50 protein-coding genes and 2 pseudogenes are annotated in these 44,453 nt (G+C 30.1%); 48 read left to right on the top strand and 4 right to left on the bottom strand.

The window, feature by feature from the left end:
- Positions 1–106 precede the first annotated feature (106 nt).
- The 31 genes and pseudogenes from spoIIIAA to scpB all read left to right on the top strand — a co-directional run bounded on the left by spoIIIAA (position 107) and on the right by scpB (position 27,742).
- Entirely contained in the window at positions 107–1,024 is a 918-nt protein-coding gene (spoIIIAA, locus tag B2671_RS13160) for a stage III sporulation protein AA (RefSeq protein WP_346870816.1), read from the top strand.
- Between the two features lie 3 nt (positions 1,025–1,027).
- Positions 1,028–1,546: a stage III sporulation protein SpoIIIAB gene (spoIIIAB, locus tag B2671_RS13155; protein WP_346870815.1), complete on the top strand. Its 519-nt coding sequence runs from the start codon at positions 1,028–1,030 to the stop codon at positions 1,544–1,546.
- A 15-nt stretch (positions 1,547–1,561) separates the two neighbouring features.
- Positions 1,562–1,759: a stage III sporulation protein AC gene (gene spoIIIAC / locus B2671_RS13150; RefSeq protein WP_346870814.1), complete on the top strand. Its 198-nt coding sequence runs from the start codon at positions 1,562–1,564 to the stop codon at positions 1,757–1,759.
- A gap of 9 nt (positions 1,760–1,768) precedes the next feature.
- Positions 1,769–2,152: a stage III sporulation protein AD gene (spoIIIAD, locus tag B2671_RS13145; RefSeq protein WP_346870813.1), complete on the top strand. Its 384-nt coding sequence runs from the start codon at positions 1,769–1,771 to the stop codon at positions 2,150–2,152.
- A gap of 376 nt (positions 2,153–2,528) precedes the next feature.
- On the top strand, positions 2,529–3,284 hold the full coding sequence (spoIIIAE, locus tag B2671_RS13140; protein WP_346870818.1) for a stage III sporulation protein AE: 756 nt from the start codon (positions 2,529–2,531) through the stop codon (positions 3,282–3,284).
- A 36-nt stretch (positions 3,285–3,320) separates the two neighbouring features.
- Positions 3,321–3,917, top strand: coding sequence for a stage III sporulation protein AF (gene spoIIIAF / locus B2671_RS13135; RefSeq protein WP_346870812.1), 597 nt, complete (start codon positions 3,321–3,323; stop codon positions 3,915–3,917).
- 35 nt (positions 3,918–3,952) lie between these two features.
- Positions 3,953–4,657: a stage III sporulation protein AG gene (spoIIIAG, locus tag B2671_RS13130; protein ID WP_346870811.1), complete on the top strand. Its 705-nt coding sequence runs from the start codon at positions 3,953–3,955 to the stop codon at positions 4,655–4,657.
- Between the two features lie 42 nt (positions 4,658–4,699).
- Entirely contained in the window at positions 4,700–5,188 is a 489-nt protein-coding gene (locus tag B2671_RS13125; protein ID WP_346870810.1) for a SpoIIIAH-like family protein, read from the top strand.
- A gap of 187 nt (positions 5,189–5,375) precedes the next feature.
- Positions 5,376–5,774, top strand: a complete 399-nt coding sequence (locus tag B2671_RS13120; protein WP_035129363.1) for an Asp23/Gls24 family envelope stress response protein — start codon at positions 5,376–5,378, stop codon at positions 5,772–5,774.
- Between the two features lie 237 nt (positions 5,775–6,011).
- Positions 6,012–6,413 carry a transcription antitermination factor NusB gene (gene nusB, locus B2671_RS13115; RefSeq protein ID WP_346870809.1) on the top strand — a complete coding sequence of 134 codons (402 nt, stop codon included), beginning with the start codon at positions 6,012–6,014 and terminating at the stop codon, positions 6,411–6,413.
- A gap of 8 nt (positions 6,414–6,421) precedes the next feature.
- A complete protein-coding gene (locus B2671_RS13110; protein ID WP_346870808.1) occupies positions 6,422–7,267 on the top strand; it encodes a bifunctional 5,10-methylenetetrahydrofolate dehydrogenase/5,10-methenyltetrahydrofolate cyclohydrolase in 846 nt (281 codons plus the stop codon).
- A complete protein-coding gene (xseA, locus tag B2671_RS13105; RefSeq protein WP_346870807.1) occupies positions 7,257–8,459 on the top strand; it encodes an exodeoxyribonuclease VII large subunit in 1,203 nt (400 codons plus the stop codon). Before B2671_RS13110 ends, xseA begins: the two co-directional genes overlap by 11 nt.
- A 1-nt stretch (position 8,460) precedes the next feature.
- Positions 8,461–8,679 carry an exodeoxyribonuclease VII small subunit gene (xseB, locus tag B2671_RS13100; protein WP_346870806.1) on the top strand — a complete coding sequence of 73 codons (219 nt, stop codon included), beginning with the start codon at positions 8,461–8,463 and terminating at the stop codon, positions 8,677–8,679.
- Positions 8,680–8,702: 23 nt separating this feature from the next.
- Positions 8,703–9,569: a polyprenyl synthetase family protein gene (locus B2671_RS13095; protein WP_346870805.1), complete on the top strand. Its 867-nt coding sequence runs from the start codon at positions 8,703–8,705 to the stop codon at positions 9,567–9,569.
- Positions 9,570–10,280: 711 nt separating this feature from the next.
- Positions 10,281–10,865 carry a hypothetical protein gene (locus B2671_RS13090; protein WP_346870804.1) on the top strand — a complete coding sequence of 195 codons (585 nt, stop codon included), beginning with the start codon at positions 10,281–10,283 and terminating at the stop codon, positions 10,863–10,865.
- A gap of 5 nt (positions 10,866–10,870) precedes the next feature.
- Positions 10,871–12,748, top strand: a complete 1,878-nt coding sequence (gene dxs / locus B2671_RS13085) for a 1-deoxy-D-xylulose-5-phosphate synthase (RefSeq protein ID WP_346870803.1) — start codon at positions 10,871–10,873, stop codon at positions 12,746–12,748.
- A 2-nt stretch (positions 12,749–12,750) separates the two neighbouring features.
- Positions 12,751–13,575: a TlyA family RNA methyltransferase gene (locus B2671_RS13080; RefSeq protein ID WP_346870802.1), complete on the top strand. Its 825-nt coding sequence runs from the start codon at positions 12,751–12,753 to the stop codon at positions 13,573–13,575.
- The gene (locus tag B2671_RS13075) at positions 13,572–14,441 is read left to right on the top strand and encodes an NAD(+)/NADH kinase (RefSeq protein ID WP_346870801.1); all 870 of its coding nucleotides are present in this window, start codon (positions 13,572–13,574) and stop codon (positions 14,439–14,441) included. The genes B2671_RS13080 and B2671_RS13075 overlap by 4 nt, the downstream gene beginning before the upstream one ends.
- On the top strand, positions 14,422–14,871 hold the full coding sequence (locus B2671_RS13070; RefSeq protein ID WP_346870800.1) for an arginine repressor: 450 nt from the start codon (positions 14,422–14,424) through the stop codon (positions 14,869–14,871). The genes B2671_RS13075 and B2671_RS13070 overlap by 20 nt, the downstream gene beginning before the upstream one ends.
- Before the next feature lie 16 nt (positions 14,872–14,887).
- Positions 14,888–16,585 (top strand): DNA repair protein RecN, encoded by a 1,698-nt coding sequence (recN, locus tag B2671_RS13065; RefSeq protein ID WP_346870799.1) that lies wholly within the window; start codon positions 14,888–14,890, stop codon positions 16,583–16,585.
- A 237-nt stretch (positions 16,586–16,822) separates the two neighbouring features.
- Complete coding sequence (spoIVB, locus tag B2671_RS13060; RefSeq protein WP_414632638.1) at positions 16,823–17,977, top strand: SpoIVB peptidase; 1,155 nt, start codon at positions 16,823–16,825, stop codon at positions 17,975–17,977.
- A gap of 253 nt (positions 17,978–18,230) precedes the next feature.
- Positions 18,231–19,064 (top strand): sporulation transcription factor Spo0A, encoded by an 834-nt coding sequence (spo0A, locus tag B2671_RS13055; RefSeq protein WP_346870797.1) that lies wholly within the window; start codon positions 18,231–18,233, stop codon positions 19,062–19,064.
- A gap of 184 nt (positions 19,065–19,248) precedes the next feature.
- Positions 19,249–19,767, top strand: coding sequence for an NUDIX hydrolase (locus tag B2671_RS13050; RefSeq protein ID WP_346870796.1), 519 nt, complete (start codon positions 19,249–19,251; stop codon positions 19,765–19,767).
- An 80-nt stretch (positions 19,768–19,847) separates the two neighbouring features.
- Positions 19,848–20,486 (top strand): stage II sporulation protein M, encoded by a 639-nt coding sequence (gene spoIIM / locus B2671_RS13045; RefSeq protein ID WP_346870795.1) that lies wholly within the window; start codon positions 19,848–19,850, stop codon positions 20,484–20,486.
- A 4-nt stretch (positions 20,487–20,490) separates the two neighbouring features.
- The gene (locus B2671_RS13040; RefSeq protein WP_346870794.1) at positions 20,491–20,709 is read left to right on the top strand and encodes a hypothetical protein; all 219 of its coding nucleotides are present in this window, start codon (positions 20,491–20,493) and stop codon (positions 20,707–20,709) included.
- Positions 20,710–20,904: 195 nt separating this feature from the next.
- A pseudogene (locus B2671_RS13035) lies at positions 20,905–22,085 on the top strand (phosphopentomutase).
- Positions 22,086–22,324: 239 nt separating this feature from the next.
- Positions 22,325–23,140 carry a purine-nucleoside phosphorylase gene (locus B2671_RS13030; RefSeq protein ID WP_346870793.1) on the top strand — a complete coding sequence of 272 codons (816 nt, stop codon included), beginning with the start codon at positions 22,325–22,327 and terminating at the stop codon, positions 23,138–23,140.
- 56 nt (positions 23,141–23,196) lie between these two features.
- Complete coding sequence (locus tag B2671_RS13025) at positions 23,197–24,501, top strand: pyrimidine-nucleoside phosphorylase (protein WP_346870792.1); 1,305 nt, start codon at positions 23,197–23,199, stop codon at positions 24,499–24,501.
- A gap of 209 nt (positions 24,502–24,710) precedes the next feature.
- Entirely contained in the window at positions 24,711–25,907 is a 1,197-nt protein-coding gene (locus tag B2671_RS13020; RefSeq protein ID WP_346870791.1) for a D-alanyl-D-alanine carboxypeptidase family protein, read from the top strand.
- 361 nt (positions 25,908–26,268) lie between these two features.
- Complete coding sequence (locus B2671_RS13015) at positions 26,269–27,015, top strand: segregation/condensation protein A (RefSeq protein ID WP_346870790.1); 747 nt, start codon at positions 26,269–26,271, stop codon at positions 27,013–27,015.
- Complete coding sequence (gene scpB / locus B2671_RS13010; RefSeq protein ID WP_346870789.1) at positions 27,008–27,742, top strand: SMC-Scp complex subunit ScpB; 735 nt, start codon at positions 27,008–27,010, stop codon at positions 27,740–27,742. The genes B2671_RS13015 and scpB overlap by 8 nt, the downstream gene beginning before the upstream one ends.
- 165 nt (positions 27,743–27,907) lie before the next feature.
- Here the strand turns inward: scpB and ytfJ are convergent, their stop codons facing one another.
- The gene (gene ytfJ / locus B2671_RS13005) at positions 27,908–28,336 is read right to left on the bottom strand and encodes a GerW family sporulation protein (protein ID WP_346870788.1); all 429 of its coding nucleotides are present in this window, start codon (positions 28,334–28,336) and stop codon (positions 27,908–27,910) included.
- Positions 28,337–28,918: a hypothetical protein gene (locus B2671_RS13000; RefSeq protein WP_346870787.1), complete on the bottom strand. Its 582-nt coding sequence runs from the start codon at positions 28,916–28,918 to the stop codon at positions 28,337–28,339.
- Positions 28,919–29,046: 128 nt separating this feature from the next.
- Between B2671_RS13000 and B2671_RS12995 the strand changes: the two genes are divergently transcribed.
- The 3 genes from B2671_RS12995 to B2671_RS12985 all read left to right on the top strand — a co-directional run bounded on the left by B2671_RS12995 (position 29,047) and on the right by B2671_RS12985 (position 32,542).
- Positions 29,047–30,162: a D-alanyl-D-alanine carboxypeptidase family protein gene (locus B2671_RS12995; protein ID WP_346870786.1), complete on the top strand. Its 1,116-nt coding sequence runs from the start codon at positions 29,047–29,049 to the stop codon at positions 30,160–30,162.
- Positions 30,163–30,272: 110 nt separating this feature from the next.
- The gene (locus tag B2671_RS12990) at positions 30,273–31,268 is read left to right on the top strand and encodes a sulfide/dihydroorotate dehydrogenase-like FAD/NAD-binding protein (protein WP_346870785.1); all 996 of its coding nucleotides are present in this window, start codon (positions 30,273–30,275) and stop codon (positions 31,266–31,268) included.
- Positions 31,265–32,542, top strand: coding sequence for an FAD-dependent oxidoreductase (locus B2671_RS12985; protein ID WP_346870784.1), 1,278 nt, complete (start codon positions 31,265–31,267; stop codon positions 32,540–32,542). The genes B2671_RS12990 and B2671_RS12985 overlap by 4 nt, the downstream gene beginning before the upstream one ends.
- A 97-nt stretch (positions 32,543–32,639) precedes the next feature.
- Here the strand turns inward: B2671_RS12985 and B2671_RS12980 are convergent, their stop codons facing one another.
- Together B2671_RS12980 and B2671_RS12975 are read right to left on the bottom strand one after the other, a co-directional pair.
- Positions 32,640–33,074 (bottom strand): ImmA/IrrE family metallo-endopeptidase, encoded by a 435-nt coding sequence (locus tag B2671_RS12980; RefSeq protein WP_346870783.1) that lies wholly within the window; start codon positions 33,072–33,074, stop codon positions 32,640–32,642.
- Positions 33,075–33,125: 51 nt separating this feature from the next.
- Positions 33,126–33,569, bottom strand: coding sequence for a helix-turn-helix domain-containing protein (locus B2671_RS12975; protein ID WP_346847974.1), 444 nt, complete (start codon positions 33,567–33,569; stop codon positions 33,126–33,128).
- Between the two features lie 331 nt (positions 33,570–33,900).
- On the opposite strand from B2671_RS12975, the gene B2671_RS12970 reads away from it, so the two are divergent.
- The 14 genes and pseudogenes from B2671_RS12970 to B2671_RS12910 all read left to right on the top strand — a co-directional run bounded on the left by B2671_RS12970 (position 33,901) and on the right by B2671_RS12910 (position 44,204).
- The gene (locus B2671_RS12970; RefSeq protein ID WP_346870782.1) at positions 33,901–34,335 is read left to right on the top strand and encodes a sigma factor-like helix-turn-helix DNA-binding protein; all 435 of its coding nucleotides are present in this window, start codon (positions 33,901–33,903) and stop codon (positions 34,333–34,335) included.
- Between the two features lie 466 nt (positions 34,336–34,801).
- Positions 34,802–35,242, top strand: coding sequence for a chloramphenicol resistance protein (locus tag B2671_RS12965; RefSeq protein ID WP_346870781.1), 441 nt, complete (start codon positions 34,802–34,804; stop codon positions 35,240–35,242).
- A complete protein-coding gene (locus B2671_RS12960) occupies positions 35,235–35,729 on the top strand; it encodes a hypothetical protein (protein ID WP_346870780.1) in 495 nt (164 codons plus the stop codon). Before B2671_RS12965 ends, B2671_RS12960 begins: the two co-directional genes overlap by 8 nt.
- 15 nt (positions 35,730–35,744) lie before the next feature.
- On the top strand, positions 35,745–36,086 hold the full coding sequence (locus B2671_RS12955; RefSeq protein WP_346870779.1) for a DUF6673 family protein: 342 nt from the start codon (positions 35,745–35,747) through the stop codon (positions 36,084–36,086).
- Positions 36,086–36,694, top strand: coding sequence for a bacteriophage Gp15 family protein (locus B2671_RS12950; protein ID WP_346870778.1), 609 nt, complete (start codon positions 36,086–36,088; stop codon positions 36,692–36,694). Before B2671_RS12955 ends, B2671_RS12950 begins: the two co-directional genes overlap by 1 nt.
- 261 nt (positions 36,695–36,955) lie before the next feature.
- Entirely contained in the window at positions 36,956–39,127 is a 2,172-nt protein-coding gene (locus tag B2671_RS12945; protein WP_346870777.1) for a hypothetical protein, read from the top strand.
- On the top strand, positions 39,120–39,974 hold the full coding sequence (locus B2671_RS12940; protein ID WP_346870776.1) for a phage distal tail protein: 855 nt from the start codon (positions 39,120–39,122) through the stop codon (positions 39,972–39,974). The genes B2671_RS12945 and B2671_RS12940 overlap by 8 nt, the downstream gene beginning before the upstream one ends.
- Positions 39,975–39,977: 3 nt before the next feature.
- Positions 39,978–41,030 (top strand): siphovirus ReqiPepy6 Gp37-like family protein, encoded by a 1,053-nt coding sequence (locus B2671_RS12935; protein ID WP_346870775.1) that lies wholly within the window; start codon positions 39,978–39,980, stop codon positions 41,028–41,030.
- 1 nt (position 41,031) lies between these two features.
- Positions 41,032–42,270, top strand: coding sequence for a hypothetical protein (locus B2671_RS12930; protein ID WP_346870774.1), 1,239 nt, complete (start codon positions 41,032–41,034; stop codon positions 42,268–42,270).
- Positions 42,270–42,545 carry a hypothetical protein gene (locus B2671_RS12925; protein WP_346870773.1) on the top strand — a complete coding sequence of 92 codons (276 nt, stop codon included), beginning with the start codon at positions 42,270–42,272 and terminating at the stop codon, positions 42,543–42,545. The genes B2671_RS12930 and B2671_RS12925 overlap by 1 nt, the downstream gene beginning before the upstream one ends.
- 2 nt (positions 42,546–42,547) lie before the next feature.
- Complete coding sequence (locus tag B2671_RS12920; protein WP_346870772.1) at positions 42,548–42,685, top strand: hypothetical protein; 138 nt, start codon at positions 42,548–42,550, stop codon at positions 42,683–42,685.
- Positions 42,686–42,808, top strand: coding sequence for an XkdX family protein (locus tag B2671_RS12915; protein WP_346870771.1), 123 nt, complete (start codon positions 42,686–42,688; stop codon positions 42,806–42,808).
- Positions 42,809–43,413: 605 nt separating this feature from the next.
- A pseudogene (locus tag B2671_RS17615) lies at positions 43,414–43,818 on the top strand (group II intron reverse transcriptase/maturase); the annotation flags it as partial.
- Positions 43,819–44,045: 227 nt separating this feature from the next.
- Positions 44,046–44,204 carry a phage holin family protein gene (locus B2671_RS12910; protein WP_346870770.1) on the top strand — a complete coding sequence of 53 codons (159 nt, stop codon included), beginning with the start codon at positions 44,046–44,048 and terminating at the stop codon, positions 44,202–44,204.
- Positions 44,205–44,453 lie beyond the last annotated feature (249 nt).

Here is a 44,453-nt window from a genome sequence, read left to right as displayed (position 1 = left end):
TCATTATATGAAGCACTTATTTTTTGCAAAAAATAAAAAATAAAAATATTATAGTAATAATTATCTATGAAAGGTAATAACAATTAAGTAAGAAAGGGTGAGTTGCATGATTACTAAAGATGTTTTGGATATATTATCTCCTTCTATTAGAACTGAAGTTATAAACTATGACCATGGTGAAAAACTACAAGAAATTAGATTAAAAGTTAACAAACCTCTTATATTTATAAGCAATAATAAGGAGATAAGAACAAGTTATAATACAAAACTAGAGGACATAAAGATAATTATTCAAAAGATAAGTAGCTACTCCATATACGCCTTTGAGGAAGAAATCAAACAAGGATATATAACTATTCAAGGTGGTCACAGAGTTGGAATTTGTGGTACCTGTGTTTTAGAAGAAAACTCTCTTAAGACTATAAAACACATATCTTCAATTAATATACGTATTGCTAGAGAGGTAAAGGGATGCAGTGATGGAATCTTACCTTTTATCATTAAAGATAATTCTATATTAAATACTATAATAATATCTCCACCTAAATGTGGGAAAACAACTATATTGAGAGATTTATCAAGGGAGATATCTAATGGATTATCAAGATATGGATTAAGTGGCAAAAATGTAGCTATTATTGATGAAAGAAGTGAAATTGGAGCATGTTATAGAGGGGTTCCTCAAATGGATGTAGGCATTAGGACAGATATATTGGATAACTGTCCGAAAAGTCAAGGAATAATCATGGCCATTAGAAGTATGGCTCCTCATCTTATAGTATGTGACGAAATAGGTACCTATAAAGATATGGAGAGTATTGTGGCAGCATTAAATTCAGGTGTAAATGTAATAACTACTATCCATGGATTTAGTGAAAAGGATCTCTATAATAGACCAGTATTTAAAGAGGTATTAGAAAATAAAGTTTTTCAAAGGGCTGTAATTTTAAGTAATAAGTGTGGCATTGCAACCATAGAATATATATATGATTTTACAAAAGGTGAGAAAGTAAGGGGGTGGTAATAAATGATAAAAATAATAGGTTTTATTCTCATAGTAGGTTCATCTACTATTTTAGGATTTTCCTATGGAGAAAAATTTAAAAAAAGAGTTAGGGAGTTAAAGGAATTTCAGCGAGGAGTATATGTATTAAAGAATGAAATAAATTTTACCCATGCATTACTTCCAGAGGCTCTTAATAAGGTCTATGAAAAATGTGAAGAACCCATAGCCGGAATTTTTAAGGAGGCGTCAGAATTAATTATTAGCAGCAAAGAATGTGATGTAAATAGTTGTTTTATTCATAGCCTAGATAAAAGAGTGGACAAATTATCCTTAACAAAAGATGACCTAGGTATATTTTTAGATTTTACTAAAAGTTTAGGTGAAATGGATATAGAAGGACATAATGATATGTTTGCACTAACTCTAGAAAATTTGGGAAAAGCAATTAAGAATGCCGAATATAACATTGATAAAAACGTGAAGATGTATAGATACCTGGGGTTTTCCTTCGGTGCCATGATAGCAATTATTTTAATGTAAGGAGGCGTGTGGATTTTGTTAGATATAAGTATAATAATAAAAATTGGTATAGTTGGAATAGTAATGATAGTTTTAGATAAGGTTTTAGATAGTGGAGGGAAAAAGGAATATGCAGTTATTAGTAATTTAGCAGGAATAGTAATAATACTAATATTAGTGATTAGTTTGGTTTCAAAGTTATTCAATGCAATACAAACTTTATTTTACTTTTAGGAGGAAACTATGGATATTATCAAAATAGTATCCTTTGCACTAATAACTCTTCTTATTGTGATAATGGTAAAAAAGGAAAGACCAGATATTGCACTTTTAATTAGCTTAATAGCAGGCATAATAGTATTTATGTTTTTAGTTAGCAAGCTAACCATAATAGTAAATTTCCTTCAAACCTTATCTAATAAAGCTAATATAGACATAGTGTACTTGGATACAGTATTTAAAATTTTAGGTATTGCATATTTATCATCCTTTTGTAGTGAAATTTGCAGGGATGCTGGTGAGAGTAGTATTGCATCAAAGGTTGAATTTGCTGGTAAAATATTAATTCTTACTCTTGCAATACCAATACTAATGGCTGTAATGCAAACAATATTAAAGATAATGTAGGTGTAAATATGAAGAAAAGTATATTTGTTTTAATAGTTATGATCATATTTTTAATTCCTATAAAAGCTTATGGTAATGATGAAGTAAATATAGATGATGAGCAAATGAGCAAAATAAATGGACTATATGATTATATAAGTAATCTGGATACTGGAACTGAATTACTAAAGGATATGTCTCCTAAGGAATTTGTACAAAGTTATATGAAAGATGGACAAGGCTCTTTAGAAAGAAAAGAGATATTAAAGATGGCTTTAGGATACTTGTTTAAAGAAATAGTAGTATCTTTTAAAATAATAGGACAACTTATCATAATAGCTATNNATTTAGCAATGAAAAGTTGTGTAATGTAGCATATTTTGCTTGCTTCTCAGTGATGATTATACTGATTGCTCGAGGATTTTATATAGGAGTGGAATTAACCCAACAGGTTATAAATAGTATAAGTGATTTTATGGTAGCGCTAATGCCGGTGCTTATAATGTTACTGGCAAGTGTAGGGAGTGTAAGTCAAGCTGTGGTGATGGATCCCATTATTATGGGTGTATGCACCTTAGGAACTAAGCTTTATTCTTCTATAATAATACCTATAATTTGTATGAGTTTTGTCCTAGATTTTGTAAATAATATATCTAATGAATATAACGTTAAGAATTTGACTAGTTTACTTAAAAAGTTTGCACTATGGGTTCAAGGTATTTTTCTAACAATTTTCGTTGGGATTATAACAATTAGGGGAATTGTAGGAAATAGTTTTGATGTGGTGACCACAAAAACAGCTAAATTTGCCATGGACAGTTTTATACCCGTAGTAGGTAAAACCCTATCTGATGCCTTTGCTACAGTAGCCAGCTATACCTTGCTTTTGAAAAATTCAGTTAGTCTATTAGGTGTAGTAATCCTTATATCTATAATTTTACTTCCTATAATAAAGATTTTTGTTATGGGATTCATGTATAAACTAACTTCTGCATTATTGCAACCAGTAAGTGATAATAAAGTAACTAATATTATAGATGCTGCAGGAGGATCTTTGATGCTACTTGGTTCTTGTATTATATGTGTCAGTGTAATGTTTTTTATAATGATTACTATAATAGCTGCTACAGGTAAAGGATTTATTCTAATGTAGATATTAGATTAATTTATGTTAAAAGTAGGTGATGGAATGATAGAAGGTTTAGGAAAGTGGATAATAACCATATGTGTGGCAATATTTTTTTCTACAGCAGTACAAATGATATTACCAGATAATTCATTAAAAAAGTATTGTAATTTTATTCTTGGGTTAATTGTTTTTGTAGTTATATTAAGTCCTATTTTAAAAATATTTAATGAAGAGCTACAAGTGAACAAAATAATTGAAGAATCTGCAGACTTAGTATTCAATGATAAAGGTGTTAGAAATTATGAAGAATATAGACAGGCTAATATAAATAGTACATTAGAAAGGTTTAAAAACAATTTAGAAAAACAATGTGTAGCTGATTTAGAGAAAAATTTTAAGGGAGATCGGTATAGTGCCAAGGTAGATGCAGATTATGACAATGAAAACAGCATTTTTCTTATTGAAAGAATTGAGATAGGAATTAATGATGGTTCAGTGGAAAGGGTAAAAAAGGTACAAATCGGTGATGAGTCAGTTCAAGTAGACAATCAAGATTCTTCAACAGATAAAAAATCAATGGAGGTTAGAAATTTTATTAGCTCTACTTACGATATAGATGAGGAAAATATATATGTATACAAACTTAATAATAATTAAACATAAATTTTATATAGAAGTTTGGGGGGATAAAAGTGTTAAATAATCTTAAAAAAATATTTGAAGATATTTTTAAGGGAAAAGGAGGTGAGAGCAAACAGCAAGATAAAGATTCTAAAACTACTATAGGAGAAAGCGGTAAAAAGCCTAAGGTGATAAATTCTAATCTATTAACAAATTTAGCCATAGTATTTTTAGTTGGAGTTTTATTATTAATAGTAGGAAGTATGTTTACAAAGGACAATAGTCCAAAGGGAAGTGACAGTGGAACTGCTAATGTAGTGGCAATAGGTGGTGATGAAATACAAAAGAATACAGATACTACATCTTCAGCTGTAGATAAGGCTTATAAGGAGAAGATGCAAGAAGAATTAATTAGTTTATTAGGGAAAATAGAAGGTGTAGGTAAAGTCCATTCTATGATTTACTTCGAAAGTGGACAAGAACAGATACCGGTATTTAATGAAGAAACCTCAACTAGTGTTACTAGTGAAAAGGACAATGGTGGGGGACAAAGGGAGATAACACAAGAAAATGGTGGGAGTACAGTAGTTATGGAAAATAAGGAAAACCAACAACAACCCTTTATAACAAAAACTTATAATCCTACCATTACAGGTATTTGTGTAGTAGCTGAAGGAGCTGGGGATTCAGTGACAGAATTAAGGATACGTCAAGCTGTAATTAAATTATTTGGTCTTTCAGATGATAAAGTACAGGTATATCCTATGAAAAAGTAGCATATAAATGTGATATAAATAAAAAATTCGGGGGGAACTATAATGAATAAAAAACAAACTATAATTATTTCTTCACTAGTAGTATTAATTTTATTTGCAGGTTATTTAGCGACTCAAGTAAATGGACCACTTTATGTAAGTGATACAAAGGGAAATGATGGAACTACAATTAGTGCATCAACTAATGCAAATTATTTTACAGAAGCAAGATTACAACGTGATAACAATGCCACTAAAACTCTTCAAACTTTAAAGGCTTTATTAGATGATGAAAATACTCCACAGGATCAAAAGGCAGAGGCTGCTGATGAATATAAGAATTTAGCACTTCAATCTGATAAAGAAGTTAAAATTGAATTAGCCCTTAAAGCTCAAGGATTTGAAGAAGCTCTTTGTACTTTAGATAAGGAAAAGGCTACAGTGGTAGTTAGACATGAAGGAGAGCTTTCAGACCAACAAGTTAGACAAATTAAAGATGTAGTTATGAGTAAAGCTGATATAAAAGATATAGAAATAAAAGTAGCTGAATAACTAAACATATTTTGTTTTAAAAACAGTAGAGTGAAAATCTGCTGTTTTTAATATATTTATAGGGTAATATTTATAAAAGTGGGTAATATAAAAATAATGAGTATTTCTATTATAAAATTTGTAAAAGAAATTGTTATCTGATATAATATGAATATTATTAATCACACTGGTAAGGGGGTAGTGAATTATGGAAGAAAATATATTAAATGAAGTTCCTACAGAGGAAGAAGTTGGTATAGTAAGAATATCTGACGAAGTTATTGGTGTAATAGCTAGTCTTGCAGCATCAGAAATAGAAGGTGTTGCAGGTATGAGTGCTGGATTAGTAGAAGATATAAGTAAAAAGCTCACTGGTAAAAAGAATATATCAAAGGGCGTTAAAGTGACTATGGATAATGATTCTGCAGTAATAGATTTACATATGTCCGTGGAGTATGGTATAAAGATACCGGATATGTGTTTAAAGGTGCAGAAAAATGTTAAAAACACTGTTGAAACTATGACAGGTTTAAATGTATCATTAGTTAATATTAACGTGCAGAATATTATATTTCCTAAGATGAACAAAGAAGAGGAAATAGAGTAATTTTAAACACCCTCTAGTGAAGAGGGTGTTTCCATGTGTAAAATTAACTTATCCCATGTCATGATGTGGAGTTTAATTTCAATTTTAAGAACATAGTATTAATAAGAATATACAAGGATCTTGTACATAAGAAACTCCCATTTCAGTGGTTTTATATAGATAATTTATTTATAAAAAGTTATAAATAAACTTATTAGGAAAAATAACAAACAAGAGATATTTTATGGAGGTATATATATGAATAGAAGAAAAAGTAGAGAGATAGCAACTAGGTTAATATTTGAAATGTCAATTAACAAGGAGAGTTATGTAGACATTATTGAAAATTTTCGTGAAAATACAGAGGAAAAAATAGAGGATATAGACTTTGAATATGTAATAAGAGTATTAAAGGGAGTATCTGAAAATGAAGCTCAAATTAATGAAACTATTTCTAAGTATCTAGTAAAATGGAAATTAGAAAGATTACCAAGGATGAACTTAGCTATTCTGAAAATGGCAACTTATGAAATCTTATTTGATGAAGATATTCCAAACAAAGTTACTATTAATGAAGCTATAGAACTTGCAAAGAGGTATGGAGATGATAATGCACCATCATTTATAAATGGGGTGTTAAATAATTTAATTAAAAAGTAGGTGTATTTATGGGAACAAAATTAAGTGGAAAAGACTTGGCAGTTCAACATAAAAGCGAAATTAAAGAATTAATTGCAAGCAGAGTAAGAAAAGGGAAAAGACCTCCAAGGCTAGTATCAATAATTGTTGGTGAAGATGGAGGATCTATTTCGTATACTCGAGGACAAAAAAAGGTAAGTGAGGAGCTTGGAATATTGTATGAAACAAAAATGTTTTCAGAAAATATTTCTGAAGATAAGCTTATTGATGAAATTAAAGAGTTAAATGAAGATAATTCTGTTGATGGAATAATAATTCAATTACCTCTTCCAAAAGCATTAAATGAAGAAAGAGTTTTAGATGCTGTTGATGTAGAAAAGGATGTAGATGGACTTACAGATTTTAATCTAGGAAAGATGTATAAAGATAAAAAATCTTTCATGCCATGTACAGCTAGGAGTGTTCTTGAACTTATTAAATCCCAAGCAGATATAAAGGGAAAAGAAGCCGTAATAATTGGACGAAGCAACATAGTTGGAAAGCCAGCAGCTTTTTTACTTCTTAAAGAAAATGCTACTATTACTATATGTCATTCAAAAACTATAGATATAGAGAGAGTTTGTAAAAAAGCAGATATTTTAGTTTCTGCCATAGGAAAACCAGGCTTTCTAACTAAAGATTTTGTTAAAGAGGGTGCCATAGTAATAGATGTAGGAACTACTATGGTTGAAGGCAAGGTTAAAGGCGATGTAAACTTTGAAGAAGTATTAGAAGTGGCTAGTTTAGTAACTCCAGTACCTGGTGGGGTAGGCGCTATGACAACAACTATGCTCATGAAGAATACCTGTGAGGCATGGTTAAAAAATGTACAGTAAAATTTTAACAGTGACAGCGGTAAATGGCTATATAAAGAAAGTGATAGATAATGATTTTATCCTTAAAAATTCTAATATCAAAGGAGAATTATCTAATGTAAAAATTCATAGCAGTGGTCATATATACTTTTCATTAAAGGATAGTTTTACAAAGCTTAAATGTGTAATGTTCAAGACAAGAGCCATGGATTTAACATTTATACCTAAGGATGGAATGAATGTAGTAGTATCTGGGAATATATCTATCTATGAGAAAGAAGGAACCTACCAACTTTACTGTAACACTATGGAGGTAGAAGGAGAAGGAGAACTCTTTATTGCATTTAATTTATTAAAAGAAAAGTTAGAGAAAGAAGGACTTTTTGATAATAATATAAAAAAGGCAATTCCATCCATGCCAAGAAGAATAGGAGTAATTACTTCACCTACTGGTGCAGCAGTAAGGGATATAATTAAAGTAGCAACTAGACGAAACCCAAACATTGATATTTTAATATATCCATCCTTAGTTCAAGGAATCAATGCTAGTATAGATATAGCTGCTGGTATAAAAGCTCTTAATAATATTGAGGATGTAGATGTGATACTTTTAGCTAGAGGTGGTGGCTCAATCGAAGAGTTATGGGCCTTTAACGAGGAAGAGGTAGCTAGGGCTATTAAAGCCTCTAAAATTCCTATTATTACAGGAGTAGGACACGAAACAGATTTTACAATAGCTGACTTTACAGCTGATTTAAGGGCAGCCACTCCTTCCCATGCTGCTGAAATTGCAGCATACAGCTTAGAGAGTTTTAAGGAAAAATTAAATGGATTAAGAGAAGAAATGAAATATGCTATAAATAAAAATATTAATGAGAAATTTAATATTCTTAATAATATGCTTAATAGATTATTGTTATATAGCCCCGAGAATTATGTGGTAAATCAATATGATAAGTTAGATAATCTAAAGAGTAAACTAGTGTTTACTATGGAATTGAGGATTCAAGAGGAAAGAAATAGATTAAAGGTTATAAGTCATAGATTAATTGGAAATAACCCATTAAACATATTAGATAAGGGGTATAGCATTATAAAAAGTCCGGAGAATCATCATATAGAATCTTTAGAAAAATTGAAAGAGTATGAAGTTGTAGGGATTACCATGAAAGATGGTCATGGACTATTTAAAATAGAACAGGTGGAGGAATAACATGGCTAAGAAAAAAGAAACTTATGAGAGCAAGGTCCTTAAGTTAGAAGAAATATTACTTGAAATGGAAAATAGAGAAGTTACTTTAGATGAGGCTATTTGTAAATATGAAGAGGGAATGAAGCTTTATAGTGATTTATATAAGACGCTTCAAGAAGCAGAAGGGAAAATAAAGATATTGACAGATAAAGGTGAAGAAGATTTTCGTCAGGAAGATTAATTGTATTTTGTGAGGGATTGAATATGAATATTAATATCTATAAGGAAAAAATAGAAAGTTGGATGGAAAACTATTTTAAAACTAAAGATGTTGGTGATAGTTCCATGTTAGAACCTATAATATATAGCTTAAAGGTTGGGGGTAAAAGAATAAGACCTATTCTTATGATTTGTACTTATAATATGTATAATAATACTATAGATGAAATCCTTCCTTTTGCTGCGTCTATGGAGATGATACACACCTATTCATTAATACACGATGATCTTCCATGTATGGATGATGATGATTTAAGAAGAGGTAAACCAACAAACCATAAGGTTTATGGAGAAGCTATGGCTACCTTAGCCGGAGATAGTTTACTAAATGAGGCTATGAATATAATGTTTTCACAATGTCTAAATGGGGAATTGAAAAAAATTAGAGCAGCAGCGGTTATTTCAAAGTCATCAGGTATAGATGGTATGATAAAGGGTCAAATTATAGATATAAGAAGTGAAGGTCAAAAAATAAATGAAGAAATTCTTTTAGAGATGCACAAAAATAAAACAGGTCAGCTAATATCAGCTTCCATTATTTCAGGGGCTACAATGGGAGAAGCTCCAGAAGAAGATTTGGAAACTCTTAAATCCTTTGGAGAAAAACTAGGTCTTGCATTCCAAATTAAAGATGATATTTTAGATGTTGAAGGAGATTCGAAATTACTAGGTAAAACTCAAAGTGATGGAGAAAATAATAAAACAAATTTTATTACTATGTATGGAATTCATAAGTGTAAAGAATTTTGTAATAATTTAACTCAAGAATGCTATGAGCTTTTAAACAGCATAGAAAGAGATACAAAAGAATTAGAAGATATAACTAAGTTTTTACTGGAAAGAGAATACTAATCTACTAAAAAAATGATTCTAAGTACATTTAACTTTCAAGTAAGCTAAGAAATCTGTTTATAAAAAAGTAATGTCAATTTATTATAGTTATGCTATAATTAATTTAATGAGGTGGTGCAGTATTCTAGTCAGGTAAGTACTTTTGAGGACGGGGCTAAAAATCCGTTGAAGGGCACATCGATGAAGTTCCTTGTGCTGGCTTGTAACGCCCAGTTGTGGGCTTGTGCTGGGAGTAAGATTGTGGGGCGACCGCAAAGGCATGCGACATCGACCCTACAATCGTGGAGACCAATGTTTGTGCTTTGGGAGAGATACCCACGGTACGGCACTGGATTAAACCTGCATTGTGGTAAACGAGCTATGTGCAGAGTAGCCTGCCTTGAGTGAGGTGGGTAGAGGTGAGAACAAATCTTATTACCCCGGCCAGGGTAATGGGGCTATTGCTTGCTAAAACCCATGTTGCAAAAGAGGATAAGAGAGTACCTAACTGTTGAGGAAATCTCCTAGACTGTTCCATGTGAAGCATATTAAGGATTGCAGTGTGGACTAAGTGGTAATCTAGCCCTGTAGTTGGAAACACTATAGATAGAGCATTAAAGGGAAACCGTCAAGATGGCGACATCTTGATTACTCTATGGGAAATCCTGCTAGACCTAAGCCGCAAATTTTACTTAGTATGCTACCACCTTTATCTATTTTTGGAGGGTAAAATTGGAAAGCGATAGTAGTAGGCGGAATAAAAAAGCCAAAAACAAAGAATGTAAGAAAAAAAATACAAAAGAAGCATTATGGATAACTAAAATTACAATTTATACTATAATTATTAGTGGAACTGCTTCACTTTTATCAGAATCTACACTTCCAAGGGTTAATGCTTCCTTAGCGTTTACCATATTAGTGTTGATTATTTTTTTAGGCGTAATTTTTGATGTGATAGGTACAGCGGTTACGGCAGCGAATGAAATTCCATTTCATGCCATGGCTGCAAAGAAGATAAAAGAAGCAAAAATAGCAGTGAAGATGATAAGAAATGCAAGTAAGGTTTCAAACTTTTGTAATGACGTGGTAGGAGATGTGTGTGGTATTATAAGTGGATCTGTAGGTGTAGTAATAGTAGCAAAAATATTGCAACTTTACCCTTATGGTTCTGAAATATTAATAGCATCTGGTATTAGTGCAATGATAGCAGGAGCCACTGTTGGTGGAAAAGCAATAGGAAAAAAATTCGCAATTACAAATAGTAATAATATATTATATGCAGTTGCAAAAGTAATATATTTTATAAAACGAGGTTAAGGTAAATGTCAAAGTATTTAGATAGATATGAAGATTTTAATGAAATAAGAAACATGAAAATAAATGAATTGGAAGAATTTGCAGAAGAAATACGTCAATTTCTGATCACTCAAGTCTCCAAGACGGGAGGACACTTATCATCTAATTTAGGTGTAGTTGAATTGACTATGAGTTTATTTAACGTATTTGATTTTAACAAGGATAAGATAATTTGGGATGTAGGACATCAATCTTATGTTCATAAAATATTAACAGGACGTAAAGAAAAATTTGATACCCTTAGACAATATAAAGGTCTTAGTGGATTTCCCAAAACAGAAGAAAGTAAGTATGATATGTTCAATACAGGACATAGCAGTACATCTATATCAGCAGCGGCAGGGATGGCAAGGGCTAGAGACATAAAAAATGAGAAACATGATGTAGTAGCTGTAATTGGAGATGGAGCCCTTACTGGCGGAATGGCTATGGAGGCTTTAAATGATATAGGATATAATAAAACTAAGATGATAGTAGTATTAAATGATAATCAAATGTCTATTTCACCAAATGTTGGAGGAATATCCACATATCTAAATGATTTAAGGATGGGAAATGCTTATAATAGAGTTAAAAGTGATGTAAATGCTACTTTGGAGAAGATACCAAAGGTAGGAAAAAGCATGATTAATTCTATAAATAAGATGAAGGATTCTGTAAAGCAACTTATGGTTCCTGGAATGCTTTTTGAAAATATGGGATTAAAATATTATGGACCAATAGATGGCCATGATATTAAAGAAATGAGTAAGGTACTAAAAAAAGCTCAACAGGTAGAAGGCCCAGTAATTATTCATGTAATAACTAAAAAGGGTAAAGGCTATGAGTATGCAGAGGAGTTCCCAGATAAATTTCATGGAGTAGGGCCTTTTAATTGTGAAAATGGACAGCAACCTTCAAAGGCTAGCAAATCCTATTCAGAAATTTTTGGTGAGACTATGGTAAAGTTGGGAGAAAAAAACAGAAAATTAGTAGCTATAACTGCAGCTATGCCAGAGGGAACAGGACTTGAGGGATTTTCTAAGGAATTCCCAAAGAGATTTTTTGACGTAGGTATAGCAGAGCAACATGCGGTAACCATGGCAGCAGGTATGGCATCACAAGGATTAAAGCCTGTATTTGCAGTGTATTCTACTTTTCTTCAAAGAGCTTATGATCAAGTTATTCATGATGTAGCAATACAAAAATTGCCGGTGGTAATTGCTATAGATAGAGCAGGTATTGTAGGTCAAGATGGAGAAACTCACCAAGGGGTATTTGATCTGTCTTACTTAACTCACATACCAGATATGACAATAATGAGCCCTAAATGTACTGAGGAGTTAAGGTATATGCTACAGTTTGCAGTTACACAAAACTATCCTATAGCTATAAGATATCCAAGGGGCGGAGACTTATCTAGTATTAAACTTTCACCTATGACTTTCTTTAGAAAAGGTAAGTGGGAAGTTTTGGGTAATAAATCTGGAAAAGTGGCAATAATAGCAGTAGGTAAAATGGTTCAAAATGTAATTATTGCTAAAGAATTGTTAAAGGAGAAAAACATAGATTGTACTGTAGTAAATAGCTGTTTTGTAAAACCTATAGACAGTGAATTAATAAAAGAACTAGTACAGTCAGGATATGATTTAGTTATCGTAGAAGATAATATGATATCTGGTGGTCTTGGAAGTGAGGTATTAGAGTATTTAAATAGGGAAGGATTACTTAAGAATAATATTTTAACATTAGGATTTAAGGATAAATTTATACAGCATGGTGATGTTAATACATTATATAATCTTAACAAATTAGACCCAGAAGGAATTTGTAGTAGTGTAGAGGAATTTTTAACTAAGGAGTAAGCATGTTAAAGGAAAGAGTTAGATTAGATTTATTAGTAGTAAAAAAGCAATTAGCAATTTCTCGTGAAAAAGCTAGAGAATATATTTTATCTGGAAAAATATACGTCAATGGAAAAGAAGAAAGAAAATGCGGGCTAAAAGTTGAAGAAGCTGCTGAAGTTGAAATGCGTGGGGAAGTAATTCCCTATGTAAGTAGAGGTGGAATTAAATTAGAAAAAGCCCTTAAAGATTTTAATATAAATCTTAAAGGGCTTAAATGTTTAGATATAGGAGCATCTACTGGAGGGTTTACAGAATGTATGCTTACTAGTGAAGCCATTAAGGTATATGCAATAGATGTAGGTAAAGATCAATTGGCAGACAAACTTAAAGGGGATAAAAGAGTTGTTTCTATGGAAAGCACAAATGTAAGAAATCTTACAATGGAACAAATTGGTGAATACTGTGATTTTGCATCTATAGATGTATCTTTCATTTCATTAGACAAAGTAATACCTCATGTTATTCCACTTTTGAAGGAAGTGGGAGAAGTGGTAGCACTTATAAAACCTCAGTTTGAAGCTGGTAGAGGAAAAGTTTCTAAAAAAGGGGTAGTAAAGGATAGTAAAATCCATGAAGAGGTTATTTTAAATGTAGTAACTTTTTTGAAGGAGAATCACATTAATATATTAAATTTAACTTATTCAGGCATTAAGGGTCCTAATGGAAATATAGAATACCTGATTAATTTTACTAAAGATTTTAGTAGAATAGGAAATTTTAATAGCAATAGTATAAGAAATATTGTAAAAAATGCTCATGAAAAACTTATTGTGGAGGATATATGAAGAGTATAGGTATTAACATCAATTCATCTAAAGATAAGAAGAATACAATACTAAACTATGTTCATGATCTAATAAAGGAAGAATTTCCTGAAAGTGAATTACATATATTTAAAGATGCTGAGGGATTGGAGCTAGAAGAAAACAAAAAATTAGATTTACTTGTTACCTTAGGTGGAGATGGGACTATCTTAAGAGCAGCAAGAAAAATATATAAGTATGGGGTACCAATTCTTGGAGTTAATATAGGACATTTAGGTTTTTTAACTAGTGTAGAACTAACAGAAGTTAGTGAAGCAATTAAAAAACTTAAAAATAATGAATTTAAAATCATGGAAAGAATGATGATAAAGGTTACTATTCCTAAAAAGGATGGTGGAAATGTCCATGTAGCTTTAAATGATATAGTTATAACCAAGGGTACTTTAAGCAGAATGTTGACTTATAATATATTTGTAGATGGAAGCTTTTATAGTAGCTATAAAGCTGATGGGTTAATAGTATCTACCCCTACAGGCTCTACAGCCTATTCTTTATCAGCAGGGGGTCCAATAATCTATCCAACTATGGAGCTAATAAGTTTAACTCCTATTTGTCCTATATCTAATGGAGTAAAGACGATTATTTTAGATCCTCATAATAAGATAAAAATAATATTAAATACTAATGAAGATAACGTATTCTTAACCTGTGATGGGCATTTAGAATTAGAATCAGATAAATACAATGAGATGATAATTGAAACAATTGAAGATAAGTGTAAGATTGTTCAATTTAAGGATTATGATTATTTTAAAATATTAAGAACAAAAATAATTTCAAGATCTATGGATTGTGAGGAGAAAATATATGAAAGAAAATCGCCATAGTATAATATTGGATATAATAAGAAATGAAGATATTGAAACTCAAGAAGATTTAGCTGATAGATTAAGAGCTAAAAATATAAATGTAACTCAGGCAACTGTATCTAGAGATATAAAGGAATTAAACTTAATTAAAACCTTATCTCATACAGGAAGATACAAGTATGCACAAGTAAATACAAATAACAACTCAACTATTAGTGCATTGGCATATATATTTTCAAATACAGCTATATCTGTTGAAAAGGTAGATAAAATTTTGGTTGTTAGAACAATTACAGCATCAGCTCAAGTTGCAGCTGAAGCAATTGACTCTTTTAAATTAGAAGGAATTGCAGGAACAATAGCTGGAGATAATACTATTTTTATTTTGGTAAGGACTGACGAAAAAGCCGAGGAACTTAAATTAGAAATAGAAAAATTAATAAAGTAAATGAGGAATGGTATAAATGCTTTTACAACTTAATATTATGAACTTTGCTCTTATAGAAAAACTATCCATAGATTTTTCTAAGGGATTTAATGTTTTATCAGGAGAAACAGGAGCAGGTAAATCTATATTAATTGATGCTATTAGCTTTGTTCTTGGAGGTAAATTTAATAAGAACTTAATAAGGGTAGGAGAAGATAAAACTGTAGTAGAAGCAGTTTTTTCTATTGAAAATCACAGAACTAGGGCTATTTTAGAAGAATTAGATATAAGTGATGAGGGAATAGTAATACTCAGTAGGGAAAGCTTTCACTCAGGGAAAACCATAGCAAAAGTAAATAATAAAACCTTATTGCTATCTAAGATAAAGCAGGTTAGTGAAACCTTAATTGATATTCATGGTCAACATGAAAACCAAAATTTATTAGATAGTTCAAAGCACATAAATTATGTAGACTCATTTGGACAAGAGTTATTGGTGAATAAACTTGAAGAATACGATAAATTTTATTTAAAGTATGGTGAAGTGGAAGAAAAAATAAATAGACTTCAAGGAAATGATGGAGAAAGAGAGAAAAAAATAGATTTTCTAAAGTTTCAAATAGATGAAATTAATAGTATAAAACCTAAGATAGGTGAAGATGAAGAATTATCAAAGAAATTTAATATGTTATCTAATGGAGAAAAAATCAAAAAGGCTTTAGAAAAAAGTTATATGCTACTTAAAGAGAATGATGAAAGTAGGATTTCTATTATAGATTCCTTAATGCATGTTATTAGAGAACTTAAATCTATTGAAGCTCATCATGAAGAAGTTAAATCCATAGTAGATTCTCTGGAGGAATCATATTACTTGTTAGAGGATAATACTAGAACCCTTAGTGACTTAAAGGATAATACAGACTATGATATAGGTGAATTGGAATTTATAAATTCTAGAATGTATCAATTATCTGTTTGTAAAAAGAAATATGGACCTACTTTAGAAGATGTACTAGTGTATAAAAATAATATAGAAGAACAATATTTCGAATTAATAAACAGTGGAGAGATTATAGAAGAACTGTTAAAACAAAAGAAGAAGTTATATGAAAAATTAGAAGGAATAGCACAGGAATTACATAATTTAAGATTAGAAATAAGTGAAGTGCTAGAAAAAGAAATAAAAAAAGAATTAGATTATGTAGGTCTTGAAAAAAGTAGATTTAAAATAGAGGTAGCATATACAGAGAATCTTAATTCTAAAGGTAGAGACAAGATACAGTTCAACATTTCTACTAACCCTGGACAGCCATTACAGCCTTTAGAAGAAGTGGTTTCAGGTGGAGAATTATCAAGGATTATGCTAGCACTTAAAACTGTGTTTGTAGATAAAGATCAAATTCCATCTGTAATATTTGATGAGGTAGATACTGGAATAAGTGGTAGAATAGCTCAAAGAGTAGGAGAAAAAATGGTGCTTATTTCTGAAGCTCATCAAGTATTTTGTATAACTCATTTACCTCAAATTGCGGCACTAGCAGATGTGAATTATTTAATTGAAAAAAACAGCGATGAAGTAAATACGTTTACAAAGGTTAAGAAGCTAAAGGATGATGAAGTGGAACAAGAAGTAGCTAGAATAATTGGTGGTAGCGAAGTTACGGCTATAACTATTGAAAATGCACGAGAGATGATTTCGAAGGCAAAAGAAATAAAAGATTATTTAAGACGATAAACAGCATGTCTTGGATTTTATTATAAATTTTAAAAAATTAAAATTAAAATGTGAATATATACTATAAAAATGTTTAACACTATAAACTAAGTATAACTTTAGTTTATAGTGTTTTATTTTCATGTTCTAAAAAATTCAATTAGGAAATCTTTTTGGGTTTAAAAGAAAAAGAACTCTAACATAAAAATTTCTCATAGGGGAAAATTAAAGTTAAACATTCTTTACAGGAGGTAAAGCATTATGAAAAAATTTAGTAATATTTTATTCTTGATATTTACTACAACCTTCATACTAATATCTATAAATTGCTATACTGATATAGTTAATAGATATTTTAATGAAGCAGTGCCATCAATAAATAATTATTCAAGTGCTATGGATTATAAATTAAATTTTTCAGAAGCTTCTAGTCTAAAAAAGGTTAATTATGCTAAAACCTCCGACATAATGGTTTATCCAGGAGGAAAACCTTTAGGAATTAAAATTAATACAAAAGGAGCCCTTGTTATTGCTTTGTCAGACATTGAAGTAGATGGTAATAAGGTTCAAAGCCCAGCTGCTATTTCTGGAATAGCTATAGGAGATAGCATTATAAAAATTAATAATGAAGAAATAAAAAGTGCCGAAGATATAGCTACTTATGTAAATAGAGCCAAGGGAGAGCAGGTAAAGATTACAGTAAATAGAAAAGGCGAAGAAATGAATTTTGTAGTTAATCCAGTAGTCAGTAAAAAGGATGAAAACTATAAAATTGGATTATGGGTTAGGGATTCTGTGGCAGGTGTGGGAACTTTAACATTTTATCATAAAGAAAGTGGGAAGTTTGGAGCGCTAGGACATCCTATAACAGATATGGATACCAATACTATTATGAGTGTTGGGAAAGGTGAAATTGTAGATTCTAATATAGTGTCAGTAAGGAAAGGAGCTAAAGGTAGTCCAGGTGAACTTAGGGGTATTTTTACAGATAGTGATAAGACATTAGGAATAATTAGATTAAATACCTCTGTTGGAGTATTTGGAGAAGGCAATGATAATTTAATATGCAATAATTATAATAAGCCTATGAAGGTAGGATTTAAAGATGAAGTCAAGGTAGGAAAAGCACAAATTCTTACAACTATAGATGGAGAAGAGCCTGAATTATTTGACATAGTAATAGAAAAATTATTAAATCAACAAGAACCAAATGGTAAAAGTATGATAATAAAAGTTACAGATCCATTGTGTATAGAGAAAACAGGTGGAATTATTCAAGGGATGAGTGGAAGTCCAATAATTCAAAATAACAAAATAGTAGGTGCAGTAACCCATGTTCTTGTCAATAAGCCTGATACAGGATATGGAATATATATGGATTGGATGATAAATGAAGCAAACATTAGGAAATAAATAAATATTATCAATTACACTTAAAAAATACAAAACACTATATAATAATCATAAATAATTAAATAAAAACAATCTATTTATATAAAATTATAATAGGTTGTTTTTATTTGACTCAAAATGATGTTATAATATAAGAAAAGGTTGAATTTTAAAAAAATTTATTTTTTTTTTAGGTAGTAGAAGGAGTTTTATTACTTTTGTCGAAATTATATATCTATGATATGGTAAAAATTACAAAAAGGGGAGTTGTGGAATGGAGCAAAGAAGCATTAATGTGCTAATTGCAGATGATAATAAGGAGTTTTGCAATATTTTAAGTGATTATTTTTTAAGTCAAAAGGACATCAACGTAGTTGGTATAGCAAAAGATGGAGTAGAGGTTTTAGAACTTATTGAACAAACTAACCCTGATTTAGTAGTTCTAGACATTATAATGCCTCATTTAGATGGATTAGGAGTTCTTGAGAGATTAAATACAATGAATTTAAATCCAATGCCTAGAATAATTATATTATCAGCAGTAGGTCAAGACAAAATAACTCAAAGAGCTATATCTTTAGGAGCTGATTATTATGTAGTTAAGCCTTTTGATATGGACGTATTATCTAATAGAATAAGAGATATGTTTAATAATTCAATTTCAAGTGATACAGTTAGAAAAACACCAGTTACTAATACAACTAGTTCTTCATCATTAATGATGGATGTTAAACCTAAATCAAATAGTGGATCTATGGATTTAGAATCAGAAATTACTAATATCATTCATGAAATTGGTGTACCAGCTCATATTAAAGGGTATATGTATTTAAGAGAAGCTATAACTTTAGTGGTAAATGATATAGAATTATTGTCAGCAGTAACTAAAGAACTATATCCAGCAATAGCTAAAAAATACAATACTACTGCAAGTAGAGTAGAAAGAGCTATAAGACATGCTATAGAAGTTGCGTGGGGTAGAGGACAGGTTGATACTATTAATAAATTATTTGGATACACTATTCATAATGAAAAGGGTAAACCAACTAATTCAGAGTTCATTGCAATGGTAGCGGACAAGCTAAGACTTAAAAATAAAGTATGCTAGAAGTTTGATATTATTAGAACTATAGTAAAATTTAAGTCGATTAATTATCAAAATCAAGGCAACAAACAGTTTTTTACACCAACAAATATAAAATTATAAGTTATAGGCATCTTTCAATTTGAGAAAATTGAAGGTGTCTATTTTATGTATGATAGGTTATTATATATTACGAGGAGTGGTGATGATGAAACTTTTTGAGAAAACTATTAGTGAAGAATATAAATTTAAAGGAACAGTAATAAATTTGAAAGTGCAGCAAGTGGAACTTCCTAATGGAAAAGTGGGAAAAAGAGAACTTATAGAACATCCAGGAGCAGTTGGTATAGTAGCTTATTTGAATTCAGATACTATGCTTATTGTGGAACAATTTAGAAAAGCATTAGATAGAACAATTTTAGAAATACCAGCTGGGAAAATAGAAAAGGGAGAAGATATTAAACTATGTGGTATTAGAGAATTGGAAGAAGAAACTGGATATAAGGCTAAAAAATTTCAGTTCTTAGGTAAAATAGCTACAGCACCTGGATTTTCAGATGAATATATATATTTATATAAGGCTACTGAGTTATATAAAGGTGAAGTTAATAGAGATGATGATGAATTTATAAATGTAAAATCATATAGTATAGATAAAATTAAAGAAATGGTTAAAAGTGGAGAAGTTATAGACGGAAAGACTATTGCAGCTTTAGCATACTTGTAAAAATTAAATAAAATGGAATATTACCCTTAGGTTAGGCATAAATATAAATTAATTCTTAAATAAACTAAGGGGGAATATGTATGACATTAAGAAGCGTAATAGATAGTTTTAATAAACATTTTTATGAAAATATTTGGATGTATTTATTAACAATATTATTTATGGCCACTGGGATGATTCTAGGTCTCTACTGTGTTAAATATATGGGGGATGTGGACAAGAGTACCTTAATTAACTATATAACTGCTTTTGGCTCATCATCGACCTTAGATGGATTATCTAATAAAGAAATATTAATGGGTACTTTAAAAAATAATATACCCATTATAATTGGATTTTGGTTCTTAGGATTAACGGTAGTAGGACTTCCAATAATTATTTTGATTAATATTTACAAAGGATTTTCTTTAGGATTTACTTTTAGTTTTTTTATATATGGATTAAAAGAAAAAGGATTACTCTTATCACTTTTAGGTGTTTTACCACAAAACCTTATATATATACCATGTTTAATATTCTTATCAGTACTATCTATTGAATTTTCTATAGGTATAGTAAAAGAAAAATTTGCAAAGAAATATTCACCTAATACTGGTTCAGTAAGAAATTACACTATGATGTTTTTAATTGTTACAGGAGTTATGTTTATTGGATTTTTATTTGAGTCTTTTATAACACCTATACTTATAAATTTTGCACTAAAGGGGTTAGGGGCATAAAAGTATGAAAGATGACATTAAAAAGTTCTTAATTTTATATGCAGAGTGCTTTATAATTATATTTGTTATGGGGGGAGTATTGCCTAATATATTAGATTATGTACTGAGTTATTTTTATAAACCTGGAATTTATGAAAATAGTATTTTAGTGGGCAATGAACTAATAAAACCTTTAGAAATATTATATAATTATATTCATATATTTAATTCCATATTGAGATAAAGGAAAAATATAGATAAAAAAATTTAACTAATAAATTGACATATTTAAATAATAATGTACTATTATATTATGTGCCATTGCTAAAAAAGATGTAAGTTTAGCAGTGACACATAATTTATTTTATTTAGTTATATATTTTGAAACAACTGTGGTAAAATATAATATATCAGTGATTAAGAAGAAAGGAAGTATATCATGGATAGAAAAGTAGTTTTAGTTGTGCTTGATAGTGTTGGTATTGGAGAACTTCCAGATGCAGAGCTTTATGGAGATAAAGGTAGTAATACTTTGNNACTTTAGGTAATATAGCAAAACATGTTAAAGGTTTTTCTATTCCAAACTTAGAAGCTTTAGGAATTGGTTCCATAGAAGGTGTGGAAAACCTTATTAAGTGTGAAAATCCAGAAGGAATTTATGGAAGATGTAGTGAACTTTCAAAAGGAAAGGATACAATTACAGGACATTGGGAAATGGCAGGAGTAATTTTAGAAACACCTCTTCAAACTTATCCTAATGGGTTTCCAAGAGAAATTATGGATGAATTTGAAGCTAAGATAGGAAGAAAGACTTTAGGAAATGTAGTTGCTTCTGGTACAGCCATCATTGAGGAATTAGGGGAAGAACATATAAGAACTGGATACCCTATAATTTACACTTCTGCAGATAGTGTATTTCAAATTGCAGCTAACGAAGATGTAATACCTTTAGAAGAATTATATAATATGTGCAAAGTTGCAAGAGAAATGTTAGTTGGAGATAAGATGGTAGGTAGAGTAATTGCCAGACCCTTTAAAGGTATGAAAAAAGGTGAATTTGTAAGAACAGCTAATAGACATGATTATGCGCTAGAGCCTTTTAACAAGACTGCTCTTGAGTATGTTAGTGAAGCTGGCTTACCTATGGCAGCTGTAGGTAAGATTAAAGATATATTTACAGGAAAAGGTGTTACAGAATCTGTATCTATAAAGGACAATATGGATGGAGTTGATAAGACTTTACAAATGATGAAGTCTCATTCTAATGGATTCATATTTACAAACTTAGTAGATTTTGATATGAAATTTGGACATAGAAATGATGTAGAAGGATATGCTAAGGCTTTAGAAGAATTCGATGATAGATTACCAGAAATTAAGGAAGCATTAAGAGATAATGATGTATTAATCATTACTGCAGATCATGGATGTGATCCAACGACAGAAGGTACAGATCATTCAAGAGAATATGTGCCTGTACTTGTATATGGAAGAAATCTTAAGGAAGATATAAATCTTGGAACTAGAAATGGATTCTGCGATATAGGTAAAACTGTATTAGATTTACTTGACATTGAAAATGATTTAGTAGGAAAAAGCTTTAAAGATTTAATTGTATAGCTAGTAATCTAGGATTAAAAGAGTTTTAGATAGTATAAAAATATAAAGGTAATAAAAATTTTAATACACAAATTACAATATATAAATTACTTAAAGGTAATAATATATTGTAATTTGTTGTTAATATTATTTATTTAACTAACTAGTCAAACAAATAATATTAAGATAAATTAATAAACTGATAACATAGAGTATAACTAAATAAAATTATATAACTGTGAAGAAGAGGAGAAATTATAATGGATATTAAATTAATTAATGAGAGTGTAGAATATATAAGGGCTAAGTTAAGCTTCCAGCCAGAAATAGGTATTATCTTAGGATCTGGTCTTGGTGATATGGCTGATAAGGTTGAAGATAGAGTGGTAGTAAAGTATTCAGAAGTACCTAATCTTCCGGTATCTACAGTACAAGGTCATGCAGGACAATTTGTATGCGGAACTTTAGATGGTAAAAAGGTTATCATGATGCAAGGTAGATTTCATTATTACGAAGGCCATCCTATGAGTGTATTAGCACTTCCAATCCATATTATGAAATACTTGGGTGTTAAGTCTTTAATAGTAACTAATGCTTGTGGTGGTGTTAATACTAGCTTTGTACCAGGTGATTTAATGATGATTACAGATCATATAAACTTTGCAGGTACAAATCCACTTATAGGTAAAAATGAAGAAGAAATAGGAGCAAGATTCCCAGATATGTCTACAGCTTATGATAGAGAATATTTAAAACTAGCAAAAGAAGTTGGATCATCTCTTAATATAGAATTAAAAGAAGGAGTTTATATGATGTTTACAGGTCCAGTATATGAAACTCCAGCAGAGGTAAGAATGGCAAGAATACTAGGTGCTGATGCAGTTGGAATGTCAACAGTTCCTGAAGTTATTGCAGCTAATCATTGTGGTCTTAGAATACTAGGAATTTCATGCATAACTAACATGGCAGCTGGAATCTTAGACCAACCATTAAATCATGAAGAAGTAATAGAAACTTCTGCTAAAGTAAAATCAAAATTTGTTTCTTTAGTGAAAGGAATAGTTAGAGAATTATAATAGTGGGCCATTTACAAACAAAATTAAATATAAAGGTATAGAGCGGGGTGTATTTTATGAGAATGTATGATTTGATTCTAAAAAAGAGGAATGGTAGAGAGCTTTCTACAGAGGAAATAAATTATTTTGTAGAGAGCTATACAAAGGGAGAAATTCCAGATTATCAAGTATCAGCTCTTTTAATGGCTATATATTTTCAAAAGATGAATAAGAGAGAAACTTCAGACTTAACAATGGCAATGGTACATTCTGGAGATATGTTAGACTTAAGTCAAATTCAAGGAGTTAAGGTAGATAAGCATAGCACAGGTGGAGTAGGGGATACTACAACTTTGGTGCTTACACCTATGGTAGCAGCATTGGGAATACCAGTGGCTAAGATGTCAGGTAGAGGTCTAGGACATACGGGAGGAACCATAGATAAGTTAGAAGCTTTCAAAGGTTTTTCAGTGGAGATGCCAACAGAAAAATTCATTAATAATGTTAATACTATTAAAATTGCTGTGGGAGGCCAGACTGGAGACTTAGCACCAGCTGATAAGAAGTTATATGCCTTAAGAGATGTTACAGCAACCGTTGATAATGTTTCTTTAATTGCTTCTAGCATTATGAGCAAGAAAATAGCTTCAGGAGCTGATGCTATAGTTTTAGATGTTAAGGTTGGAGACGGAGCTTTCATGAAAAACACAGAATCTGCTAAGGAATTGGCTACAGAAATGGTTTCTATAGGAAAACATATTGGGCGTAATACTATGGCAGTAATTTCTGATATGGACCAACCATTAGGCTTAGCTATAGGTAATGCTTTAGAAGTAGAAGAAGCCATAAATACATTAAAGGGAAATGGTCCTGAGGACTTATTAAAGCTTTCTTTAGTTTTAGGAAGTCGTATGGTAATGTTAGCAGGAAAAGCAAGTACTGCTGAGGAAGCTGAAGCTATGTTAAAAGAGACTATAACTTCAGGATCAGCCATAGGAAAGCTTAAAGAATTTGTTAAAGCTCAAGGTGGAGATATAGACTGTATCGATAATACAAATTTATTACCTAAAGCTAAGTATGTAGTACCGGTAATTGCAGAAAATAGAGGAGTGGTTAAAAAAATCCATGCTGAAAACTTAGGAATAGTTGCAATGGAGCTTGGAGCAGGAAGAGCCACTAAAGAAAGTAAAATAGATTTAGCCGTGGGAATAGTTTTAAATAAAAAACGTGGTGATAAAGTAGAAAAGGGTGACACCATAGCATATATTCATAGTAATAATGAAAGTCTCATTGAAAAAGCTAATGAGGGTATCTTAAAAAACTATGAAATAGTTGAAGGCTATAAAAATGATATACCACTAATCCATGAAGTAATTAGTTAGTATATATTAATATAAAATGAAGCTATATAAAANNTTTTATATAGCTTCATTTTATTTTTAAAGTAATATATGCACCTTGAGGATATAAATTCTATATTAGGGAACTCTAAATAGGAAGAAACTTTAGAAAATAAAATTTCTAAATTTCTAGGATAATTTTTAAGATTGAGGTAAAAATAACCTCATAATAATTGTTTTGGAGGTCGGTTATGAAAAAGAATAAATTTGTTTTAACTTTATTATTATCCGTACTACTTTCATTGCAGGCTATAATCCTTCCAACAGCCTTTGCTGATGATGAAATAAAAAATGAGCCTGCAGATAATGTAATAGGGTTTGAGCCACAGGCAAAATCTGTAATACTATTAGAGCCTAATTCAGGTAAAACTATTTATGAAAAAAATGCAGATGAACAGTTTGCACCTGCTTCGGTTACAAAGATAATGACTATGCTACTTGCTATGGAAGCTTTAGATGATGGAAGAATAACTCTTCAAGATAAAATAGTTTGTAGTGAAAAGGTTAAATCCATGGGCGGTAGTAGTATGATATTGGACACTGGAGAAGTAAGAACTGTGGAAGAAATTCTAAAAGGTATAGCTATAGCATCAGGAAATGATGCAGCAGTGGCAATGGCAGAATTTTTAGAAGGCAGTGAAGAAGCTTTTGCAGTAAAAATGAATGAAAGAGCTAAAGAACTTGGAATGACTAATACTCACTTTGAGAATGCTACAGGTCTTAGTGCTTCAGGACATTTAAGTACTGCTAGAGATATTTCCATAATGTCTAGAGAGCTTTTAAAGCACCCAATCATATTAAAATATTCATCTATATATATGGAAACTATATCAGAAGGTAGAAAAACACCAATTGAATTAGTTAATCATAATAAGTTGGTGAGATTTTACAAAGGATGTGATGGTCTAAAAACAGGATTTACACAAGAAGCTATGTATTGTATATCTGCTACATCAACTAGAGACAATGTAAGGATGCTTGCAGTAATAATGGGAGCACCTACATATAAACAAAGAAATGCAGATGCAAGTAAGCTTATGGATTTTGGATTTTCTAAATACCAAAGTAAAACTATAGTAGCTAAAGATGTAGATGTGCAACAAATACCATTAAATAAAAAAGGGGATTCTTTCTTTATAGCAAAAGCAAAAGATGATTTAAAAGTAACCGTAGAAAAAGGCACTGAGGAAGAATTAACAAAGAAAGTAAATATTAATCCTGAACTGAAAAAAATAAATGCTGGTGATGTTGTTGGCTATTGTGAAGTTTATAATGGAGATGAATTATTAGGAAAAGTAGAATTATATAGTGATAGAGAAGTGAAACAATCTCAGTTCTTTAAAAATGTTAAAGATATATTTTCCAATATATTTGATCATTCAATATAAGTATATTTAATTTTTAAATATTAATAATATAGAATAAAAAATAAATATCTGTAAAAAATATATATAAAGGTTAATTTAAAATTCAGTTTAATGCTATAGTTATCAGTTACAATATACAACCCCAAATGTATAATGCTGATATAAAAAATCACTCTAAGATTTTTAGGGTGATTTTTTATTTTTAAATGAACTGCTGTAATTTTTGATTTCAAAATAATAATTGTCATAATTGAAAGATATCATTTTTACTATTGTAAATTTAACTAAATTTAGAGTATAATTTAAAATGAGTGTTTTCATGCTAAAATATATATTGAAGTTTTTAGTATACAGATAAATTTGTTGTAAGGAAGGTGAAATCATGGCATTAACAATTAAAACTTCAAACTTTGAGGGGCCCTTTGACCTTTTATTACACTTAATAAAAAAGAACCAAATGGATATATATAATATAAGTATTTTAGATATAACAAATCAATATATAGGATATCTAAATGAAATGAAGGAATTGGATTTAGATATTGCCTCGGAATTTATTGTTATGGCTACTACATTAATTGAATTAAAATCTAAGGTATTACTTCCTAAAAATAAGGAACCAGAGATTGAAGAGGTTGATGATACACAAGAGCTTATAGATAAATTAGTTCAATATAAGAAATTTAAAAATATAGCTGAATTTCTGGGCAAGAGACAAATAAATACAGGCATTATATTTACTAAAAGGCCTGAAATAATTGAAGATACCAGGGAAAAAAAGCAAGATGCCAAAGAGCTACTTAAGGGCATAACTATGATGGATTTATATAATATGTATATTGAACTTATGGAAATATATAAAAATAAGATGAATGAAACCTTTAACATAGAAGACAGAGTACAGGTTGAGTTATTTAAAATAGAAGATAAGATGGATTACTTAAAAGAAGTTTTATTGCATAGTAAAAATACTGCCTTCACTAGTATAATAAAGGAGAGCAAAAGTAAAACGGAAATCATTGTAACCTTCTTAGCCTTGTTAGAGTTAATAAAGCTGAAGAATGTACGAGTAGTTCAACATGGCAACTTTGGTGAAATATATTTAGAAGGAGTGATGGGGGATGAATGAACATACTAATTTAAATCATGAAGATGCAGAAGTTAATGATAAAATTTTAAGTAGAGTAAATAAAGAAGATGGAAGTATAGATATTGATCCTAGAAATAAAATTGAAGAGGTTCTTCAAGAATCAGAACATCAGTTAAATTATCTTATAGACGAGTCTAAATATGAAAGATATTTTTCTATAATAGAGTCTTTATTATATGTAACTGGAGACCCATTGGAAGTAGACACTATAGCAAGTATTTTAGAATGTTCAGTAGAATTTGCTACAGAACTTTTAAAGGTTTTAGAAAAGGTATATGAAAGAGATGAGTCTAGGGGAGTAAAACTAATATGTATCAATAAGGCCTATCAACTTGGTACAAAACCTATAAATAGTGATTATCTTCAAATGCTGTTAAAGACAAATATTAGACAATCCTTATCTAGAGCTTCTCTTGAAACCCTGTCTATAATTGCTTATAAACAACCAATAACTAGAATAGAAATTGAAGACATAAGAGGAGTTAAAAGTGATAGAGCTATTAGTACTTTAGTAGAAAAAGGACTAATAAAGGAATCAGGAAAGAAAAGTGTTATAGGAAGACCAAATCTTTATGCTACTACTGACGAATTTTTAAAGCACTTTGATTTTACATCTTTAGGCGAATTACCATCTTTAGATAATTTTATTGAAGATGAAGAGCTAGTAGAATTAGAGGAAAAGGATATTGAAGAAAAGAAATTCTAATAATAAAATAAATATATTTTACTATTACACATAATATTATGGCTATATTTAAAATAAAAACTAAATCTTAAATAAATATTGAAGATGTACTTATAGTATTAAAGTACATCCTCAACATTAGAAAAAGATTAGTGAATTATTTTAAAATAGCCTTTTTTCTTAGAGTTAATCGCAAGGGTCGCATGGGTTATAGACTTCAGAATAATTATCACCATTGACTTTATCTTTGTTAAATAGCCCAGAAATCATATCAATGGCCTGAGGCATTGCATCGATTATCTTATCGTATGGATTATACTCAGTCACGGAAAGAAATCTTATAGTATTTTTGTGTACTACTAAGAACCCCACTGGTTTTAAGGAGATTCCAGCACCAGATCCACCAGCAAAGGGATGCCTGTTAGAGGAATCTAAGTTAGTATCCTTAAATTCACTTCCACCTGAGGCAAAACCAAAGGATACCTTTGAAATTGGAATGATTGTGGTACCATCAGGTGCACTTACAGGATTACCAATAACTGTATCCACATCAATCATATTTTTAATATTTTCCATAGTCGACTTCATTAAATTTTCTATTGGATGACCGTCCATCTAAAATTCCTCCTTTAAATTCACTTTATCAAAGGAAGAAGTTTTTCGTACTTTGATAAGGTGATAAAAAATTACAATAACCATGTATATAATTTTTGCTATATTTATAAAAATTATACTAGTACTTTCAAATTTAAAGAAATTTTCATTATATTTAATATTGATAGTAGGAGTAAAATTTTTAACTTTAAAAAATAGATTTAAAATTGTTGAAAAAAATGCTGTAATTTGATATAAAAAGCCGTAAGTAATAGCGTTTATAGCAGCATCTTCTATAGAGTAGTCCATTTTAAATTTAGTGCGTATAGTAAATTTAAATTTAGAATTAATAAAGAGTTCTATTATTCCTTTTAAATCTTTAAGTTTCAATTTTGAAATTTTTTCTTCGTTAGGAGTTTTTACATAATCACTCCATTTGTTTTCATTTTTAGCCTTAGTTTTTTTAGTTTTTGACGGAATTATCACTTTATTATATATTTTTAAGGTAAAAATTTCATTAGCATATATAAGTGTTATTTTTATTGGAATAGGAAATAATAAGACCAGTGTAACTATGGCTAAAATCCATAAAAAATATTTCATTAGTATACTAAACCTCCATAGTTTTATATCTGCAATTCTATCCAACTATGATTTATATATTCATGGTATATAAAAAAAATAAAACTATTTGAGAATAAGTCACAAATTTAAGTTGGGAGTGTAAAAGGATGAAAAGAAGAGTAAGTTGTTTTCTATTAATATTTTTATTTACTATAGTGAGTATTCCTATAAAAAACGTAGATGCAGCTCCAATAAGAGTAGATGCAGTATCTGCAATAGCTATAGATTCAGCTACTGGAACTATTTTATTTGATCAAAATGCCCATAAAGTTATACCTATGGCAAGTACAACAAAAATAATAACTGCTCTGGTTACTTTACAGTATGGAGATATAGATAGAGTTGTGGAAATATCTAAAAATGCAGCATCTATAAGAGGCTCTAAAGTAGGATATAAGGCTGGAGATAAGGTAACCATAAGAGAACTTTTATATGGTCTTATGCTTAAGTCAGGTAACGACTGTGCCATTGCTATTGCAGAAGGAACTAGTGGAACTGTAGAAAAGTTCTGTGAAGTCATGAATGAATTTGCAGTATCTATAGGTTTATTAGATAGTCATTTTGAATCACCTCATGGTCTAGATAGTAACTCCCATTATTCTTCAGCATATGATTTAGCTATAGCAACTAAAAAAGCTAAAGAGATTGAAGAATTTAATAAAATTGTATCTACTAAATTAATCACGGGAGAAGAAGGAATAGAATTTACAAAACAATTTAATAATATAAACAAACTTTTATATTCAGAGCCTAATTGTACTGGAGTTAAGACTGGATATACAGGACAGGCTGGAAAATGTCTTGTTAGTTCCTTTAAATTAGATAAAAATGAAATAATTGTAGTAACATTAAATTGTGTTCCAAGATGGAAAGAAAGTCAGAGAATTTATGAATATGTAAAAGATAATTATGAGTATAAAAAGATTATCGAAGCTGGTGAAGTTATAGGAGATATAAAAGTTAAGGGAAAAGAAAAGGGAATACCACTAGTTGCTGAAGAAGATTTAATGTTCCCTGTTAGAAAGGAAGAAAAAATAGTCAAAGATATTGTTATACCTAATTATGAGTTAACTACACCAATTAGAACTACAGATGATATAGGAATACTTACCATAACCAATGAATTAAACTCTAAATATGCAATAACCCTTCATCCCAAAGAAGATATTGAAAAAATTGGAATATGGGATTACATTAAATACATGATGAATAAAGATGAATAGAATAAATAATATTAACCAAGGTAAAAAACCTTGGTTTTTTTCATGGAAACAGTAGCAAATAACTTATTGTGAAATATTCTGATAATATAGTAATTTTGGAGGCGCAGGTAATGGGCTATGAACCATATAACTGTATAGATTGTGGAAGTGAATACTGTCCATGTCATTTAGCTGAGTCAGGAAATTGCATTCTTTGTTCTCACTTAGATGGCAAAGACTTTTGTGATTGCGTAAATTGGAATGGAGTATGTATATATCAGGAATTTATGCAAAACAATTTTAAGGCAAAGGAAGGAAGGAAACATCAAAGATTTCAAATTATAGATAAAGAACTAATAAATGAAAAGCTTATGATATTAAAGATTAAAGTTACTCAAAAACTAGCTAGCGAATTAGTTGGTCCTGGTTCCTTTGTATTTATTAGAAAAGAGGATTGTGAACAAGCCTTTGATACTCCGATTTGTGTTATGGATAGTGATACGGGAAATGATGTTATTACCTTGGCTATTGAATTAAAGGGACTTAAAACAAAGATACTTAAAGATGTAAATATTAATGAATATGTTTTAATTAAAGGTCCTTTTTGGAATGGAATTTTAGGACTTAATTCAGTGAATACCATTAAAAGAAATCATTGTGTTTTAGTATGTAGAGGTATAGGTCAAGCACCTATGGTACCTGTTATGGAGAAATTATATAATAATGAAAACACAATTACAGTAATTCTTGATGAAGGAACGTTAGATACAATATTTATAGAAAAGGAATTGAAAAAATATGCTACAGAAATAATTAAAACCAATACACTGCTTATGGGTGGAATTCTTGATTGTAAGTGTAGAAAGATTTTAGAAGGAATTTTAACTAAGGGTAATATTGCTTTAGTGCATTGTGACAGTGCAGATGTGCTTAGTCATCAAATCATGAAAATAGTAGAAGCTTATGATAAGAATATTGAATTTTCTTGTTCCAATAATGCAAAAATGTGTTGTGGGGAAGGGGTTTGTGGTTGCTGTACAATTATGAATGATGATGAAAAATTGAGAAGACTGTGTAAGATGCAAACCAGTCCTAAATATATATTTGAAGGGAGAAGATTGTATTGAAGATAGTTATAATAGGGGGAGGCTGGTCTGGTTGTGCAGCTGCAATTTCTGCACGTAAAGCCGGAGCTGAAGTTGAAATATTTGAAAAAACAGATTTATTACTAGGACTTGGAAATGTTGGCGGGATTATGAGGAATAATGGAAGGTATACTGCAGCAGAGGAGCTTATAGCTCTAGGAGCTGGAGATTTAATCAACATAACTGATGCTAATACACTCCACAAAAATATAGATTTTCCAGGGCATGAGCATGCATGGCTTTATAATGTAAATAGAATAGAGCCAGCAGTAAGAAGACACATTGAAAGAATGGGAATAAAAATTAGATTTGTAAACCGTGTAGTAGATGTAAATATGGAAGGGATTAATATAAAGGGAATTTATCTTAGTAATGGTGAATATATAGAAGCAGATGCCTTTGTAGAAACTACTGGTTCTACAGGACCTATGGGAAATTGTTTACGATATGGAAATGGTTGTTCTATGTGTATCTTAAGATGCCCAGCCTTTGGACCAAGAGTAAGTATTAGTTATAGAGCAGGTATAGAGGATATAAAAGGTGAAAGACAGGAAGATGTATTTGGTGCTTTCAGTGGATCATGCAAGTTGGAGAAGGATAGTTTATCAGAGAAAATAGTAAGACAGTTAGATGAAACAGGAGTAGTAGTATTAAAGGTTCCAACAGAAGATATAAATACGGATAAGTTAAAGCAAAAGGTTTGTCAGCAATATGCACTAAAGGAATTTGCGGAAAATATAGTGCTTTTAGATACTGGTCATGCTAAGTTAATGACTTCTTATTATCCCTTAGATAAACTTAGAAAAATTGAAGGTCTTGAAGAGGCAAAATTTGTAGATCCATATGCAGGTGGTAAAGGAAACTCCATTAGATATTTATCAGTTGCACCAAGAAGTAATCAGATGAAAGTTGTAGGACTTGATAATTTATTCTGTGCTGGAGAAAAAAGCGGACTTTTTGTAGGACATACGGAAGCCATAACAACTGGTTCATTAGCAGGACATAATACTGTTAGAAATGAGCTTGGAATGCCACTTTTAACCCTTCCAAGAAATTTAGCTACTGGAGACATTATAGCTTATGCTAATGAAAAGGTTCAAACTACAGAAGGTAGAAGAAATAGATATACCTTTGCAGGAGCCGAGTACTTTAAGAGAATGAAGGATAATGGACTTTATATTTTAGAGTCAGAAGAAATTCAAAAAAAGGTGAGGAAGTTAGAGTTAGATAATATTTTTAATCAAAAATTAGTATAGAATACATGAAATTTAGAATATAAATCTATTTAACAGAAACCATCAAGATATGAGATTAAATATATCCTGATGGTTTTATTGATGAACTCTTAATAATTCATTTATATAAAAATTTATGTTTTAAAAATTTTATATCTATATTTTCGCATTTAGCAATAGTGTTTATGGATAAACCTTCATAATTAAGTAGTATTGATTTATCAATCAATAGCTCAGCTGCAAATTGATCAGCTTGCATTTCATATTTACCTTTNNCTTTAACTTGAGTAGTTTTACTTTCTAGAAAAAGTATATTTAAATTACTATGCAATATAGCGTGGCCAAGTTCATGAGCGCAAGTAAATAACATATCAATTTCACTTAATCTAATATTTAAGTGAATTATTTTATTTTTTGGAGCATATTGATAAAATCCATGAATAGACCCTAAATCTTCGTACATAACATTTATTCCAAGAGCATCACATAATTCTCGAGGATCATTAGTTTTATATTTTTTTACTAAGTTATTTACTAAATTTGAAATTTCCAAAATTATATTCCCCCCAAAACATCATCAAATTTTACGAAATAAAGTTTAAAATTATTTTTTATATTTTTTAGGGGTATATTTTATCTTATTCATTTTCTTAGCATACTCAATTCCATTTTGAATAGCAGATTTTAATAGTTCCCAGTCTTCATCATTAATAGGATTACCCGAAAGCATAAGTCCTTCTTGATTTTCTAAAGACTCCAAGGTACTGTTAAAAATTTTTTCAATATCTTTTTTATCTTTGGGATTTAATTCTAAATCATCAAAAGTTGATTTTTTAGGTGATGATATATCACTTCTACCAAGTAAGTAGTCTACAGATACGGAAAAAAAATCGGCAATTCTTTGAAGCAATTCATTTTCCGGTATTGCTTTATCATTCTCATATTTAGAAATTGAGCTATTATCTATTAAAAGAATATCTGCTAATGATTTTTGTGTTAATCCATGTTTTTTTCGAAGTTCTTTTAACCTAATACCCAGTGTATTCATATATTTACACCTCCTATAATTATATTATAACCATATTTGAAGTAAAATCAACACAAGTTGAAATAAAATCAAAAAAAAGTTCAATACGACTTGACAATTTGAATTTAATTCAATAAAATCAAAATATAAATATTGAATTAAATTCAAATGTGGGGGTTGTATAAGAAATGAAGTATATTTAGATAAATAACTCAACAATAGTAAATCGTGTTATAAATAGAGCTTAGGCTAAAATATGTCTTTAACAAATGAAATATTATATTGAATTTAAATCAATATAATATTTCAAGAATAAATAATAAAAATTGAATTAAATTCAAGGGGGATCAATATGAATATGAATAAAAAAATTGAAACTATGCTTTATAACTTTAATCAAACGAAAGTAGAAATTAAAAATATAAAACTAGATATAGAGTTACTAGAAAATGAGTATGATGACGGAATTGGTGTAAATTACGTGGAGAAGACAGGAAAAACTAATAAAATTACTTCAACAGTGGAAAATATGATAATAAGAAAAGAGGCTGAAATTAACAGATTAAATTATGCTATAAAAGTTAAAGAGGCTGAAATAAAAAAGATTGAAAATGCTCTAGAAATTCTTACAGATAGAGAAAGAAGTATTATTGAAATGAGATATTTTCAGAAGGAAAGTAATAGAAATATTTCAGCAAAGCTTTATATTACAGAAGAATATGTATCAGCAATAAAGTCAAAAGCTATCAAATCTCTTGCAAATATATTCTTTATAAATTCTTTATAAATTCCTTTTAAACTCTCTTTATATAATTGGTTTAAAGAGGTGCTAGAATAATATCATCGCAGTGGTGATAAGTTATTAAAAGTTGAGTCTTAAGATAATAAATTAGTTTTTAATTTTAAAATAAGAATAATAAAGTTTAGACTACTAATTTATCACTATGAGTTATGGTTAAAAAGTTTTATTAACAAATAAGAAATGAAGCTAAAGGAAAGGGGTGATAATAATGCGGTGACTTTCATATTAGGATTTATAAATTCTTTGAAATACATTAGGATAATTCAAAAAGAAAGAATAGCCTCTAATTTAAAGTAAGTAAAAATATATATTTAAATTTAATTAGCTAAATAGGTCTAGATAAATTAATTCAATTTTAAAAACTAGTAACCAAAGCTCTTAAACTGTGACAATGATTTTAATAAATAGCTAATAGATATTGAAAATATATAAATCAGTAGAGGAGGTAGAAATGAATATAGTAGAAAGTATCAAAGAATATATAGGAACCTGTCCTTATCTAGCAAATATTAATGATGGTATTAATATTAATTACTTAGGTGAAAATACAGTATCCTATATGATAGAAGAACTTCCTAGAGAACAAATTTTAAAAAAGTATATTAATGGAACTAGTCTTAGACAATACTGTTTCATGTTTGTCAGTAGGGAAGTATGCGGACAAGATGTAGTACAAAATATAGCTAATAGTAAATTCTATGAAAACTTTGCTAAGTGGCTGGAACTTCAATCAGAGCTTAATAATCTACCAGTATTAGATAGTGGGAGAGTGGCACAAAAAATAGAAGCATTAACAAGTGGTTATGTTTTTGAAAAAAATCTAGATAAAGCACAATATAAAATAGAATGTAGATTGGTATATTACCAAGAAGGAGGAAAAAATAATGAGTAGAGAATCAATACAAAGACATCAAATAGCAGATTATATAAATATAGGTGAATCAACAGGTGTAGAAAAATATGAATTAATGGGAGCTGGATTTAATACATTAGATGAAAATCCAGCAGCTCAACTTGATACTAAAGTTTATATTAACGATAAATCATCTTCAACTACAATTAAGTCATACCAAACACAATTCCCATTCACATCAGATTTAATTAAAAGTGAAGGGGCAGTAATGGCATTATATAATGTTGGAAGAAATCATCTTACAGGGGCAGATGCACAATTTGACTATGTTAAAGTTGAACTATTTCAACCAATAGAAGGAAGTGAGAATACTTATAAGGCTAGAAAATTTATAGTAAGTTGTGAAGTTGCTGGATTAGCTGGAGCAGGTGGAGAAACTATTGTGGTATCAGGAAACTTAAATGCAGTAGGAGATTTTATAGAAGGTACATTCAATACTGCAACAAAAACATTTACTGCAATTTAGTAGGAGGAATATTTAATGAATATTAATGGAATTGAGCTAGAATTAGATATATTTGATGCCGATGTTGCAGAAAAATATGATAAAGCAATAAAAAAAGTAATGAATATAGAAGAAGAAACAAAGGGTATGTCAATTGGAGAAGGGATAAGAACTCAGTGCAAAGCCATCTTTAATGTTTTTGATGAACTTTTTGGACAAGGTACTCATGAAAGAGTATTTGGAGATAAAGTTAACTTACTTGAATGTTTAAAGGCTTTTGAGGCTCTAATAACAGGCATAAATGAGAAAAATAAAGAAATTGAACTCATTGCTAATAAGTATTCTTCTAATAGAGTTCAAAGACGTTCTAAAAAATAATGAATATTTTAATTGATGTTTTACCTCGAAAAGTTGAAATAGATAATAGAGAATATAAGATTAATTACGATTTTCGTACATCCATTTTGTTTGAGATAATGATGCAGGATGATGAGTTTGATGATAAAGAAAAGATATATAATGCTCTTCTTCTATATTATCCAGTAATACCAGATAATTTAGAAGAAGCGATTAAACAAATCCTTTGGTTTTATAGAGGTGGAAAAGATATTGGCGAAAGAACTAGCTCAGGAAATAGTAGAGTATCTATGGGAAAGGATACAAGAGCATATTGCTTTGATTATGATGATGACTATATATACTCTGCTTTTTTCGCTCAATATGGTATAGATCTTCAGGATATAGAAGACTTTCATTGGTGGAAATTTAGAGCTATGTTTAGAGCTCTAAAGGAAGACAATGAAATAGTGAAAATCATGGGATACAGATCTATGACTATAAATACCAATATGAGCAAAGAACAAAAGGATTTTTATAGTAATATGAAGAGGATTCATGCTATTCCAATGAGTAAATCTAAGAAACAAAAGATTACAGAAATTGAAAATGCTCTTATGGAAAATGGAGACTTAAGGGGAATACTTTGATTTTAGTATTCTAACTATAAAAACTAATAAAAAGTGCTTATAAAACTAGGCACTTTTTATTAGTAAAGGTAGGTGATTTGCATAGTAAAAGTAAAATGTCCATTTTGTAATAAATTATTAATTAAAGCTGATTACATCAAAGGAGAAATAAAATGTAGTAGATGTAAGAGGTTAATAAATATAGAAATAAAAAAGCCAGAGCTTAGTGCCACACCTTAGAGTAGTGAGCCATAGCCTGCTTTATAAAAGGCAGGTGATATTATGTCAAATATAAGTATAAACGAAGAGATAAATTTAACATTAAAAAGTATATTAGAAAATTTAGAATCAGAAGGTGAAGAAACTAAAGAGAAAAGTACAAAAATTATTTCTAAATTAGTTACTGGAGCAGGAAAAGAAATAATTAAGGCTAACTCTGTTGCTATGGGTAAAATTGGACAAGGATTAAACAAAGGGCTTTCTAAGATAAGTTTCTTTGAATCTATATCGAAAACTTTTGAAGAAAAAGTAGGAGGGCTTTCAGAAAAAATAAGAAGAACCTTTAATAAATTAAAAGCCGATATTAAACTTTCATCAATGATAGTGACAGACTCAATAAAAGAAACAAGATGGTTGAAAATGGCATCTTCAACTATAGAATATGGTAAAAAAGCTTTTGAAAGAATTGGTTCTGATGTTGGAATATCAGGAAAGGGAGCATTTGGGAAGATAGCTACTACTGTTGGTAAAGCAGGAGTAGATGCATTTAAAAGTATATCATCAAAAATTGGTAAGGCTACATCGGCCGCTTTTAGTGGGACTATTAAAGCTATTGGAAAAGTTGGCTCTTATGGAATAAAAGCTGGAAAAGAGTTTGCACAAGGGGTATCTAAAATAGCAGATTTTAGTAAAAATGCAGGGAAAGAAATAGAAGACTTAAATGCATCAGCAGCAACGATGGAAGAGGGATTAGGTCGTGAAGTTACTATATTTAAAAGCTCGCTTATGAGCCTTGGAAAAGACATGAGTGATAGCATAGATGCCCCGTTAAAAGAAATAACAGCTTCAGCAACAGATATGATAGGACAATTATCTTCAGCATTTAATGAAGGTGGATTCGAAGGACTTGCAAGCAGTGTTGGAGATATATTTGCTCAGGCAATTACAGGCATAGCTGAAAAGGCTCCTGAAATTATGAATATTGCAGTTTTGATTATAGAATCATTGATAGCTGGATTCCAAGAAAATATGCCGTTAATAGCAGAATCATCTATACAGATAATAATACAGCTAGTTGAAGGCATTATTACCCTGTTGCCTAGTATATTTGAGCTAGGAATTACTTTAATATCTGAATTGTTACTAGGATTAGTAGAAGCTATTCCACAGTTAATAACTTTAGTACAAGAATCTATTATAAGTATTATGACATTGATAACAGAAAATTTACCATTAATTATGGAAAGCGGATTTCAAATTGTTTTAGCACTTATAAATGGAATATCTGAAATGTTGCCAGAGTTAATACCGCTAGTAATACAAGCCATAACAACTATTATTACATCTATAGGAGAAAATTTACCACTTATACTTCAGAGTGGTATAGATATTCTTGTGGCACTTATTAATGGAATAGCAGCAATGTTGCCAGAGTTAATTCCAATGGCTGTACAAGCTTTGTTAAATATAGTAGATACCCTCATAGTAAATCTTCCACGAGTCATAGATGCAGCGATTAAAATAATACTGGCTCTAATACAAGGAATAATTGGAGCATTACCACAATTAATTATGGAAATACCAAAGATAATAAATGGAATAGTATTATCAGTCATAAATAATTTGCCAGCAATTATAAGTGCGGCAATTCAAATAATAATGGCTCTAATACAGGGACTCATTATAGCAATTCCTACGTTAATAGGTAATATACCCACTATAATAGCTGCAATTATAGGAGCTTTTGCTAAAGCTGATTGGAAACAAATTGGTACAAACTGTTTGGAGGGTTTAAAAAATGGTCTTATAGCAGGGGTTGGTGCAGTAGTTGATACAGTAAGAAATGTAGCCAGTAGTATAGCAAATGGATTTAAAGACTTTTTTGGAATTCACTCACCATCAACTCTATTTAGAGATATGATAGGTAAAAACCTTATTAAAGGTATTGGTGTAGGTATTGATGTAGAAACTCCAAATCTTGAAAAAGAAGTAGGGGGCAATTTACAAGATCTAACAAGAAAAATGAAAGCTACAATTGATTTTGAAACTACTAAAGTTTCCGGCAATATGGCAATGAACTCTAGTTATAGAGCTGCTATGGAAACACCATATTCCATAGTAAATAATAATGATAACGGTGTTAATGAGATTATTAATATATATCAACCAGTAAAATCACCATCTGAAGTTGCGAGAGCAATAAAAATACAAAGAAAGGAGCTTGCATTTGGCTAAGTATATAGATATTAAATTAGAATGTAATGGCAAGATTTTAGAGATTGGTAAGGATAAATTATACAAATTAATAAATATAGAAGGAATCTCTAGCTCAGAATATAATGTAAATATTGTAAATAATGCACAATTTGATGGTGGGACTGTTAAAAGTAAAAGAGTAGAATCAAGACTTATAACTATTACAGCAGAATATCCATCAACAGAGGATACAGAAACTAGAAGACAAAACCTAATTAGATTTTTTAATCCTTATTTGACTGGGAAGTTATATGTAAACTACTCTGGAGTTAAGAGGGTAATTAATTATGAGGTAGCAGGTTTTAAAGATAGTAGAGAGAATTTATATGATCCACTTAAATTTATTATTAATTTGATATGTCCTAATCCATTTTTTAAAGATGAGAGAGAGTTTAGTAAAAATATGGCTGGTAAAATTAATAGTATTACTGTACCTTTCACTATTCCAGCAAGGGGTATGATTATGTCGGCTAAAGTATTGAGACAAGAGGCTACAATAATTAATAATGGCGATAAAGATACAGGGTTAATTATCTCATTTATGGCAAAGGGTGAGGTGAGCAATCCAAAGATAGAAAACTTAACTACAGGAAAATTTTTAAGGATAGTAGTGGACTTGATGCCTGGTGATATTCTCACAATTAATACGAATAAAGGTACTAAGAGGATAGAGCTAAATGGGAAAAATATTTCTCAAAAGATGGATCGTTCTAGCTCTTTTATTGACATGCAGGTTGGAGAAAATATATTAAAATATAGTGCTGATAAGGGATATACAAATCTTAATGTTTATCCTAAGTGGACAGCTGAATTCTTCGGGGTGTAAGACATGGTAGACTTAATTATACTAAATAACAAATTTGAACCAATAGGATTTATAGATAATTTCACATCTCTTATATGGACTAGAAGATATTACAATATTGGGGAGTATGAGTTATATATAGATTCAAAATATTTTCAGCTATTAAGAAGGGGAGAGTATATTTATAGTTCTAGCTTTAGAGAAGTTGGAATTATAGAAACTTATTCTTATATAAATGAAGATAGTCAATGCACTATTAAAGGTAGATTTATAGAGGCTTTACTTAGTTACAGAGTTATAGATAAAATACAAAATTTGAATGGAACAGTAGAAAATATTGTTAGAAATCTTGTAAATAACTTTGCAATTGCTAATAAACCCATAAATAATCTTAAATTAGGTAATGTTAATGGAGTAGGCACAGGCATTGCAGTGCAAGTAGGGTATGAAAATCTATGCGAAAAAATATATGATATTACAAGTACTCAAGAGTCATCTATAAGAGTTAAATATAACTATGAGGAGAATAAGATGTACTTTGAAGTGTGGCAAGGAATAGATAGAACTGAAAATCAAAGTTTAAATTCAATTGTTGTATTTAGTGATGAATATGAGAATATCTCTACGTCTACCTATGAGTATAACCATAAAGAGTATAAAAACTTTGCTTATGTAGTTGGTGAAGGAGAGGGAGGTATTAAAGTAATTACTGCTATAGATTTAACCAATGGTAATGAGCGTAGAGAGATTTTCCTTGAAGTCAGAGATAAACAAGATGAATTGACACTAGAGGAGTATAAAAAAGTATTATATCAAAAGGGAATTGAAAAACTATATGAATATGGAATTGTTGAAAATGTTAATACCACAGTTAATTCTATATCTAATCTTAAATATAAAGTAGATTATGATTTAGGTGATTTATGTAGTTATATAGATAATGAATTAGGTATAGTAGTTAATCAGCGAATAACTGAAATAACTGAAGTGTATGAAAATAATAAGCACGATATTTCTATAGTATTTGGTAAAGAAGAAAAAACAATAATGCAAAAATTAAATAGAGAGGTGAAATAAAATGTCAATTATAAGTGGAATATTTCCTAGTGAAATTGTAGATATAGACGAAAGTGGGCTTCCTATTTATGATAGGGCCGTGGATGAAGAATATTTTGCAAAATATCATAGTGAATTTTTAAGTAATGGGGTATATGCAAATCCATCAAATAATTTTCAGGTAATGGTTAATGACTTGATGAAATTGAAAGTAAAGGCAGGTAGCTGTTTTATAAACGGTTATTATGCTTATGATAATTTTGATGGAGAAATAATTCTTGAGCCAGCAAGTTCAGATTTAAATAGAATAGATAGAATTGTAACAAGGTTAGATAGGATAAATAGAAAAATATCTATAGAAGTAAAAAAGGGTGCTTATGGGACTGCTTCTTATTCAGCACCTGATTTACAAAGGGATGATGATATATGGGAATTAGGACTTGCAGATGTATTAGTTAAAAAGGGGACAACTCAAATAGTACAAGCAAATATAACAGACTTGAGATCTATACAAGAATATTGTGGTTATGTATATAATCCAATGCAAAATATAGATACTACGGATTTATTTGCTCAATATGATAACTCCTTTGAAGTATGGTTTCAACATGTTAAAGATCAGTTAAGTACTGATGCAGCTGGAAATTTGCAGAAACAGATTGATACACATACTTCTGAATTGGAAGATTTTATGAATTTTTTAAATAATGGAGGCTCATTGTTCAATACATTAAATTTTGCCCCCTTGAATGATGTAGTAGATACTATTTCAACTACAAAGCAACACTTAGGGATAAATGCTGGAACAAAAGGAATTGTTGTAGATGGAAATAATAATGCACTAAGACCTAGTTCTACTGCAATGGATACTATGACTATCGGAACAGCAACTTACGGGTTCAAAGATGTTATATTATCTGGTGGTATAGGATCTGTAAGAGATGCGATAATCGTAGGAAGTGGAAGTAATGCCAATGGTAGATATATTAAATTTGGTGATGGAACTATGATTTGTTATACTAGTACTCCTTCATTAACTACTTCTGAAAGCTTTGGAGTAGGGTATAAATCACCTATGTGGACATGGACATTTCCAATTATCTTTACAGCGACCCCTAAAATATTAGCATTAGGCAACAACTATACCGTAGCTTCAGGAGGGTCTATTGGTTATAGTACTGGTTTAGTCAATGTTATCTCATTTGATAGTGCAGGAAGAGTCGGGGGAGCCCAAGTATTCGCGATTGGAAGGTGGAAATAATGAAAGTATATTTAAGTCCTCAAGTGAATGGAGAAAAATTTAATTATAATTTTAATGGCGAGGTTGTAATTGTAGAGTATAAAGGTGTAACAGACACTTTTGATTTTGCAACATTCCCCGAAGATGCACAATTTGAAGGGGTTGAAACTTCATTAGAAGTTAATCCTATTATAAGTGTAAAAAGAGAAAATAATATATTGTATGTAACTCTATTAAATTTTATAGGCAGTGATGCTACTGAGGAAGGAAAATTCCCTGAATGGATGGAGGTGTAACTATGGCAGAGATTAAATATAAGACTAAAGAAGAAGTTGAAGCAGAAAAGAATATTCCGAAAGAAAAAACGGAATTAGAAATACTAAAAGAAACTGTAGATAGTTTGGTTTTAGCTAATCTACTAGGAGGTGTACAATAAATGTTTGAAACATTAAATAGACTATGGAGAGAAGGAAAACTAACAGAATCAGCTTTAGATAAAGCTATTACTCTTAATTGGATTACAGAGGAGAAAAAGAAAATTATAATAGAACAAAAATAGTGCAATAGAATTATATTGGGAATTGATCTAATAGAAAAGAGATTAGATTTAATTCTAGTCTCTTTTACTTAGTGCGCCCAGCATGGGCGTAATCTTAAGGGTGAAAGTCCCTAACACGACCTAGTAGTGGTAAGTGTATAGCTTAAGACAAGGGTGTCCACCGTGAGGTGGAATCTGAAGGAAGTCGGCGGCAAATCTCTGGTCTGACGAACAGAAACCACATATAAGGCAGTACCTATGGGTGAGGTTGCTAATCAAACTAAAGCCCAATAACTACTCGAAAATAGGTAATGTAAATGTGGCAGATAGATGGAGAGAAAGATTACGTTCTTACCTGGGGAGAGCTTAGATATACATTATTGAAATGAATTTTGAAGCAATAACCTATGTAGTGATACATAGCTGAAGTCTAAGAAGTCAGCAGAGGTCATAGTACTCTCGCTAATCGCGAAAGCGAGTGGAAGGACTGAACGATAGGAGGTTTTGAAACTTTGAAGAACACAAAGAAATGTGATGAAAGCAGACAACTTCATAGAGAAAGTTACCTACGGAAGGATAGAGTGGAACTCGAAGAGTATGTAGGAGCGCCTAGCATTTCATTGACGTTAGAAAAGCGAGGGCTAAACTTCTGTAGGTACGCTGATGATTGTAATATATATGTAAAATCAAAGAAGGCGGCAGAAAGAGTGATGTATAATATCACAAAGTTCATAGAAGAAGATTTAAAACTCAAAGTGAATAAATATAAAANNNCGTTAAGAGAGTTAGATAAATGGCTAAGACGAAGGCTACGCCTATGCTATTGGAAGCAGTGGAAGAAAATTAAAACAAAACATGATAATCTAGTTAAATTAGGATTAGATAGCTTCAAAGCGTGGGAATATGCAAACACAAGAAAAGGCTATTGGAGAATCTCCAACAGCCCTGTTTTAGCAATAACATTATCTAACAACTACCTAAAAGAACAAGGGTTTATAACATTAACTGAAAGTTATTTAAGATGTAGGTAATTCTATTGAACCGCCGTGTACCGAACGGTACGCATGGTGGTGTGAGAGGACGGAAAATAAAATAATTATTTTCCTCCTACTCGATTAATAAAGTATATAAGTATAGTTAAAAGATATATATAATTGAAGCGAAAATTATATAAAGATTATATTAGTAGGCATAGAGATTAGAATAATATGGCTATTAGGAACATTAAATATTGTAATAATTCTCATAGACTAGGAATATGAGTTTATCTTACAAGAAAGTGTCAGGTGATGTTGTATTTAAAGGTGTTGTTAGAAAATCTGTTATATTTATAGTTAAAGTATTATTGGATAGACTTTTGAATGCTAGTGCAAGGATATCTAGAGCTCTTGTATGCTATTTTTATTTAGATAATTAAGGTGTTAGATAATTGCGAGGGGAGTTACTTATATCACACAAAATAAAAGATGCAGTAGTAAAATATTTAAGTATGAATATATCAATAATAACACAATAAGTATATAAATCAATTATAGGTATAGAGTTTGTATATAGATAATAGAAATAATTATAAGAATAAGTTTGAAATTAAGAAGGTGAAATATGAATGATGAATTGATAAAACATAAATTAGAAGTACATGAGAAAAGAATTAATAATCATAGCG

It is taken from the genome of Clostridium sp. UBA5119, from assembly GCF_002414285.1.
GTDB classification, from domain to species: Bacteria; Bacillota; Clostridia; order Clostridiales; family Clostridiaceae; genus Clostridium_J; species Clostridium_J sulfidigenes.
The sequence above is the reverse complement of the archived record's forward strand: the minus strand, read 5'-3'. Positions and strand labels throughout refer to the sequence as shown.

Excerpts from the sequence above, each read along its gene's own strand:
- spoIIIAA (WP_346870816.1), top strand. The coding sequence starts at position 107 with ATGATTACTAAAGATGTTTTGGATATATTATCTCCTTCTATTAGAACT.
- spoIIIAB (WP_346870815.1), top strand. The coding sequence starts at position 1,028 with ATGATAAAAATAATAGGTTTTATTCTCATAGTAGGTTCATCTACTATT.
- spoIIIAD (WP_346870813.1), top strand. The coding sequence starts at position 1,769 with ATGGATATTATCAAAATAGTATCCTTTGCACTAATAACTCTTCTTATT.
- spoIIIAE (WP_346870818.1), top strand. The coding sequence starts at position 2,529 with ATGATTATACTGATTGCTCGAGGATTTTATATAGGAGTGGAATTAACC.
- spoIIIAF (WP_346870812.1), top strand. The coding sequence starts at position 3,321 with ATGATAGAAGGTTTAGGAAAGTGGATAATAACCATATGTGTGGCAATA.
- B2671_RS13125 (WP_346870810.1), top strand. The coding sequence starts at position 4,700 with ATGAATAAAAAACAAACTATAATTATTTCTTCACTAGTAGTATTAATT.
- B2671_RS13120 (WP_035129363.1), top strand. The coding sequence starts at position 5,376 with ATGGAAGAAAATATATTAAATGAAGTTCCTACAGAGGAAGAAGTTGGT.
- nusB (WP_346870809.1), top strand. The coding sequence starts at position 6,012 with ATGAATAGAAGAAAAAGTAGAGAGATAGCAACTAGGTTAATATTTGAA.
- B2671_RS13110 (WP_346870808.1), top strand. The coding sequence starts at position 6,422 with ATGGGAACAAAATTAAGTGGAAAAGACTTGGCAGTTCAACATAAAAGC.
- xseA (WP_346870807.1), top strand. The coding sequence starts at position 7,257 with ATGTACAGTAAAATTTTAACAGTGACAGCGGTAAATGGCTATATAAAG.
- xseB (WP_346870806.1), top strand. The coding sequence starts at position 8,461 with ATGGCTAAGAAAAAAGAAACTTATGAGAGCAAGGTCCTTAAGTTAGAA.
- B2671_RS13095 (WP_346870805.1), top strand. The coding sequence starts at position 8,703 with ATGAATATTAATATCTATAAGGAAAAAATAGAAAGTTGGATGGAAAAC.
- dxs (WP_346870803.1), top strand. The coding sequence starts at position 10,871 with ATGTCAAAGTATTTAGATAGATATGAAGATTTTAATGAAATAAGAAAC.
- B2671_RS13080 (WP_346870802.1), top strand. The coding sequence starts at position 12,751 with ATGTTAAAGGAAAGAGTTAGATTAGATTTATTAGTAGTAAAAAAGCAA.
- B2671_RS13075 (WP_346870801.1), top strand. The coding sequence starts at position 13,572 with ATGAAGAGTATAGGTATTAACATCAATTCATCTAAAGATAAGAAGAAT.
- B2671_RS13070 (WP_346870800.1), top strand. The coding sequence starts at position 14,422 with ATGAAAGAAAATCGCCATAGTATAATATTGGATATAATAAGAAATGAA.
- recN (WP_346870799.1), top strand. The coding sequence starts at position 14,888 with ATGCTTTTACAACTTAATATTATGAACTTTGCTCTTATAGAAAAACTA.
- spo0A (WP_346870797.1), top strand. The coding sequence starts at position 18,231 with ATGGAGCAAAGAAGCATTAATGTGCTAATTGCAGATGATAATAAGGAG.
- B2671_RS13050 (WP_346870796.1), top strand. The coding sequence starts at position 19,249 with ATGAAACTTTTTGAGAAAACTATTAGTGAAGAATATAAATTTAAAGGA.
- spoIIM (WP_346870795.1), top strand. The coding sequence starts at position 19,848 with ATGACATTAAGAAGCGTAATAGATAGTTTTAATAAACATTTTTATGAA.
- B2671_RS13040 (WP_346870794.1), top strand. The coding sequence starts at position 20,491 with ATGAAAGATGACATTAAAAAGTTCTTAATTTTATATGCAGAGTGCTTT.
- B2671_RS13030 (WP_346870793.1), top strand. The coding sequence starts at position 22,325 with ATGGATATTAAATTAATTAATGAGAGTGTAGAATATATAAGGGCTAAG.
- B2671_RS13025 (WP_346870792.1), top strand. The coding sequence starts at position 23,197 with ATGAGAATGTATGATTTGATTCTAAAAAAGAGGAATGGTAGAGAGCTT.
- B2671_RS13020 (WP_346870791.1), top strand. The coding sequence starts at position 24,711 with ATGAAAAAGAATAAATTTGTTTTAACTTTATTATTATCCGTACTACTT.
- B2671_RS13015 (WP_346870790.1), top strand. The coding sequence starts at position 26,269 with ATGGCATTAACAATTAAAACTTCAAACTTTGAGGGGCCCTTTGACCTT.
- scpB (WP_346870789.1), top strand. The coding sequence starts at position 27,008 with ATGAATGAACATACTAATTTAAATCATGAAGATGCAGAAGTTAATGAT.
- ytfJ (WP_346870788.1), bottom strand. The coding sequence starts at position 28,336 with ATGGACGGTCATCCAATAGAAAATTTAATGAAGTCGACTATGGAAAAT.
- B2671_RS13000 (WP_346870787.1), bottom strand. The coding sequence starts at position 28,918 with ATGAAATATTTTTTATGGATTTTAGCCATAGTTACACTGGTCTTATTA.
- B2671_RS12995 (WP_346870786.1), top strand. The coding sequence starts at position 29,047 with ATGAAAAGAAGAGTAAGTTGTTTTCTATTAATATTTTTATTTACTATA.
- B2671_RS12990 (WP_346870785.1), top strand. The coding sequence starts at position 30,273 with ATGGGCTATGAACCATATAACTGTATAGATTGTGGAAGTGAATACTGT.
- B2671_RS12975 (WP_346847974.1), bottom strand. The coding sequence starts at position 33,569 with ATGAATACACTGGGTATTAGGTTAAAAGAACTTCGAAAAAAACATGGA.
- B2671_RS12970 (WP_346870782.1), top strand. The coding sequence starts at position 33,901 with ATGAATATGAATAAAAAAATTGAAACTATGCTTTATAACTTTAATCAA.
- B2671_RS12965 (WP_346870781.1), top strand. The coding sequence starts at position 34,802 with ATGAATATAGTAGAAAGTATCAAAGAATATATAGGAACCTGTCCTTAT.
- B2671_RS12960 (WP_346870780.1), top strand. The coding sequence starts at position 35,235 with ATGAGTAGAGAATCAATACAAAGACATCAAATAGCAGATTATATAAAT.
- B2671_RS12955 (WP_346870779.1), top strand. The coding sequence starts at position 35,745 with ATGAATATTAATGGAATTGAGCTAGAATTAGATATATTTGATGCCGAT.
- B2671_RS12950 (WP_346870778.1), top strand. The coding sequence starts at position 36,086 with ATGAATATTTTAATTGATGTTTTACCTCGAAAAGTTGAAATAGATAAT.
- B2671_RS12945 (WP_346870777.1), top strand. The coding sequence starts at position 36,956 with ATGTCAAATATAAGTATAAACGAAGAGATAAATTTAACATTAAAAAGT.
- B2671_RS12935 (WP_346870775.1), top strand. The coding sequence starts at position 39,978 with ATGGTAGACTTAATTATACTAAATAACAAATTTGAACCAATAGGATTT.
- B2671_RS12930 (WP_346870774.1), top strand. The coding sequence starts at position 41,032 with ATGTCAATTATAAGTGGAATATTTCCTAGTGAAATTGTAGATATAGAC.
- B2671_RS12925 (WP_346870773.1), top strand. The coding sequence starts at position 42,270 with ATGAAAGTATATTTAAGTCCTCAAGTGAATGGAGAAAAATTTAATTAT.
- B2671_RS12920 (WP_346870772.1), top strand. The coding sequence starts at position 42,548 with ATGGCAGAGATTAAATATAAGACTAAAGAAGAAGTTGAAGCAGAAAAG.
- B2671_RS12915 (WP_346870771.1), top strand. The coding sequence starts at position 42,686 with ATGTTTGAAACATTAAATAGACTATGGAGAGAAGGAAAACTAACAGAA.
- B2671_RS12910 (WP_346870770.1), top strand. The coding sequence starts at position 44,046 with ATGAGTTTATCTTACAAGAAAGTGTCAGGTGATGTTGTATTTAAAGGT.